The sequence below is a fragment of the Streptomyces sp. NPDC048604 genome (assembly GCF_043199435.1).
GTDB lineage: Bacteria > Actinomycetota > Actinomycetes > Streptomycetales > Streptomycetaceae > Streptomyces.
The window spans coordinates 133994-190755 of sequence record NZ_JBICVX010000011.1 but is presented as its reverse complement, the minus strand read 5'-3'; the positions used below and the strand labels follow the sequence as shown (position 1 = coordinate 190755).

At 73.0% G+C, this 56762-nt stretch carries 48 protein-coding genes (1 of these 48 cut by a window edge); 29 read left to right on the top strand and 19 right to left on the bottom strand.

The window, feature by feature from the left end:
* Positions 1–241, bottom strand: the start of a protein-coding gene (locus ACGFMM_RS23210; RefSeq protein WP_393648320.1) for a GNAT family N-acetyltransferase. 263 nt of this gene lie to the left of the window's left edge; only the first 241 of its 504 coding nucleotides appear in the window; it begins with the start codon at positions 239–241; its stop codon lies off the left edge, out of view.
* 66 nt (positions 242–307) lie between these two features.
* Positions 308–1198 carry a LysR family transcriptional regulator gene (locus ACGFMM_RS23205; RefSeq protein WP_393648319.1) on the bottom strand — a complete coding sequence of 297 codons (891 nt, stop codon included), beginning with the start codon at positions 1196–1198 and terminating at the stop codon, positions 308–310.
* A 79-nt stretch (positions 1199–1277) separates the two neighbouring features.
* Here ACGFMM_RS23205 and ACGFMM_RS23200 point away from each other — a divergent pair, with 79 nt between their 5' ends.
* Positions 1278–2210: an EamA family transporter gene (locus ACGFMM_RS23200; RefSeq protein ID WP_393648318.1), complete on the top strand. Its 933-nt coding sequence runs from the start codon at positions 1278–1280 to the stop codon at positions 2208–2210.
* Here ACGFMM_RS23200 and ACGFMM_RS23195 read toward each other — a convergent pair.
* Positions 2161–2727: a hypothetical protein gene (locus ACGFMM_RS23195; protein ID WP_393648317.1), complete on the bottom strand. Its 567-nt coding sequence runs from the start codon at positions 2725–2727 to the stop codon at positions 2161–2163. The genes ACGFMM_RS23200 and ACGFMM_RS23195 overlap by 50 nt on opposite strands.
* Positions 2728–2911: 184 nt before the next feature.
* Here ACGFMM_RS23195 and ACGFMM_RS23190 point away from each other — a divergent pair, with 184 nt between their 5' ends.
* The 3 genes from ACGFMM_RS23190 (at position 2912) to ACGFMM_RS23180 (ending at position 6916) form a co-directional block, all read left to right on the top strand.
* Positions 2912–4264, top strand: coding sequence for a hypothetical protein (locus tag ACGFMM_RS23190; protein ID WP_393648316.1), 1353 nt, complete (start codon positions 2912–2914; stop codon positions 4262–4264).
* 91 nt (positions 4265–4355) lie between these two features.
* Positions 4356–5600, top strand: coding sequence for an AAA family ATPase (locus ACGFMM_RS23185; RefSeq protein WP_393648315.1), 1245 nt, complete (start codon positions 4356–4358; stop codon positions 5598–5600).
* A gap of 56 nt (positions 5601–5656) precedes the next feature.
* Positions 5657–6916 carry a VWA-like domain-containing protein gene (locus tag ACGFMM_RS23180; RefSeq protein ID WP_393648425.1) on the top strand — a complete coding sequence of 420 codons (1260 nt, stop codon included), beginning with the start codon at positions 5657–5659 and terminating at the stop codon, positions 6914–6916.
* Positions 6917–7020: 104 nt separating this feature from the next.
* On the opposite strand, the gene ACGFMM_RS23175 is transcribed toward ACGFMM_RS23180, so the two are convergent.
* Positions 7021–7710 carry a DUF6882 domain-containing protein gene (locus tag ACGFMM_RS23175; RefSeq protein WP_393648314.1) on the bottom strand — a complete coding sequence of 230 codons (690 nt, stop codon included), beginning with the start codon at positions 7708–7710 and terminating at the stop codon, positions 7021–7023.
* Positions 7711–7909: 199 nt separating this feature from the next.
* Between ACGFMM_RS23175 and ACGFMM_RS23170 the strand changes: the two genes are divergently transcribed.
* The 8 genes from ACGFMM_RS23170 (at position 7910) to ACGFMM_RS23135 (ending at position 18042) form a co-directional block, all read left to right on the top strand.
* The gene (locus ACGFMM_RS23170) at positions 7910–10228 is read left to right on the top strand and encodes a tetratricopeptide repeat protein (RefSeq protein ID WP_393648313.1); all 2319 of its coding nucleotides are present in this window, start codon (positions 7910–7912) and stop codon (positions 10226–10228) included.
* Between the two features lie 98 nt (positions 10229–10326).
* A complete protein-coding gene (locus tag ACGFMM_RS23165; RefSeq protein WP_393648312.1) occupies positions 10327–11877 on the top strand; it encodes a phytoene desaturase family protein in 1551 nt (516 codons plus the stop codon).
* A 190-nt stretch (positions 11878–12067) separates the two neighbouring features.
* A complete protein-coding gene (gene tdh / locus ACGFMM_RS23160; RefSeq protein WP_393648311.1) occupies positions 12068–13102 on the top strand; it encodes an L-threonine 3-dehydrogenase in 1035 nt (344 codons plus the stop codon).
* Positions 13103–13104: 2 nt separating this feature from the next.
* Positions 13105–14304, top strand: coding sequence for a glycine C-acetyltransferase (locus tag ACGFMM_RS23155; protein ID WP_393648310.1), 1200 nt, complete (start codon positions 13105–13107; stop codon positions 14302–14304).
* Positions 14305–14429: 125 nt separating this feature from the next.
* Positions 14430–15068 (top strand): hypothetical protein, encoded by a 639-nt coding sequence (locus ACGFMM_RS23150; RefSeq protein WP_393648309.1) that lies wholly within the window; start codon positions 14430–14432, stop codon positions 15066–15068.
* Between the two features lie 105 nt (positions 15069–15173).
* Positions 15174–15401: a ferredoxin gene (locus tag ACGFMM_RS23145; RefSeq protein ID WP_393648308.1), complete on the top strand. Its 228-nt coding sequence runs from the start codon at positions 15174–15176 to the stop codon at positions 15399–15401.
* Complete coding sequence (locus tag ACGFMM_RS23140) at positions 15391–16782, top strand: NAD(P)/FAD-dependent oxidoreductase (RefSeq protein ID WP_393648307.1); 1392 nt, start codon at positions 15391–15393, stop codon at positions 16780–16782. The genes ACGFMM_RS23145 and ACGFMM_RS23140 overlap by 11 nt, the downstream gene beginning before the upstream one ends.
* A gap of 24 nt (positions 16783–16806) precedes the next feature.
* Positions 16807–18042, top strand: coding sequence for a cytochrome P450 (locus ACGFMM_RS23135; RefSeq protein WP_393648306.1), 1236 nt, complete (start codon positions 16807–16809; stop codon positions 18040–18042).
* Positions 18043–18099: 57 nt separating this feature from the next.
* Here the strand turns inward: ACGFMM_RS23135 and ACGFMM_RS23130 are convergent, their stop codons facing one another.
* Positions 18100–19044 carry an SMP-30/gluconolactonase/LRE family protein gene (locus ACGFMM_RS23130; RefSeq protein WP_393648305.1) on the bottom strand — a complete coding sequence of 315 codons (945 nt, stop codon included), beginning with the start codon at positions 19042–19044 and terminating at the stop codon, positions 18100–18102.
* A 106-nt stretch (positions 19045–19150) separates the two neighbouring features.
* Between ACGFMM_RS23130 and ACGFMM_RS23125 the strand changes: the two genes are divergently transcribed.
* Genes ACGFMM_RS23125 through ACGFMM_RS23115 form a run of 3 tightly spaced genes read left to right on the top strand, consistent with a single transcriptional unit; the run spans position 19151 to position 21235 of the window.
* A complete protein-coding gene (locus ACGFMM_RS23125) occupies positions 19151–19603 on the top strand; it encodes an Lrp/AsnC family transcriptional regulator (RefSeq protein ID WP_393648304.1) in 453 nt (150 codons plus the stop codon).
* 32 nt (positions 19604–19635) lie between these two features.
* Positions 19636–20322, top strand: coding sequence for an HAD family hydrolase (locus ACGFMM_RS23120; RefSeq protein WP_393648303.1), 687 nt, complete (start codon positions 19636–19638; stop codon positions 20320–20322).
* A gap of 4 nt (positions 20323–20326) precedes the next feature.
* Positions 20327–21235: a LysR family transcriptional regulator gene (locus ACGFMM_RS23115; RefSeq protein ID WP_393648302.1), complete on the top strand. Its 909-nt coding sequence runs from the start codon at positions 20327–20329 to the stop codon at positions 21233–21235.
* Between the two features lie 12 nt (positions 21236–21247).
* On the opposite strand, the gene ACGFMM_RS23110 is transcribed toward ACGFMM_RS23115, so the two are convergent.
* Positions 21248–23050, bottom strand: a complete 1803-nt coding sequence (locus ACGFMM_RS23110) for a serine hydrolase (RefSeq protein WP_393648301.1) — start codon at positions 23048–23050, stop codon at positions 21248–21250.
* 168 nt (positions 23051–23218) lie between these two features.
* Here ACGFMM_RS23110 and ACGFMM_RS23105 point away from each other — a divergent pair, with 168 nt between their 5' ends.
* Both ACGFMM_RS23105 and ACGFMM_RS23100 read left to right on the top strand, forming a co-directional pair.
* Entirely contained in the window at positions 23219–24328 is a 1110-nt protein-coding gene (locus tag ACGFMM_RS23105; RefSeq protein WP_393648300.1) for an NAD(P)H-dependent flavin oxidoreductase, read from the top strand.
* A complete protein-coding gene (locus tag ACGFMM_RS23100) occupies positions 24325–25875 on the top strand; it encodes an acyl-CoA synthetase (RefSeq protein WP_393648299.1) in 1551 nt (516 codons plus the stop codon). The genes ACGFMM_RS23105 and ACGFMM_RS23100 overlap by 4 nt, the downstream gene beginning before the upstream one ends.
* A 28-nt stretch (positions 25876–25903) precedes the next feature.
* Here ACGFMM_RS23100 and ACGFMM_RS23095 read toward each other — a convergent pair whose 3' ends face one another.
* The 3 genes from ACGFMM_RS23095 to ACGFMM_RS23085 form a co-directional block, all read right to left on the bottom strand.
* Entirely contained in the window at positions 25904–26320 is a 417-nt protein-coding gene (locus ACGFMM_RS23095; RefSeq protein ID WP_393648298.1) for a universal stress protein, read from the bottom strand.
* Between the two features lies 1 nt (position 26321).
* Entirely contained in the window at positions 26322–27824 is a 1503-nt protein-coding gene (locus tag ACGFMM_RS23090) for an APC family permease (protein ID WP_393648297.1), read from the bottom strand.
* A gap of 108 nt (positions 27825–27932) precedes the next feature.
* Positions 27933–29153 carry a saccharopine dehydrogenase family protein gene (locus ACGFMM_RS23085; protein ID WP_393648296.1) on the bottom strand — a complete coding sequence of 407 codons (1221 nt, stop codon included), beginning with the start codon at positions 29151–29153 and terminating at the stop codon, positions 27933–27935.
* Positions 29154–29332: 179 nt separating this feature from the next.
* On the opposite strand from ACGFMM_RS23085, the gene ACGFMM_RS23080 reads away from it, so the two are divergent.
* Positions 29333–30352, top strand: coding sequence for an aldo/keto reductase (locus ACGFMM_RS23080; protein WP_393648295.1), 1020 nt, complete (start codon positions 29333–29335; stop codon positions 30350–30352).
* Positions 30353–30389: 37 nt separating this feature from the next.
* On the top strand, positions 30390–31493 hold the full coding sequence (locus ACGFMM_RS23075) for a calcium:proton antiporter (protein ID WP_393648294.1): 1104 nt from the start codon (positions 30390–30392) through the stop codon (positions 31491–31493).
* Between the two features lie 29 nt (positions 31494–31522).
* Here the strand turns inward: ACGFMM_RS23075 and ACGFMM_RS23070 are convergent, their stop codons facing one another.
* Positions 31523–33916, bottom strand: a complete 2394-nt coding sequence (locus tag ACGFMM_RS23070) for a penicillin acylase family protein (RefSeq protein WP_393648424.1) — start codon at positions 33914–33916, stop codon at positions 31523–31525.
* A 154-nt stretch (positions 33917–34070) separates the two neighbouring features.
* On the opposite strand from ACGFMM_RS23070, the gene ACGFMM_RS23065 reads away from it, so the two are divergent.
* Complete coding sequence (locus tag ACGFMM_RS23065) at positions 34071–35570, top strand: fatty acyl-CoA synthetase (protein ID WP_393648293.1); 1500 nt, start codon at positions 34071–34073, stop codon at positions 35568–35570.
* Between the two features lie 85 nt (positions 35571–35655).
* Positions 35656–36618 carry a D-2-hydroxyacid dehydrogenase family protein gene (locus tag ACGFMM_RS23060; protein WP_393648292.1) on the top strand — a complete coding sequence of 321 codons (963 nt, stop codon included), beginning with the start codon at positions 35656–35658 and terminating at the stop codon, positions 36616–36618.
* A 19-nt stretch (positions 36619–36637) separates the two neighbouring features.
* On the opposite strand, the gene ACGFMM_RS23055 is transcribed toward ACGFMM_RS23060, so the two are convergent.
* From ACGFMM_RS23055 to ACGFMM_RS23030, 6 genes are all read right to left on the bottom strand, one after another.
* Positions 36638–37018, bottom strand: coding sequence for a VOC family protein (locus tag ACGFMM_RS23055; protein WP_393648291.1), 381 nt, complete (start codon positions 37016–37018; stop codon positions 36638–36640).
* A 137-nt stretch (positions 37019–37155) separates the two neighbouring features.
* Positions 37156–38445 (bottom strand): phenylacetate--CoA ligase PaaK, encoded by a 1290-nt coding sequence (gene paaK, locus ACGFMM_RS23050; RefSeq protein WP_393648290.1) that lies wholly within the window; start codon positions 38443–38445, stop codon positions 37156–37158.
* Between the two features lie 179 nt (positions 38446–38624).
* Positions 38625–39236: a hypothetical protein gene (locus ACGFMM_RS23045; protein WP_393648289.1), complete on the bottom strand. Its 612-nt coding sequence runs from the start codon at positions 39234–39236 to the stop codon at positions 38625–38627.
* A gap of 88 nt (positions 39237–39324) precedes the next feature.
* Positions 39325–41319, bottom strand: a complete 1995-nt coding sequence (locus tag ACGFMM_RS23040; RefSeq protein ID WP_393648288.1) for an RICIN domain-containing protein — start codon at positions 41317–41319, stop codon at positions 39325–39327.
* Positions 41320–41685: 366 nt separating this feature from the next.
* Positions 41686–42225, bottom strand: a complete 540-nt coding sequence (locus ACGFMM_RS23035) for a GNAT family N-acetyltransferase (protein ID WP_393648287.1) — start codon at positions 42223–42225, stop codon at positions 41686–41688.
* A gap of 61 nt (positions 42226–42286) precedes the next feature.
* Positions 42287–43225, bottom strand: coding sequence for a pentapeptide repeat-containing protein (locus ACGFMM_RS23030; protein WP_393648286.1), 939 nt, complete (start codon positions 43223–43225; stop codon positions 42287–42289).
* On the opposite strand from ACGFMM_RS23030, the gene ACGFMM_RS23025 reads away from it, so the two are divergent.
* Positions 43224–44738, top strand: coding sequence for an alpha/beta fold hydrolase (locus ACGFMM_RS23025; protein WP_393648285.1), 1515 nt, complete (start codon positions 43224–43226; stop codon positions 44736–44738). The two genes, ACGFMM_RS23030 and ACGFMM_RS23025, sit on opposite strands and share 2 nt — an antisense overlap.
* Here the strand turns inward: ACGFMM_RS23025 and ACGFMM_RS23020 are convergent.
* Complete coding sequence (locus ACGFMM_RS23020; RefSeq protein ID WP_393648284.1) at positions 44735–46369, bottom strand: acyl-CoA synthetase; 1635 nt, start codon at positions 46367–46369, stop codon at positions 44735–44737. The genes ACGFMM_RS23025 and ACGFMM_RS23020 overlap by 4 nt on opposite strands.
* Before the next feature lie 187 nt (positions 46370–46556).
* On the opposite strand from ACGFMM_RS23020, the gene ACGFMM_RS23015 reads away from it, so the two are divergent.
* The 5 genes from ACGFMM_RS23015 to ACGFMM_RS22995 all read left to right on the top strand — a co-directional run bounded on the left by ACGFMM_RS23015 (position 46557) and on the right by ACGFMM_RS22995 (position 50934).
* Positions 46557–47357 (top strand): crotonase/enoyl-CoA hydratase family protein, encoded by an 801-nt coding sequence (locus ACGFMM_RS23015; protein WP_393648283.1) that lies wholly within the window; start codon positions 46557–46559, stop codon positions 47355–47357.
* A gap of 53 nt (positions 47358–47410) precedes the next feature.
* Complete coding sequence (locus tag ACGFMM_RS23010; protein WP_393648282.1) at positions 47411–48376, top strand: Zn-ribbon domain-containing OB-fold protein; 966 nt, start codon at positions 47411–47413, stop codon at positions 48374–48376.
* On the top strand, positions 48373–49443 hold the full coding sequence (locus ACGFMM_RS23005) for a thiolase domain-containing protein (protein WP_393648281.1): 1071 nt from the start codon (positions 48373–48375) through the stop codon (positions 49441–49443). Before ACGFMM_RS23010 ends, ACGFMM_RS23005 begins: the two co-directional genes overlap by 4 nt.
* A complete protein-coding gene (locus tag ACGFMM_RS23000; protein ID WP_393648280.1) occupies positions 49433–50602 on the top strand; it encodes a thiolase domain-containing protein in 1170 nt (389 codons plus the stop codon). The genes ACGFMM_RS23005 and ACGFMM_RS23000 overlap by 11 nt, the downstream gene beginning before the upstream one ends.
* A 74-nt stretch (positions 50603–50676) precedes the next feature.
* Positions 50677–50934, top strand: coding sequence for a DUF397 domain-containing protein (locus ACGFMM_RS22995; protein WP_393648279.1), 258 nt, complete (start codon positions 50677–50679; stop codon positions 50932–50934).
* Positions 50935–50998: 64 nt separating this feature from the next.
* On the opposite strand, the gene ACGFMM_RS22990 is transcribed toward ACGFMM_RS22995, so the two are convergent.
* The gene (locus ACGFMM_RS22990) at positions 50999–53221 is read right to left on the bottom strand and encodes an alpha-N-acetylglucosaminidase (protein ID WP_393648278.1); all 2223 of its coding nucleotides are present in this window, start codon (positions 53219–53221) and stop codon (positions 50999–51001) included.
* Between the two features lie 214 nt (positions 53222–53435).
* Here ACGFMM_RS22990 and ACGFMM_RS22985 point away from each other — a divergent pair, with 214 nt between their 5' ends.
* On the top strand, positions 53436–53936 hold the full coding sequence (locus tag ACGFMM_RS22985) for a hypothetical protein (protein WP_393648277.1): 501 nt from the start codon (positions 53436–53438) through the stop codon (positions 53934–53936).
* 17 nt (positions 53937–53953) lie between these two features.
* The gene (locus ACGFMM_RS22980) at positions 53954–54316 is read left to right on the top strand and encodes an RNA-binding S4 domain-containing protein (RefSeq protein ID WP_393648276.1); all 363 of its coding nucleotides are present in this window, start codon (positions 53954–53956) and stop codon (positions 54314–54316) included.
* Between the two features lie 50 nt (positions 54317–54366).
* Here ACGFMM_RS22980 and ACGFMM_RS22975 read toward each other — a convergent pair whose 3' ends face one another.
* Positions 54367–56562 (bottom strand): germacradienol/geosmin synthase, encoded by a 2196-nt coding sequence (locus ACGFMM_RS22975; protein ID WP_393648275.1) that lies wholly within the window; start codon positions 56560–56562, stop codon positions 54367–54369.
* Between the last annotated feature and the right edge of the window lie 200 nt (positions 56563–56762).

Genomic DNA, 56762 nt, shown 5'->3' with positions numbered 1-56762 from the left:
GCCCGGCGTAGCCTATGAAGTCGCCTTCCTCGCGGCGCTGGATGGGCAGCAGGGCGAACCCCGTGGTCTCCGTCGCGGCGAGCAGCTCCCCGATGGACTTTTGGATGCGTTCGACCGGGGGTGTTCCGTCGCCGCGTTCGGCGAGAAGGGCGCTGAACTCGGCGGCGTCCGACTCGGCCCACGGCCGCAGGATCAGCCGCTCGGTCTCCAGGTGGAACGACATCGTCTCGTACGTAGCCATGTCTCTACTCTTACCTCGCGCCCCGGACCGTTGAGAGTCGGGGTCCGGCGCCCCGCGCCGTCTCCGTCAGGCGTCCTCGGTCGCGGTGCCGACGCCGACGGTGGTGAGGAAGGCCGTTGCCGCCGGTGTGCGGCCGTCGCGGCTCCACACCGCGTACTCCACGCGCTCCGGCGCGTCGGCGACGCCGACCGTGGTGACGCCGGCGAGCCGGGGCGCGTACCGGGAGGGGAGGAGCGCGATCGCGAGGCCCTCCGCGACGAGCCGGGCCATCAGGGAGTCCGCCGTGGTCACCTCGAAGGCGACGTTCCGCCGCAGCCCCGCGGCGGCGAACGCCTGATCCGACTGGAGCCGTCCGGCCGGTCCGGCCGGCAGGTCCACGAACACCTCCGAGGACAGCCGGCGCAGATCGACCTCCGGTTCCCCGGCCAGCGGATGGCCGGGGGCCACCACGGCCACCAGCCGGTCGCGGACGAGCGCGCGGGCGACGACGCCCTGCGGGCGGGCCGTGACCGGCAGGCCGAGGAACGCCACGTCCACCGTGCCCTCCCGGACCTGTTCGGCCAGCTCTTCGCTGGCCCCCACCCGCAGACCCACGCGCACCTGCGGGTGCCGCGCGCGGAACGCCCGGAGGGCGCCGGGGATGTCGACCGCGGCGACCGTCGGGATGAGCCCCACCACGAGCCGGCCGCGCACCTCGCCGACGGCCGCGGCGACCTCGGCCACCGCCCGCTCCGCGGCCTCCAGGGCCTGCCGGGCGGCCGGCAGGAACGCCGCGCCGGCCGGAGTCAGCCGCACCCTGCGGCTGGTGCGCTCGAAGAGACGCGCCCCCAACTCCCGTTCCAGGCGGGCGATCTGGTGACTCAGTGCGGACTGGACGACCAGACAGCGCTCGGCGGCGCGGGTGAAACTGTTCGTCTCGGCGACGGCGACGACGTACCGCAACTGCTGCAGCTCCATCGATCCATCGTGAATCATGATGGATCAGCTGACAAACATGTGTTGGACTCATCGATCGGCCCCGAACAAGACTGCGGGCATGACCAGTTCCGCTGAACGGCCGGTCTCCGCGGCGGTCGGCCGCGCGACCCTCCTGACCGCCCTCGCCCCCGCCTCCTGGGGCACGTTCTACGTCGTCACCACCGAACTCCTGCCGCCGGGACACCCGTTGTTCGCCGCGCTGCTCCGGGCGCTGCCCGCCGGGCTGTTGGCCCTGGCCATCGGCCGCACGCTGCCGCGCGGCGCCGTGTGGTGGGGGAGGGCCGCCGCGCTCGGCGTGCTGAACATCGGCCTGACCTTCCCGCTGCTCACCGTGGCGGCCGAACGCCTGCCGGGCGGCGTCGCCGCGACCCTGGCCGCCGCCCAGCCGCTCGCGGTGGCCCTGCTGGCGGCCGTCGTGCTGGGCGAGCGGCCGACGCCGTGGCGGCTCGGCTGGGGAGTGGCCGGCATGGCCGGCGTCGGCCTGGTCGTGCTCGGGCCGGCCGCCGCCTTCGACGCGGCAGGGGTGGCGGCGGGGTTCGGCAGCGCGGCGTCCATGGCGCTCGGGGTGACGCTCACCCGGCGCTGGGGCCGCCCCGCCGGCACGGGACCGGCGGCGTTCGCCGGCTGGCAGCTCACGGCCGGGGGGCTGTTCCTGCTCCCGGTCACGCTGCTCGGCGAAGGCCCGCCGCCCCCGGTCGACGCGCCCGCCGTCCTCGGCTACCTCTGGCTGGGCCTCATCGGCGGTCTGCTGGCCTTCGTCCTGTGGTTCCGCGGCCTGACCACCCTGCCCGTCACCTCGGTCGCCGTCCTCGTGCTGCTCTCCCCGCTGGTCGCGGCCGTCCTCGGGGCCGTCCTCCTCGGCCAGACGCTCGGCCCGGTCCAGCTCGTCGGCTTCGCCCTCGCGCTCGCCGCCATCCTCGCCGGCCAGCTCCCGTCGGGCGTCAGTGGCCGGGTGCCGCGGAGGGCAGATCGCTCGCGTGCGGAGGGTTGACGCAGTCGAAGAGGACCAGGCCGCTTCGCCTGTCGTGGAAGAAGGTCCCGGGGTAGAACTCCCGCGTGAGGCGGGCGTCGACCTGCTTGCTGACCCGCCAGTCGGCGCCCGCCGGCAGCAGGGCCGCGATCTCCGCCGGCAGGTCGGTGGGCGGCGCCGAGGGCGTGAAGTGCAGAGTGGGGTCGTCCACGGTCGCCCGTACGGATTCGGCGTCCACGGCCTCCAGCAGACCGACGAGCCGGACGTCGGTCGGCCCCGGGGCGAGGTCCCGGCCCTGGTGGCCGCCCCCGAGCGCGTACCCGCACCACGACGTCGAGCGCAGCGCGCCGAAGGACGGGAAACGCGCGGTGATCGGCTCGGTCTTGTGGCTGACCTTGCACGGGGGAGCGCTGGGACTCGGGCCGCCGCCCTGCGCGTCGTCCCGGCGGTCGGGGCCCGCACAGGAGACGACGGCGAGCAGGGCCAGCACCGCGAGGGCCGGGCGCAGGGGGAGCAAGGGGCGTGCGGGTGCCGTCATCTGTCGTCGACTCGCTCTCGGACCGGGCGGGAAAAGGCCGGAAGGGCCGGAAGGCCCGGCGGGGCGACCTTACGCCCCGGTGGGAATCCCCGGGACGGGGGAACGGATGTGTGGTTATGATCGCTCCGATGACGACTTACCTCCTCTCCGGATTGGGGGTCCTGTCCGCAACCGGTGAGTGCTGATGAACACTCACCACGCGAACGGGAACTCCCGATTTTCCTTCTGGTCGCGCGTACGCGAATACGCCGTGCCGACCTCCATGATCGAGACCGCCACCGCACGCCGCGACGTCGGCGACTGGGCGGGCGCCTGCGCTGCCGCCGGGTTCGACGTCGACGTCGACCTCAAGGCCGCGGCACGCGTCCACGGGCATGAGCTGAAGGCCCGACTCCGCGACGACCTACGGCACTTGGCGCCCGATCTGCTGCGCTGGCACATGCCCAGGATCGCGCCCGACGGACTGCTGCGCCCCGGACTCACCGTGCCGCTCGCCCGGTACGACGTGCCGGAGCGCGGCGGCTCCGGGCCGCGGCCCTTGTGGCTCGTGGTGCGGACCGCGCCCGCCTGGGCGGACGCCGGCCAGCGGATCGTCCTCGCCCTGTGGGACGGCACCCGCGACGACGCGCACACCGCACGCCATCCGCATCCCCGGCCCAGCCGGCGCTTCCGGCTCGACCTGCACCGACACCTGTGGGACGCGCGCCGGACCGGCGAACTGCGGACCCGCTCCGGGACGGGCGGCGCGGCGGACGCGGTTCCGCAGGAACTGCGACGCTGCGCCGTCGACCGGTGGGCGGACGAGGCCGCGATCCTGCTGCGGGCGGAGGGCCGGCCCGACGGGCCCGTCGCCGTGCGCGTCGGGAGCCGACGGCTCGTCGTAGGGGGTTCGGAGGCGTCCCGGGACGGGGCGCTGCCCGTGCTGCCCGACGCCGCGACCTGGGTGCCGCCCGACGTGGAGCTGCTGCGCACCGGGGCGATCGAGGCCGGCCGGCTGCACCCGCTGGTCGCCGCCGCGCTCGTACCGGAGTACGCGGGCTCCGCCGGCGGCTCCCGGTCCCCGGACCGGGACGGCGAGCCCCGCATCGTGGACTGCCGGGGCGCCCGGCACCGGATCGCGCTGGTCGCCGGGGTCCTCGCGCCGCTGGACCACGACCCCGCCGAACTGCGGCGCGAGGAACTCCTCGCCGCGCTGTCCGGCACCCCGCTGCCCTGCCTGCGGGCCATCGACGAGGCCCACCGGCACCCCGAGGGCCTCAGCGGGGTCCGCGAGCGGCTGGACCACGGCGACACCGCCGGGGCCCTCGCCGTGGTCGAGGGCCTCCTCGGACCCGAGGCCGTCCTGCGCGCCGGCGCGCTCCGCGACGCGCTGGAGACCGCGGCGCGGCGACGCGTCACGTACGGCCTCTACCGCGCCGGCCTGATCGAGCGTCCGATCGCCCCCGGATTCACCCGACCCGTCCGCCCGGCCCGACGCCATCCGAAGAGTCCCTCAGAACAACGCGGCACCCGCCCGCGACTCGCCCACCGCAGCTGACCCCGGGCGTACCGGGCGTTCCCGGCATCTCCCCGGCGCGGCCTCGGTCCCTGTGACCTCGTTTCCTTCTCACACCCTCAGGTGATCCCTTATGACTGCTTTTGTACTTGCCCGTCCCGTCTCCCAACTCGACGTCGCCGACCGCCTGTTGTCCCTGCTCCAGGACACCACCACCGAGCCGCGCCCCGACGCCCAGCTCGAAGCGCTCACCCTCGCCGTGGCGGCCGACCTGCCCGTACTGCTCTGGGGCGAGCCGGGGATCGGGAAGACCTCGGCGCTCACCCAGCTCGCCGAGGCACTGGACCTGCCGCTGACCACCGTGATCGCCAGCGTCCACGAGCCGTCCGACTTCTCCGGGCTGCCCGTACTCGGCGACGACCCCGCCGTGCAGGGCGTGCCGCTGGCGCCGCCGGACTGGGCCGTGCGGCTCGTTCGGGCCGGGCGCGGGCTGCTGTTCCTGGACGAACTGTCCACCGCCACCCCGGCCGTGCAGGCCGCGCTGCTCCGGCTCGTGCTGGAGCGCCGTATCGGCTCGCTCCAACTGCCGCCCGGCGTACGGATCGTGGCCGCCGCCAACCCGCCCTCCTCCGCCGCCGACGGCTGGGATCTGAGCGCGCCCCTCGCCAACCGGTTCGTCCACCTGCAGTGGACCCACGACCAGGAGGTCGTCGTCCGCGGCCTCGGCGGGACCTGGCCGCGTGCCACCCTGCCCCGGCTCGACCCCGATCGGCTCCCGGACGCCGTGGACTTCGCCCGCCGCGCGGTCTGCGGACTGCTCACCGCCCGGCCCGCCCTCGTCCACCGGCTGCCCACCACCGAGACGCGCCGCGGCGGCGCCTGGCCGTCGCCGCGCAGCTGGGACATGACCCTGCGGCTCATCGCCTTCGCGACCGCCGCGGGCTCCTCCCGCGACGTGCTCTCGCTGCTCGTGCGCGGCACGGTCGGGGACGGTCCCGGTCTCGAGATGCTCGCCTGCCTTGACCGGATGGACCTCCCCGACCCCGAACTCCTGCTCGCCGACCCCGGGAACGCGGACCTCCCCGAGCGCGGCGACCGGCGTCAGGCCACCCTGGAGGGCGTGGTCGAGGCGGTCCGGGCCCGGCCCGACAAGGCCCGCTGGGACGCCGCCTGGGCCGTACTGGTGCGGGCCCTGGAGACCGGAGCGCCCGATCTCGTCGTCGTCCCGGCGACCACGCTCGCCTCACTGCGGGAGGAGGAGTGGGACGTTCCGGAGGCGATCGAGCGGCTCGCCGGCGCGGTGTCGCTGTCCCGCCGCGCGGACCGCTCGGTGGCGCGGGTCGCCGCGACCGCCGGTTCGGCGCAGGGCGGCCGATGAACGGGGAGTCGACGACGGGAGAGCCGATGAACGCGGGTTCGATGATGGGAGAGGCGATGTATGGGGAGGTCACGACGACGCCCGGCGAAGTCTCCTCCCTCGACCGGGAGAAGCTCTTCGCCGCCCGGCTGCACGCCGTCCGCGTACGGCCCTACCTGGCCACCGCTCTGTTCGCCCTGACCGTGGTGGAGTCGCGCAGGGTGCCGACCATGGCCGTCGACCGGTACTGGCGCTGCTACGTCTCGCCGGGGTTCGTCGCCCGTACGCCCGTCGAGGATCTCGCGGGCGTCTGGGTGCACGAGGTCTCGCACCTGCTCCGCGACCACCACGGCCGCAGCGACCGGGTGGCCCGCGAGCGCGGGCTGACGGGCGCGGGGGACCGGCTGCGGATGAACATCGCCGCGGACTGCGAGATCAACGACGACGTGTACGGCGACGGGCTCGCGCGGCCCGAGGGTGCGGTCGTGCCCGGCCTGCTGGGGCTCGGCGAGGGGGAGTTGATGGAGGACTACCTCCGTGGGTTCCGGCTCGGTCCGTGGCTGGACCGGTTCGCGGCCTGGCTCGACTGCGGCAGCGGCGCGGACGGTCTGGAGCGGGAGTGGGACCTCGGCCCCGACGGCGCCGACGGGCTCGGTGCGCAGGAGCAGGACGAGGTGCGCTACCGGGTGACGCAGGCCATCACCGGCCGGCCGGGTCGCGTGTCGAAGGGCTGGAAGCGCTGGGCCGAGGAGGCGTTCCATCCGCCGCAGGCCTGGCGGCAGTTGCTGGGCGCCGCGCTGCGGTCGGCGGCCTCCGGCGCCGGGGCGGGGACGGACTACACGTACGGCAGGCCCGCGCGCCGCGCCGCGGCGCTGCCGGGCGTCGTGCTGCCGAGCCTGCGGAGCCGGCCGCCCCGGGTGTCGGTGATCATCGACACCTCGGGGTCGGTCAGCGACGCCGAACTGGGCAGTGCGCTCCTGGAGGTCGCGGCGATCTCCCGGGCCGTGGGCGGCCGGCGCGATCTGATCAGCGTGCTGCCGTGCGACGCGGCCGCCCGGATCGTGCACCCGCTGTGCCGGGCCGAGGGTATTCCGCTGCTGGGCGGGGGCGGCACGAACCTGCGGAAGGGTTTCACCGCGGCGCTGCGGGCCCGCCCCGGGCCGGACGTCCTGGTCGTCCTGACGGACGGTCAGACACCCTGGCCGGCGGCCCCACCGCCCTGCCGGACGGTGGTGGGCCTGTTCCCGAGGCCGGTCGACGCGGAGGAGCTGGAGGACTCCGAGGTGTACGAGCCCACGGCTCCGCCGGACTGGGCCAGGGTGGTCAGGATCGGCTGACCGTCAGCCTCGTTCCTCCGCCACCGCCTCGCGCACGGCCGGGGCGATCTCGGTCGCCGGTGAACAGGACGAACCCGGTACCGCGCGCCGAGCCGGTCCGCCTCTCAGCCGAGAACCTTGACCTGTACGCCCGCGATCCGGCCGAGGGCGTCGAAGGTGATCTCCGCCGCGTTGCCGTCCGGCAGCTCGGCCACGATCCGGTCCGCCTCAACGCGGTGCGGCACGCCGTGGTGGTCGAAGTAGCCGCCGACCACGTGCCGGGCCGAGTGCCCGATCAGACCGGCGCCGGTGAGCAGGACCCGCGGCAGGGTGACCGGCTCCAGAGGCGCGCGCGGGACCTGCGGATCGTCCGGCAGGAAGTAGACCCGGGTCTCCGGCCCCGCCGACTGCCCCAGGTAGCCGGGCGCCTCCGCCACGCCCATCGCCGTGAAGGCGAGCATCTCGGCCGCGCGCCGGGGATCCGCGAATCCGCTCAGGTCGAGGACCTCCGCGGTCAGTTCGGGGATGCCGTGGGCCTGCCCGTACCGCTGGACGGCCGTGGTGAGGGCGACCACCTCGGTGCCGACGAGGCCGGGATTGGCCCAACCCCACATCCAGGACCGCTCGTCCGTGTCGTACGTGCCCAGCACCGCGACCCGCAGCTCCGTTCCGCCCTGCCGGTAGCGGCAGGACGGCAGGTCGGCGGTCCACGGCGCGTCGGGCAGGAAGGCCGTGAGGGCTTCGAGCTGCGCGGCGCCCCACGCGGCATGCCGCTCGGCCTCGCACAGGAACGCTTCGCTGAAGGTGCTTGTCATGCCTCCGACCCTACGAGCCGCCGCGGCACGGAAGCCGCAGAGGGGGCCTGCCGAGGTCGCCCCGTGGTCACAGGTTGAACGCGATGCCGCGACCGGGGCCCGCCACACCGACCGCCCCGTTCAAACTGCGGAGGGCGGCAGCCATACTGGACGCGCCGGGGAGGGCGCGGCAGGGAAGCGACGGGGGCGACAGCACGCGATGGCGGAAACCAGGCTGATCCAGGGCCGGTACCGGCTGCTCGAACTGATCGGGCGCGGGGGCATGGGCGAGGTGTGGCGTGCCCTCGACGAGTCCCTGGGCCGCAGCGTGGCCGTCAAGTGCCTCAAGCCGCTGGGCCCCCAGCACGGCCGCAGCGACGACAACTTCGTCAAGGTGCTGCGCGAGCGCTTCCGCCGCGAGGCGCGGGTCGCCGCCTCCCTCCAGCACCGCGGGGTCACCGTCGTCCACGACTTCGGCGAGTCGGACGGGGTGCTCTACCTCGTCATGGAGCTCCTGGAGGGGCGCAACCTCAGCCAGCTCCTGGAGGCGAACAAGCAGGCCCCGCTGCCCGTCCCCGACGTCGTCGACATCGCCGAGCAGGTCGCCGACGCCCTCGCCTACACCCACCGCCAGGGCATCGTGCACCGCGACCTCAAGCCGGCGAACATCATGCGGCTCACCGACGGCGCGGTGAAGATCTGCGACTTCGGCATCGCCCGCCTCGGCGCGGACATCGGCTTCACCTCGCGCCTCACCGGCACCGGCATCGCCATGGGCACCCCGCACTACATGTCGCCCGAGCAGATCAGCGGCACCGAGGTCGACCACCGCAGCGACCTGTACTCGCTCGGCTGCGTCCTGTACGAGATCGCCACCGGCGCCCCGCCGTTCGACCTCGACGACGCCTGGGCCGTCCTCGTCGGCCACCGCGACACCCTGCCCGTACCGCTGCGCGAACACCGCTCCGAACTGCCCGACTTCCTGGAGCGGATCGTTCTCGAACTGCTCCACAAGACGCCCGAGGGTCGCCCCGACGACGCGGCCGAACTGCGCCGCCGGATCGCGGCGGAGCGGTCGGGGACGACCGGGAGCCAGACCACGTCGGGCCACACCACCTCAGGGCATGCCGCCTCGGGCCACACCGCCGCACGCCCCCCAGTCGCCGGTGCGACCCCCACGGCCGGCGCCGACCCGCGCGTCCCCACCCCGTCCCAGCTGCCCGGCTGGACCCGTGGCATGACCACGGGCCACAAGGCCGCCGGGGGTTCCCTCGCCGTACCGCGCGCCACCCCGTACGACCCCTCCGACGGCCTGACCGGCGAGTGGACCTCGATCGGCATGCCCCCGCCGGTCCAGCTCCCCGGCGCCGCGCGCGTCGAACGTCCCACCCCGTCGCCCGAGTTGCTGTCCGTGCTCGCCAGCCGGCACAACGCCGGGCTCAGCCTCGGCCGGCTCGGCCGCTGGGAGGAGGCCGGCGAGGTGCACCGGGCCGTCGCCGAGGACCGCGAGCGGGCCCTCGGCCCCGACCACCCGGACACCCTCACCAGCCGGTACGAGGTGGGCTTCACCCTGAGCCGGACCGACCGCGCCGGCGACGCGCTCCACGAGTTCGCCCGGGTCGCCGACGGCCGGGAGCGGACGCTCGGCGCCGACCACCCCGACACCCTGGCCGCCCGCCAGGAGACCGCGTACGTCCTCGGCCGCCTCGGCCGGCACGCCGAGGCCCACCAGGTGTACGCCTCCGTGCTCGCCGCCCGCGAGCGGACCGTGGGCCCCGACCACCCCGACACCCTGCGCTGCCGCCACAACCTGGCGTTCAACCTGGGCCGCCTCGGCCGCCTCGAGGAGTCGTGGCGGACCGCCCAGGACGTCGCCGACGCGCGGACCCGGCTGCTGGGCGCGACACACCCCGACACGCTGGTCACCAAGTACGAGGTCGCGTACACCCTCGGCCGGCTCGGCCGCTGGGCCGACGCCCTGCACACGTACCGCGAGGTCGCCGCGGCCCGCACCGCCGTCTTCGGCGCCGACCACGCCGAGACCCTCGCCGCGCGGTACGAGGTCGGCATCTGCCTGGGCCGGCTCGGGCGCAGCGCCGAGGCGCTCGAGCTGTACCGGGAACTGGTCGGCGCCCGCAGCCGGGTGCACGGCCCGGCGCATCCCGAGACCCTGCGCGCCCGGCACGGACTGGGCGTCAACCTGGGCCGGCTCGCCCGCTGGGAGGAGGCCCTGCAGGAGTCCCGCGACGTGTGCGCCCTGCGCGAGCGGGTGCTCGGCCCCGACCATCCCGACACCCTGGTCTCGCGGCGCGAGGTCGCCGTCGGCCTCGGCTGGCTGGGGCACTGGGCGGACGCGCTCGGCGCCTACCGCCAGGTCGCCGAGGCCCGCGACCGGGTCCTCGGCCAGGCCCACCCCGACGCGCTGGCCAGCCGCAACGACGAGGCCCACTGCCTGGAGCAGCTCGGCCGGCACGCCGAGGCGGTCGACCTGTACCGCCGTGTCGCCGCCCTCCGGCAGCAGGGCGCCGCGGCGGGCTGACCCCCGGGCCGGCGCCCGCGGGCCGGCGGCGGACGGAAGGCTTCCGCCCTGCCCGCACGAGGGGTACCGCCCGCGATCTCCGCGTGCTAGCAAGAGACATGACTGCACCTGGGAAGCCTTCACAGCACTCGTACGACGCCGTCATCGTCGGCGCAGGACACAACGGACTGGTGGCCGCCGCCTATCTGGCCCGGGCCGGGCGCAGCGTGCTCGTGCTCGAACGGCTCGGGAACACCGGGGGAGCGGCGATCTCCACCCGGCCGTTCACCGGGGTGGACGCCCGGCTGTCGAGGTACTCGTACCTGGTCTCCCTGCTGCCGAAGAAGATCGTGGACGACCTCGGGCTGCAGTTCGCGGTGCGCAAGCGGACCGTTTCCTCGTACACGCCCAAGGGCGACGGCGGGCTGTTCGTGGCCGACCCCGAGCGCACCCGCGCCTCGTTCGCCGCGCTCACCGGCTCCGACCGGGCGTACGAGGCCTGGGAGCGTTTCTACGGGGCGACCGCGCACGCCGCCCGCCGGATCTTCCCGACCCTCACCGAACCGCTGCCCCGGCGCGCGGACCTGCGGGCCCGGCTGGACGACGAGGCGACCTGGCGGATGCTGTTCGAAGAGCCCATCGGTGTCGCCGTGGAGAAGAACTTCGACGACGACCTCGTCCGCGGCATCGTCCTCACCGATGCCCTGATCGGCACCTTCGCCGACGCCCACGACGCCTCGCTGCTGCAGAACCGCTGCTTCCTCTACCACGTGATCGGCAACGGAACCGGCGACTGGGACGTCCCCGTGGGCGGCATGGGCGCGCTCACCGACTCCCTGGCGGCGGCCGCCCGCGCGGCCGGCGCGGAGATCCTCACCGGCCACGAGGCGGTCCGCATCGAGACCGACGGCGCCCAGGCCGAGGTCACCTTCCGCACCGCCGACGGGGAGGGCGTCGCCGCGGCAGAGCACGTACTTGTCAACGCCTCCCCGCAGGCGCTCGCCGCGCTGCTCGGCGACCCGGCCCCGGAGCCCGCCGAGGGCGCACAGCTCAAGGTCAACATGCTGCTCACCCGGCTGCCCCGGCTCCGCGACACGTCCGTCGACCCGCGCGAGGCGTTCTCCGGCACCTTCCACATCGCCGAGGGGTACGGGCAGCTGGCCACCGCGTACCGGGAGGCGGCGTCCGGGCGGCTGCCCAGCGCCCCGCCCTCCGAGATCTACTGCCACTCCCTGACCGACCCGTCGATCCTCGGGCCCGAACTCGCCGAGCAGGGCTACCAGACCCTCACCCTGTTCGGACTGCACACCCCCGCCCGGCTGTTCGCCGCCGACAACGACGGCGCCCGGGAGCGGCTGCTCGCCGCGACCCTCGCCCAGCTCGACGCCTGCCTGGACGAGCCGATCGCCGACGTGCTCGCCCGGGACGCCGACGGCCGGCCGTGCATCGAGGCGAAGACCCCGCTCGACCTGGAGCGCGATCTGCGGCTGCCCGGCGGCCACATCTTCCACCGCGATCTGTCGTTCCCGTACGCCACGGAGACCAGCGGCCGCTGGGGCGTCGAGACCGACCGGGCCAACGTGCTGCTGTGCGGTGCGGGCGCGGTGCGCGGCGGCGGGGTCAGCGGGGTCCCCGGACACAACGCCGCGATGGCGGTGCTCGGACGCTGATGGACGCGCCCGTCCGGTTGACGCCCCGGGCCCTCCGGCCTGGGGCGTGAAGCCCAGCTTCGGCCGCGCTTAAGAAAACCTCGATGGACCGCGAGCCCGACGTAAGGAAGATTTCTTCCAGGGATCTTGGGCGCACAGCCCTGCCCTGACCCTCTGGGTCACAGGAACACGCACGTCGGGAGCCATTGCATTGAAGGCGCTGGTCAAGCTGAAGGCGGAGCCGGGACTCTGGCTCACGGACGTGCCGGAGCCGGAGGCCGGCCCGGGTGACGTACTGATCAAGGTCCTGCGGACCGGCATCTGCGGCACCGACCTCCACATCCGCTCCTGGGACGGCTGGGCGCAGAAGACCATCGCCACGCCGCTCACCCTCGGCCACGAGTTCGTCGGCGAGGTCGTCGAGACCGGCAAGGACGTCGTCGACATCAACGTCGGCGACCGGGTCTCCGGCGAGGGCCACCTCGTCTGCGGCAAGTGCCGCAACTGTCTGGCCGGCCGCCGCCACCTCTGCCGCGCCACCGTCGGCCTCGGCGTCGGCCGGGACGGCGCGTTCGCCGAGTACGTCGTGCTGCCCGCGGCCAACGTGTGGGTGCACCGGGTCCCCGTCGACCTCGACGTCGCCGCGATCTTCGACCCCTTCGGCAACGCCGTGCACACGGCCCTGTCCTTCCCGCTGGTCGGCGAGGACGTGCTGGTCACCGGCGCGGGCCCGATCGGCATCATGGCCGCCGCCGTCGCCAAGCACGCCGGCGCCCGGCATGTCGTGATCACCGACGTCAGCGAGGAGCGGCTCGACCTGGCCCGCAAGGCCGGCGTCTCGCTCGCCCTCAACGTCGCCGAGCAGTCCATCGCGGAGGGCCAGCGGATCCTGGGTCTCAAGGAGGGCTTCGACGTCGGCCTGGAGATGTCCGGCAACCCGCGCGCGATGCGCGACATGGTCGCCAACATGACCAACGGCGGAAAGATCGCCATGCTCGGCCTGCCCGCCGAGGACTTCGCCGTCGACTGGGCGAAGATCGTCACCTCGATGATCACCATCAAGGGCATCTACGGCCGCGAGATGTTCGAGACCTGGTACGCGATGTCGGTGCTCCTGGAGGGCGGTCTCGACCTCGCCCCGGTGATCACCGGCCGGTACCACCACACCGACTTCGAGGCGGCCTTCGACGACGCCGCGTCCGGCAAGGGCGGCAAGATCATTCTCGACTGGACCACGGGAGCCTGAACATGTTCGACTCTGTACGCGACGACCTGCGCACCACCCTCGACGAGATCGTCCAGGCCGGCCTCCACAAGCCCGAGCGCGTCATCGGCACCCCCCAGTCCGCGACCGTCGCCGTCACGGCCGGAGGCCGCCCCGGCGAGGTGCTGAACTTCTGCGCCAACAACTACCTCGGCCTCGCCGACCACCCCGAGGTCGTCTCCGCCGCGCACGACGCCCTGGACCGCTGGGGCTACGGCATGGCGTCCGTCCGCTTCATCTGCGGCACCCAGGAGGTGCACAAGGAGCTCGAGGCCCGGATCTCGAACTTCCTCGGCCAGGAGGACACGATCCTCTACTCCTCCTGCTTCGACGCCAACGGCGGCGTGTTCGAGACCCTCCTCGGCCCCGAGGACGCGGTCATCTCCGACGCCCTCAACCACGCCTCGATCATCGACGGCATCCGCCTGTCCAAGGCCCGCCGCTTCCGCTACGCCAACCGCGACATGGCCGACCTGGAGCAGCAGCTCAAGGAGGCCACGGAGGGCGGCGCCCGGCGCAAGCTGATCGTCACCGACGGCGTGTTCTCCATGGACGGCTACGTCGCCCCGCTCGACGAGATCTGCGACCTGGCCGAGCGCTACGACGCCATGGTCATGGTCGACGACTCGCACGCCGTCGGCTTCGTCGGCCCCGGCGGCCGCGGCACCCCCGAGCTGCACGGCGTGATGGACCGCGTCGACATCATCACCGGCACCCTGGGCAAGGCCCTCGGCGGCGCCTCCGGCGGCTACGTCGCCGCCCGCGCCGAGATCGTCGCCCTGCTGCGCCAGCGCTCCCGCCCGTACCTGTTCTCCAACACCCTCGCCCCGGTGATCGCCGCCGCCTCCCTCAAGGTCCTCGACCTCCTGGAGTCCGCCGGAGACCTGCGCGAGCGGCTGAACGCCAACACCGCGCTCTTCCGCTCCCGGATGACCGACGAGGGCTTCGACGTCCTCCCCGGCGACCACGCCATCGCCCCCGTGATGATCGGGGACGCGGCCGTGGCCGGACGCATGGCCGAGCTGCTCCTGGAGCGCGGCGTGTACGTGATCGGCTTCTCGTACCCGGTGGTTCCGCAGGACCAGGCCCGCATCCGCGTCCAGCTCTCGGCGGCGCACTCGACCGAGGACGTCAACCGCGCCGTGGACGCCTTCGTCGACGCGCGGGCGGCCCTGCAGGGCTAGGTCCTGTCCGACCGCGCCCTGAGCTGTATGGCGCACCCAGGTCTTCCTCCCGGGTGATCCCGGTGGCGTGAGCCGCGCGATCGCCGGTGTCTGTACGAAGGAGTGCAGGCAGAAGGCGGGAGACCATGCAGCGGAAGCACGAGCGTCTGGCGACGCCCTGGGCCGCCGGGCTGGCCGGGGTCGTGTTCGCGGTCCTCATGGGCACGGCGATCGTCCTGGTACGCATCGCCCTGCCCGGCGGCGCCGGCGGTGACGACGTCACCGCCGACGCCGGCCGGCGCACCGCCGTGCGGACGGCGCTGGAACTGGTCCCCTTCGCCGGCATCGCCTTCCTGTGGTTCATGGGGGCCATGCGTCAGCAGGCGGGCGAGGCCGAGGACAAGTTCGTCTCCACCGTGTTCCTGGGCAGCGGCCTGGTCTTCGTCGCGACCCTGTTCGGCGCCGCCGCGGCGGCCTGGACCGTGCTCGACGGGAGCGGCCAGGGCGCGTCCTTCGGCCGCCCCTTCACGTACGCCCTGCTCACCACGTACGCCATGCGGATGGCGGCGGTGTTCGTCATCACGACCTCGACCATCGGCCGCCGCCTCGGCGTCCTCCCGCGCCCGCTCGTCGTCCTCGGCTATCTGGCGGGCCTGACGCTGCTCGTGGCGGGAGCGGACCTGCCCTGGTCCGAACTGGTCTTTCCGGCCTGGGTGCTGGTCCTCAGCCTGAACATCCTGCGGGGCCGGCGTCCCGCCCCGTCCCTGCCCGCCGCCTCGGCCTGATGCGGTCGCCGCGCTCACTCGAACGGTCCGCTCCTCGTCGCCGCGATCCGCCTGGCCGCCGAGAGTGGTCGGAGGGGGTTGACCGGGCCATTGGAGAGGACCGCCGTGGTAAGGATTGCCGTCGATCTGAACCGCTGTCAGGGGTATGCGCAGTGCGCGTTCCTCGCCCCCGAGATCTTCGCCATGCACGGCGACGAGGGGCTGCTGTACGACCCGGACGCCGACGAGGCACAGCGCGGGAGACTGGCCCAGGCCGCCGCGGCCTGCCCCGTCCAGGCCATCCTCGTCGACGCCGTGGACGAACCGGCCGAGGCGGTGCCCGGTGCTCGGTGACGGAACCCTGGACCAGCTGAAACGCGAGGGCCGCATCGTCGTCGTCGGCGCCTCGCTGGCCGGGCTGCGGGCCGCCGAGACCCTGCGCGCCAAGGGCTTCGAGGGCTCGCTGACCATGATCGGCGACGAGCCCTGGGAACCGTACGACCGGCCCCCGCTGTCCAAGCAGGTGCTGCTGGGCCGGGCGGCCGCCGACCGCACCGCACTGCCCAGGCTCCGGTCCGTCGACGCGACCTGGCGGCTCGGGGTTCCGGCCACCGGCCTGGACATGGCCGCCCGGCGGGTGCGGCTCGCCGACGGCGACGAGGTGCCGTACGACCGGCTGCTGATCGCCACCGGGGTCCGGGCGCGCCCGTGGCCGCGCGAGGACGAGGCGGAACTCGACGGCGTCTTCGTGCTGCGGACCCGCGACCACGGCGCCGCGCTCGCCCGGCAGCTCGCCGAGGGACCCAAGCGGGTCCTCGTCATCGGGGCCGGGTTCACCGGCTCGGAGATCGCCTCCGCCTGCCGCGAACGCGGCATCCCCGTCACCGTCGCCGAACGCGGCGCGGCGCCCCTGGTCGGCGCGCTCGGCGGGGTGGTCGGCGCGGTGGCCGCCGGCCTCCAGCGCGAGCACGGCGTCGACCTGCGGTGCGGGGTCATGGTGACCGCGCTGGAGGGCGACGCCTCGGGGCGGGTGCGCGCCGCACACCTGTCCGACGGCTCCACCGTGGACGCCGACGTGGTCGTCGTCTCGCTCGGCGCCCTCCGCAACACCGAGTGGCTCGCCGGCTCCGGACTCGGGGCCGGCCCCCGCGGCATCGCCTGCGACGCCGGCTGCCGCGCCTTCGACATCCGCGGCATCGTCACCGACGACATCTACGCGGCGGGCGACGTCGCCCGCTGCCCGCACCCCCTGTTCGGCTACCAGTTCCTGTCCCTGGAGCACTGGGGCAACGCGGTCGCCCAGGCCGGGATCGCGGCGCACAACATGCTCAGCGCGAGCACCGACCGCGTACCGCACATGGAGGTCCCGGCCTTCTGGTCCTCCCAGTTCGGCGTCAACATCAAGTCGGTCGGAGTGCCGTCGATGGCGACGGAGATCCTCATCGCGCAGGGCTCGCTGGACAGCCGCCGGTTCGTCGGCGTCTACGGGTACCAGGGGCGCGTCATCGGCGCCGTCACCTTCGACCACGGCCGGTGGCTGCCGTTCTACCAGGAGCTGATCGAGACCACCGCGCCGTTCCCGCCGGCGTTCGCCACGGTCGACCGGCGCGCGGACGGACAGCGGCCCGTCGACGCCGACTTCCCCGACCCGTCGGTGCCCACCCACGGACCGACCGTGACCCTCAGCGGATACTCGCCGGCCGACCGCCGGATGACGTTCACCCCCGCGCACTGACCCGCCCGGCCTCGAGGACCAGCCATGACGCCATCCCTGCTGCACCAGATCCTGGACTACGCCAACCGGGCCGATCCGTACCCGATCTACGAAGAGCTGCGCCGGACGCCGGTCCACCACGAGGCCGACGGACCGTACGTGATCAGCACGTACTACGAGATCCGCAGCCTGCTCCACGATCCCCGGATCAGCTCCGACTCCCGCAACGTGGCCTCGAACGCCGCCGACCCGCTGGCCGAGACCGCCACGGAGGAGGGTGCCCTGCCGCCGAGCTTCCTCAAGCTCGACCCGCCGGAGCACGACCGGCTGCGCCGCATGACCAACCGGCACTTCGGCCCGCCGCACTCGCCGCACCGCGTCGACGGCATGCGCCCGGAACTCGACGACATCGTCGCCGGCCTCATCGACGGCATCGCCGACCCGGGCCGGATCGACCTGGTGGAACAGGTCTCGTACCCCTTCCCTGTGACGGTGATCTGCAGGCTGCTCGGGGTGCCGCGCGAGGACGAGGCGCGCTTCCACACCTGGGCGGACACCCTCGCCGCCAGCCTGGACCCCGACCCGGACGCCGACCCCGCCGAGCGGGGCAAGGGCGCGAGCGAGGCCCGGATGCAGTTGGGCATGTACCTGGCCGGCCTGATCGAGGAGCGCCGCAAGAACCCCGGGGACGACATGCTCTCCCAGCTGGCGACGGCCAAGGGCGAGGACGGCCCGATGACCACGATGGAACTGCTCAGCACCGCCGCGCTGTTGCTGATCGCGGGGCACGAGACCACGGTCAACCTCATCACCAACGGCATGCTGACCCTGCTGCGCAACCCCGACGTCCTCCAGCGGCTGCGCGCCGAACCGCGGCTGGCCGTGCCGCTCGTCGAGGAACTGCTGCGCTTCGAGCCGCCGGTGCAGCTGCTGCCGCAGCGTGTCACGCTCGCCGACATCGAGGTCCGCGGCGTCACCATCCCCAAGGACGCCTCCCTCTGGCTGGTCCTGGCGTCCGGCAACCGCGACCCCGAGCGGTTCGAGGACCCGGACCGCTTCGACCCGGACCGCCGGGACATCCAGCACCTCGGCCTGGGCAGCGGCATCCACAGCTGCTTCGGCGCGCCGCTCGCCCGGCTTGAGGCCCAGCTCGCCCTGTCGGAGCTGGCCCGGAGACTGGAGAACCCCCGGCTCGTCGAGGACCCGCCCCCGTACCGGCAGAACGCGGTGCTGCGCGGACCGCGGCACCTGCACATCGCCTGCGACGGGATCCGGCCGTAGGCAGGCCGACGGTTCCATCGGTGGATAGGGACGGGTCGGCTTCGCCACCGGGATCTGCTAGAGCCAGCGGCGTCGCCCCGGACCGGTCGGGTGCGTGCCGGTGACGCCCATGACCACCGAGTACAGGCTGGTCTCGGCGGTGATGAAGAGGCGGTTGCGCTTGGCGCCGCCCCAGGAGATGTTGGCGACCGTCTCGGGGACGTTGAGGCGGCCGATCAGGGTGCCGTCCGGGTCGTAGCAGTGAACGCCGTCGTCCATCGCGGCGGCCCAGAGCCGGCCGCCGTCGTCGAACCGGAGGTTGTCGAAGCGGGCCTTCTCGCGTGCCCCGGCCTCGGCGAAGACCTTGCCCTGGGACAGAGTGCCGTCGTCGCGTACGTCGAAGACCCGGATGAAGCCCGCTCGGGTGTCGGAGACGAACAGCTGCCGCTCGTCGGCCGAGAAGACCAGCCCGTTCGGCGCGCCGAAGCAGTCGGCGACCAGCCGCACTTCGCCCGTGGCCGGGTCGATGCGGTAGACGTTGTTCGCGCCGATCTCGCTCTCGGCGCGGTGGCCCTCGTAGTCGCTGGTGATGCCGAAGTCCGGGTCGGAGAACCAGATGGAGCCGTCGGACTTCACGGCCGCGTCGTTCGGGCTGTTCAGGCGCTTGCCCCGCCAGCGGTCGGCCAGCACGGTGACGGTACCGTCGTGTTCGGTCCGGGTCACCCGGCGGTTGCCCTGCTCACAGGTGATCAGCCGGCCCTCGCGGTCGAGGGTGTTGCCGTTGGTGTGTCCGGCGGAGCGGCGGAAGACACCGACCGCACCGGTCTCCTCGTCCCACCGCAGCATTCGGTCGTTGGGGATGTCGCTCCAGACCACCTGCCGCCAGGCGGGCAGGTAGACCGGCCCCTCGGCCCAACGGCAGCCGGTGAACAGGACTTCCAGCGCGTCGTCTCCGTTCATGCATCGTCCGGTACGGAACCGGTCGTCCAGCATCTCGTACAGGCCCGGGCGCTCACCGCTCATGGAGTCCACTCCTCACGAAACCGTCGTGTGCCGAATGAGAATCGGCCTCAGGTACATACTTCAAGATGAGATACTGTTCAGGCCAGTCAATTCCGAATGGAGAGTTGTGGATCACATCGATCGCGCACTGCTGGCCCGGCTTCAGCAGGACGCCGCCCAGCCCTACGCGGCGCTCGGTCAGGCCGTCGGCCTGTCCGCCGGCGCCGCCCACGAGCGGGTGCGGAAGCTGCGCGAGCGCGGCGTCATCCGGCGTACCACGGTCGACGTGGACCCTGCCGCCGTGGGCAGCGCCGTCCTCGCCTACGTCATGGTCGACTCGACGTCCTGGATGGGTGATTCGGCGCAGGACTTCGCCGCGCTGCCCGAGATCCTGGAGGCGCACGTCATCGCCGGCAGCGCCTCGGTCCTGGTGAAGGTCAGAACCGCGACCACCGAGCAACTGCAGGACGTGCTGCGCCGGATCTACGCCATCGACGGGGTCAGCGGAACGCAGGCCACGGTGGTCCTGGAGACGTTCTTCGAGCGGCCGCTCTCACCACTGACCGCCGACCAGCCGTGATCACCCCGCGCCCCGGCGCCTACCCTGCGGGAATGATCAAGCCGATAGAACTCGTGATCTTCGACTGCGACGGTGTCCTGGTCGACACCGAACGCCTCGCCGTACGCCTGCAGATCGCGCTCGGGGCGGAGCTGGGCTGGCCGCTCACCGCCGACGAGGTGGTCGAACGCTTCATCGGGCGCTCGAAGGAGTCGATCGTCGAGCAGCTCACCGAGCGGCTCGGCGCGCAGACGGCCGGACTCTGGTGGAGCCGGCTCATGGAGCGCCACCGGGACGCGGTCGATCTCGGCATCGACCCGGTGGACGGACTGCCCGAGGCGCTCGCCGCCCTCACCCTGCCGACCTGCGTCGCCTCCAGCGGTTCCCACGAGAAGATGCGCCACACCCTGGGCCGCACCGGGCTGTACGACCACTTCGCCGGCCGGATCTACAGCGCGAGCGAGGTGCCCCGTGGCAAGCCCGCGCCCGATCTCTTCCTGTACGCCGCCCGCCGGATGGGCGTCGACCCGGCGGCGTGCGCGGTGGTCGAGGACAGCGGGCCCGGCGTCGCGGCCGCACGGGCCGCGGGGATGCGGGCCTTCGGCTACGCCGGAGGCCCGACGCCCGCCGGACGACTCGAAGGCCCGGGCACCGTCGTCTTCGACGACATGCGCGAACTGCCGGACCTGCTGGCCGGGATTCCGGCCGAAGCGGGACGGCCTCCGGAGCTGCGACACTAGGAGCATGATCGAAGCGCGGCGGCTGCACATTCTCCGGGCGGTGGCCGACCACCGCACCGTCACGGCGGCGGCCGCCGCGCTGTACCTCACCCCCTCCGCCGTCTCCCAGCAGCTCGCCGCCCTGGAGCAGGAGACCGGGCACCGGCTCGTCGAGCGCAGCGCGCGCGGCGCCCGGCTCACCCCGGCCGGCGAGATCCTGCTGCGGCACGCCAACGCCGTGCTCGCCCAGCTGGAGCGGGCCGAGTCCGAGCTCGCCGCGTACGGCTCCGGCGAGGCCGGCACGGTCACGGTCGCGGCCTTCGCCACCGGGATCGGCCTGGTCGTCGCCCCGGCGATCGGCGAACTGGCCCGGACCTCGCCCGGCATCCGGGTCCGCGTCCGGGACGCCGAGGGCGACGCCAGCCTGCTGATGGTCCTGGACCGGCAGGTCGACGTGGCCGTCGCCGTCGAGTACCGGGGCGCGCCCGGCGAGGACGACGCCCGGCTCACCCGGCTGCCGCTGTACGCGGAGCCGTTCGACGCGGTCCTGCCGCTCGGCCACCGGCTCGCGGACGGTGAGCGGGTGGCGCTCGCCGATCTGGCCAAGGACCACTGGATCGGCCAGTCCGCCGGCAACCCCTGCCACGACGTGACCGTCCTGGCCTGCGAGTACGCCGGCTTCGAGCCGCGGTTCGACCACACCTCGGACGACTTCCGCGCCGTCGTGGCGCTGGCCGCCGCGGACGCGGGCGTCGCGCTCGTACCGCGCTCCGCGCTGCGCGGCACCGACCTCGCCGGGGCCGTCGTCCGCCCCGTGGACGGCGTCGCGCCGACCCGGCGGGTCTTCGCCGCCGTGCGCCGCGGCTCCGAGGACCATCCGCTGATCGCCCCCGTACTGGCCGCGCTGCGCGCCGCCGCGGAGCCGGGCGCGTAGCGCCGGACGCCCTCAGTCGGCGGACGCCTCCCAGCCCGCCGCCTCGATGCGGGCCGCGTCGGCCGGCCGGGCGTCGTCGAACAGCGGCCGGCCCTCGGCGTCGACGACGCGCGGCCGTTCCACGTACACCCCGCGCCCCACGTACCGCTGGTCGGTGGCATACCGCCAGCGCAGCCGCACGGGCGCGTCGGCCCAGGCCGCCAGGTCGGCCGTGGCGCGGTGCCAGACCCGCCCCGACCAGCCGCCGACCGCACCCGACGGATGCTGCTGCGGCTCCTCGTCCGGCCGGACGGTGGTGAACGGCACCGCCGTCCAGCTCGCGCCGCCGTCGGCGGAAGCCTCCAGGCGGGCGTGGTCGGTGGCCGGTTCGGTGTCCCACCACAGGCCGAAGTCGAGCCGCGCCGCGCCGGCGAGTGCGGGCAGGGTCAGCGTGGCGGCGACGGCGCTCGCCATGCCGGAGTACCAGGCCGTGCCGCCGCGCGCCGGGCGCACCGGGACGGCGCGGGCGAGCGCGTTGGCGGTGGCGACGCGCGGCGCGGAGCCGGAGCGCCAGGTGCGGACGGGGTGCACGGAGTTGCCGAGCACGATCAGGAAGGCGTCGGTGGTGGGGTCGACGACGAGGCTGGTGCCGGTGAAGCCGGTGTGCCCGGCGGAGCGCGGGGTGGCCAGGGCGCCCATGTACCAGTGCTGGTTCAGCTCGAAGCCGAGGCCGTGCTCGTCGCCGGGGAAGGCGGTGTTGAAGTCGGTGAACATCAGCGCGACGGACTCCTCGGAGAGGATCCGGGCGCTGCCGTACGCCCCGCCGTTGAGCAGGGTGCGGGCGAGGACGGCCAGGTCCCAGGCGCAGGAGAAGACGCCGGCGTGCCCGGCGACGCCGCCGAGGCTGTACGCGTTCTCGTCGTGGACCTCTCCGTGGACCATTCCGCGGTCCAGTCCCGACCAGGGCGGCCGGGCGTCCTCGGTGGCGGCGATCTTCGGCCGCCAGGAGGCCGGCGGGTTGAACCGCGTGCGGTGCATCCCGAGCGGAGCGGTGATCTCGTCGTGGAGCAGTGCATCCAGAGTGCGATCGGTGATCTGCTCCAGGACGAGCTGGAGCGAGATCAGATTGAGGTCCGAGTAGAGGTACTTCGTGCCCGGCGGGCTCGCCAGGGCCTCGTTCCACAGCAGCCGCAGCTTCCCCTCCCGGGTGGGCTCCTTGTAGAGCGGGATCCAGGCGCGGAAGCCCGAGGTGTGCGTGAGCAGCTGACGGACCGTGACGTCCTGCTTGCCGCCGCCCGCGAACTCCGGCAGGTACGCGGCGACCCGCTCCTCCAGCTCCAGGGCGCCGCACTCCAGCTGCTGCACCGCCAGGATCGCGGTGAACAGCTTGGAGACGGACGCCAGGTCGAAGACGGTGTCCTCGGCCATCGCGATCCGTTCCCCGGGCGGCACTTCCACCCCGGAGTCGGTCGTCTCGTCGTACGCCGCGTATCGCACCGCGCTGCCGATCGGCCGGTGCAGTGCCACGGTTCCGCCGCGCCCGGCGAGCAGGACCGCGCCCGCGTACCAGGGGTGCTTGGGGGAGGGGCCGAGGAACGCCTCGGCGTCGGCGACCAGCCGGTCGAGGTAGGCGGGCAGCAGCCCGGCCCGCTCGGCGGAGCCGTGCCGCAGCACGGTGCGCCGGCCCCCGGTCGCCCCGGGCGCGCCGTCGTCCTGCGGCCCGGGGACCGCGGCGGCCCCCGGGATCGAGCCGACCATCACCGCACCTCCCAGAGCGAGGAGTCCGCCGCCGAACGCGCGACGGCCGATTCCCCGGCCCGCCGGTTCCTTCGTCATCCCTACCCTCCCACGCCTCTGAAAGAATCCTTCGCCCATACCCGCAACGTCTGAAACTTTCTTACCGGGGGTGCGGCGCGTCAGGGAAGCAGGCGGTGCCGCAAAGAATCTGACGCTGCATCAGAAAACCTCTTCCCTCGGACGTCCTGCTGCGGCATCCTGCCGCCCATGAAGACGGAGCTGAGTCGCACACTGGGGATCGAGCACGCCATCTTCGGCTTCACGCCCTTCCCCGCGGTGGCCGCCGCCATCACCAGAGCCGGCGGATTCGGCGTCCTCGGCGCGGTCCGCTACACCGCCCCGGACGACCTCGCCCGCGACCTCGACTGGATGCAGGAGCACACCGACGGACTGCCCTACGGCCTGGACGTCGTCATGCCCGCCAAGAAGGTCGAGGGCGTCTCCGAGGCCGACGTCGAGGCCATGATCCCCGAGGGACACCGGGAGTTCGTCCGCGAGACCCTCGCCAAGCACGGAGTGCCCGAGCTCGCGGAGGGCGAGGCGTCCGGCTGGCGGATCACCGGCTGGATGGAGCAGGTCGCCCGCAGCCAGCTCGACGTCGCCTTCGACTACCCCATCAAACTCCTCGCCAACGCCCTCGGCTCCCCGCCCCCCGACGTCGTCGCCCGCGCCCACGACCACGGCGTGCTCGTGGCCGCGCTCGCCGGCAGCGCCCGGCACGCCCGCCACCACGCCGACGCCGGCATCGACGTCGTCGTCGCGCAGGGCTACGAGGCCGGCGGCCACACCGGCGAGATCGCCTCCATGGTGCTCACCCCCGAGGTCGTCGAGGCCGTCGCCCCGCTGCCGGTGCTCGCCGCCGGCGGCATCGGCAGCGGCGAGCAGATCGCCGCCGGGCTCGCCCTCGGAGCCCAGGGCGTCTGGCTCGGCTCGATCTGGCTCACCGCGGCCGAGGCCGAACTGCACTCGCGCGCCCTGACCGCCAAACTCCTCGCCGCCGGCTCCGGCGACACCGTCCGCTCCCGCGCCCTGACCGGCAAGCCCGCCCGTCAGCTGCGCACCGAGTGGACCGACGCCTGGGACGACCCGGCCGGCCCCGGCCCGCTGCCGATGCCGCTGCAGGGCCTGCTCGTCGCCGAGGCCGTCTCCCGGATCCAGAAGTACGAGGTCACGCCGCTGCTCGGCACGCCCGTCGGCCAGATCGTCGGCCGGATGAACTCCGAGCGCAGCGTCCGGCAGATCTTCGACGAGCTCACCCGCGGCTTCGAACAGGCCGTCGACCGCATCAACCGCATCGCGGGAAGGGACGGACAGTGAGCGACGTACCCAACGGCTTCTGGGCGCAGGCGTCCGCCGACCCCGCCCGTACGGTCCTCATCGCACCCGGCGGCCAGGAGTGGTCCGCCGGACGGCTGCACGCCGACGCCAACCGCCTCGTCCACGGACTGCGCGCGGCCGGACTGGAGCGCGGCGACGTCTTCGCCGTCGTCCTGCCCAACGGCGTGGAGTTCCTGACCGCCTACCTCGCCGCCGCCCAGGCCGGCTTCTACCTCGTCCCGGTCAACCACCACCTCGTCGGCCCCGAGATCGCCTGGATCGTCGCCGACTCCGGGGCGAAGGCGCTGCTCGCCCACGAGCGGTTCGGCACGGCGGCCGGGGCCGCCGCCGACGAGGCCGGGCTGCCCGCGACCCACCGCTACGCCGTGGGCACCGTCCCCGGCTTCCGCCCGTACGCCGAACTCCTCGACGGGCAGCCGGAGTCCGTGCCCGACGACCGCACCCTCGGCTGGGTCATGAACTACACCTCCGGCACCACCGGCCGGCCCCGCGGCATCCGCCGCCCGCTGCCCGGCAAAGTCCCCGAGGAGACCTATCTCGGCGGCTTCCTCGGCATCTTCGGCATCCGCCCCTTCGACGGCAACGTCCACCTGGTCTGCTCGCCGCTGTACCACACGGCCGTGCTGCAGTTCGCCGCCGCGTCCCTGCACATCGGGCATCCGCTGGTCCTGATGGACAAATGGACCCCCGAGGAGATGCTGCGGCTCATCGACGCGCACGCCTGCACGCACACCCACATGGTCCCCACCCAGTTCCACCGGCTGCTGTCCCTGCCGGAAGACGTACGGGACCGGTACGACGTGTCGTCGATGCGGCACGCCATCCACGGCGCCGCGCCCTGCCCCGACCACGTCAAACGGGCGATGATCGCCTGGTGGGGCCACTGCGTCGAGGAGTACTACGCGGCCAGCGAGGGCGGCGGCGCGTTCGCCACCGCCGAGGACTGGCTGAAGAAGCCCGGCACCGTCGGCAAGGCATGGCCGATCAGCGAGCTGGCGGTCTTCGACGACGACGGGAAGCGGCTCGGCCCCGGCGAACTCGGCACCGTCTACATGAAGATGACCACCGGCGGCTTCGCCTACCACAAGGACGAGGCGAAGACCGCGAAGAACCGCATCGGCGACTACTTCACCGTCGGCGACCTCGGCGTCCTCGACGAGGACGGCTATCTCTTCCTGCGCGACCGCAAGATCGACATGATCATCTCGGGCGGGGTCAACATCTACCCCGCCGAGATCGAGGCCGCGCTGCTCAGCCACCCGGCCGTCGCGGACGCCGCCGCCTTCGGCATCCCGCACGCCGACTGGGGCGAGGAGGTCAAGGCCGTCGTCGAGCCCGCCGAGGGCCACGAGCCGTCGCCCGCGCTCGCCGCCGCCGTCCTGGCCCACTGCGAGGAGCGGCTGGCCGGCTACAAGCGCCCCAGGAGCGTCGACTTCACCGCGGCCATGCCCCGCGACCCCAACGGCAAGCTCTACAAGCGCCGACTGCGCGACCCGTACTGGGAGGGCCACGACCGCCCGCTCTAGACCGCGCCGGGACGGGGAGGCGGCGCTTTCACTCCTCGGGCGGGACGCAGAGCACCGGTACGCGGGACAGGTGCAGGAGTTTGTGCGGCGTGGAGCCGAGGAGCGCGCCGCGCATCGGGCTCTCGCCCCAGCTGCCGACCACGATGACGCGTGCGGCGTGCCGCCGCGCCGCGTCGATCAGGGCCTGGGCGGGCTTCTCGTCGAGCACCTCCACGACGCTCGGCACGCCCGCCCGGTCCGCCTCCATGACGGCGTGCTCCAGAGCGGTACGGCCGACCTCCCGGATGGCCTCGTGGTGGGACGCGTACTCCTCGCCCGTGGGGCCGGGGACCGCGGCGCCGAAGACCAGGACGAGCCGCTCGTCGAACGCCGCGGCCACCTCGATCGCGATGCGCAGGGCGCGGGCGGCGCCGGGGGACTCGTCGTAGCCCAGGACCACCGTCATCTCAGGCCCCCTTGCCGTGGCCGTGGACCAGTTCGGGGTCGGCCACACCGGGGCGCTCCTGCCAGTACGCCGGCGCCCACAGGCGTCGCGCGATCATGGCCAGGACGCCGGTGAGCGCGATGCCGATGCCGATGACGAGCGGCGGACCGAGGCCGAACCACGAGGTCCCGCTGTACGAGTTCTCCGGGTCGGACATGTCCATGACTGACCGCACCAGCAGCCAGGTGAGCAGGCCGGCGCCGACCAGCGGCCCGACGCCGATCATCAGGAAGTTGTGCACGCTCTCCAGAAGATGACGGCGGTAGTAGACGACGCAGGCCACGCCGGTGAGCGCGTAGTAGAAGGCGATCAGCAGCGACAGCGCGGTCAGCGAGTCGAAGAGTGCGTTGGAGCTGATCTGGCTCACCACGAGGTACCAGGCGATGGCGATGGCGGCGACCCACCACGTGCTGACGTCCGGGGTGCGGAAGCGCGGGCTGATGTGGGCGTAGTGCTTGGGCAGCGCACCGCGCCGGGCCATGGACAGCGCGGTCCGTGACGCGGGGATGATCGTGGTCTGGGTGGAGGCGATGGCGGACGTGGAGACCGCCAGCAGCAGCACCCAGTCCCAGCCGCCCATCACGTCCGTGGCGAGCTGGGCGAAGATGAACTCCTCCTCGTCGGCGTTGTCGGCGAGGAACGCCGGGCCCGCGTAGGCCACCACCGCGAAGGCCACGGACACGTAGCTGACCAGGAGGATGACGGTGGACCAGAGCCCTGCCCTGCCCGGGGCGGTCGCGGAGTCCTTGACCTCCTCGGTCAGGTTGACGGCGGATTCCCACCCCCAGTACGCGAACACGCCGAGGAGCAGCCCGCCGGTCAGCGCCGCGCCGCCGGCCCCGAAGGGGTTCAGCCAGCTGAAGGCCGGATCGACCGCGTCGTACTTGCTCGTCCCGTTGTAGGCGCTGTACAGCGCCACGGACACGAAGACGAGCAGACAGGCGACCTGCGCCAGGATGAGCACGTTCTGCACGTGGGCCGACAGCTCGGTGCCGATGACGCACACGGCGGTCATCACCACGATGAGCACCACCGTGAGCAGTTGGCGCACGAAGGTGTTGTCCACCCAGCTGTCGAGGCCGAAGGCGAGCAGCGCGAAGGAGACGGCCACGTCGGCCAGCGAGCCGACGACCAGCACGCCGGTCATGGCGATGGCCCACCCGCCGAGCCAGCCGGCCCAGGGGCCCATGGCGCGGGTGACCCAGGAGAAGGTCGTGCCACAGTCCTGGTCGACCCTGTTCAGGTAGTAGAAGGACGAGGCGATCAGCAGCATCGGCACGAAGGACGCCAGCATCACGCCCGGCGCGTAGATTCCCACGAGCGCCACGATGGGACCGATGACGGCCGCGAGGGAGTAGGCGGGGGAGGTGGAGTTGAGCCCGATGACCAGGGCGTCGAGGAATCCGATCGCGTTGTGCTTCAGCTCCACGGGGCGCCCGGTGGGCGCGGCATCCTCGGCGGTCATGCTCCCTCGTTCCCGTCGGGCCGGAAAGACACAGCGAGACATCTGGCTCTCATCGTAGGAACGCTCGATCGGACGTGCATGCGCAGACGGGCCTTCCGGGTCACGGCGTCACTGCTCGCGCATGCCCCACGGCGCCCCGTACTCCGGAAGCAGGTCGAGGAAGGGGCCCGGCGGCAGCGCCTCGGGCCCGAGGACGCCCCGTCCCTGCCAGGCCCCGGACGCGACCAGTTCCAATGCGGCCACCGGGTTCATCGCGGTCTGCCACACGACGGCCTGCGAGCCGTACTCCCGCATCGACCACTGGTTGTCGACCACCTGGTAGAGGTACACCTCGCGGGGCCGTCCGTCCTTGGTGCCCTTGACCCAGGTGCCCGCGCACGTCTTGCCGTGCATCCGGTCGCCGAGGCCCGCCGGGTCGGGCAGGCATGCGGCGACGACGTTCCGCGGTGACACGGCGACCTGTCCCGAGGGCCCGGAGACCTCCACCGGATCCGTGCGGTCGAGCCCCAGCTTGTGCAGGGTGCGCAGGACGCCGATGAACTCGTCGCCGAGCCCGTACTTGAAGGTGACCCGCCGGGCCTTCACCCATCGGGGAACCAGCAGCACTTCCTCGTGCTCGACGTTCACGCACTCCACCGGACCGATGCCCTCGGGGAAGTCGAAGACCTCGGGCTCGCTGAAGGGCGCCGTGGTGAACCAGCTGCGGTCCTCCTCGTAGACGACGGGCGGGTTCAGGCATTCCTCGATCGTCGTCCAGATGCTGAAGGTCGGGGCGAAGGCGTACCCGTCGACCACCAGGTTCGCGCCGTCGCGGACGCCGATCTCCTCGATCTCGTCGAAGAGGGCGTCGGCGGCGTACCGGGCGAAGACGTCCGAGAGGCCCGGCTCCACGCCCATGCCGACGAGCGCGAGCCGGTCCGCCGCCTCCCACTCGGCCGAACGGGCGAACTGCTCGTCCCCCAGCTTCACGCCGCACTCCTCGTACGGGCGGGACGGATGCGGCCGGGACAGGGACATCGCCATGTCGAGGTAGTGGGCCCGCTCGGCGAGCGCCGCTTCGAACAGGGGCATCACGAAGCGTGGATCGGTGGCGTTGAGCAGGACGTCGCAGCGGTGCTCGGCCAGGGCCGCCCGTACTCCGGCGGTGTCCGAGGCGTCGAGCCGGATCGCGGTGAACCGGTGCGCGTCGCCGCCGAGGCCGGCGACGGCCGCCTCGGCCCGCGTCCGGTCGTAGTCGGCGACGACCATGTGCGCGAAGAACGAGCGGCGGGCGGCGATCCTGGTGATCGCCGTGCCCACTCCTCCCGCCCCCACCATGAGGATGCGCATGCGGCACTCCTTCGTTCCGCCCCCGGGCACGGCCGGGTGCCCTTCCGATGATGCCGCCGGTCGGGCTCGGCCGCCCGGCGGGCGGCGGTGCGGTGCGGGCGGGCCCTGTGGACGGCCGAGCCGGGGCCGAACCGGTCCCGTAGAGTCGAACGTCCCGATGCAGAAGAGGAGTTCACCTCATGCGCTACCGACTCTTCGGCCCCACCGGACTGCGGATCTCCGAAGTGATGCTGGGCGCCACGAGCTTCGGCGAGCAGGGCGGCGGGGGCGTGCCGCCCGAGGAGTGCCGACGCATCCTCGACCTCTACGACGACGCCGGCGGCAACGTCGTCGACACCGCCGTCAACTATCGCGGCGGCGAGAGCGAGCAGATCCTCGGGGAGCTGCTCGACGGCCGGCGCGACCGGTTCGTCCTCGCCACCAAGTACTCCGTCACCCGCGACGACGCCGACGCCAACGCCGGAGGCAACCACCGCAAGAACCTCAGGCTGTCCCTGGAGACCAGCCTGCGCCGGCTGCGCACCGACTACCTCGACGTGTACTGGGTCCACATGTGGGACCGGCACACCCCCGTCGAGGAGACCATGCGCGCCCTCGACGACGCCGTGCGCGCCGGGAAGATCCTGTACGTCGGTATCTCCGACGCGCCCGCCTGGGTGGTGAGCCGGGCCAACACGCTCGCCGAATGGCGCGGCTGGCAGCCTTTCGCGGGGCTGCAGGTCCCGTACAGCCTGCTCCGGCGGGACATCGAGCGCGAGCTGCTGCCGATGGCCGAGGCGTTCGGGATGACCGTCGCCGCGTGGAGCCCGCTGGCCGGCGGCATCCTCTCCGGCAAGTACACCCGGCCGGGCGGCCCCGGCCCGAGCGCCCGGCTCGCGGCGGACTCGCTGGGCGAGCGGGACCACGCCGTCGCCCGCGCCGTCCAGCAGGCCGCCGACGAGCTGGGGGTGACGCCCTCGCAGGTCGCGCTCGCCTGGACCCGGGCCCGCTCGCGGGCGGTGGTTCCGATCGTCGGCGTCCGCTCGGCCGAGCAGCTGAAGGACAACCTCGGCGCGCTCGACGTGACCCTGCCCCCGGAGACCGTCGAACGCCTGGAGGAGGCAACGGAGTTCCGGCTCGGCTTCCCGCGCGACTTCATCGACGGCAACGAACGCTGGGTGTTCGGGGAGGCCACCGGAAGGCTCGACGGCAGGGGCTGACCGAGGGGTTCATCCCCTTTGTGGCAGTATGGTGATCATGAGTTCGAGTGTGGCGGGCCTGACCCGACAGTGGAGCACGTGGGCGCCGGTCGTCGCCGGTGTCGCCCTCGGCGTCGGATGGGGCCAGGATCTGGCAGGATTCGCCGTCGCCGTGATCGGGGTGTGCCTGCTCGGCGCGGTGCTCGCCGCCGTCCATCACGCCGAGGTCATCGCCCACCGCGTCGGCGAGCCCTACGGCTCGCTCGTGCTGGCGGTCGCGGTCACGGTCATCGAGGTCGGACTCATCGTCACCTTGATGGTGGGAGGCGGCGACAAGGCCACCACCTACGCCCGCGACACCGTCTTCGCGGCCGTGATGATCACCTGCAACGGGATCGTCGGTCTGTCGCTGCTCGTCGCGGCGCTGCGCAACCGCGTCGCCGTCTTCAACGCCGAGGGCTCCGGCGGCGCGCTCGCCACGGTCTGCACCCTGGCCACGATGACCCTCGTCATGCCCACCTTCACCACCAGCCACCCGGGCCCGGAGTTCTCCGACGCCCAGCTGGCCTTCTCCGCCGTGGCCTCGCTCTTTGTGTACGGGCTGTTCGTCGCCGTCCAGACCGTCCGGCACCGCGACTACTTCCTGCCCGTCAGACGCCTCGGCGGCGACCCCGAGTCCGACGACGAGCACGCCGATCCGCCCACCCGGGCCGAGTCCTGGTGGAGCCTCGGGCTGCTCCTGCTCGCCCTGGTCGCGGTGGTCGGACTGGCCAAGCTGGTCTCGCCCACCATCGAGGACGCGGTGGAGTCCGCCGGACTGCCCAAGGCCGTCGTCGGCGTCGTGATCGCCCTCATGGTGCTGCTGCCCGAGACGCTCGCCGCCGTGCGCGCCGCCCGCCGCGACCGGATGCAGACCAGCCTCAACCTGGCCTACGGCTCCGCGATCGCCAGCATCGGCCTGACGATTCCGGCGATCGCGCTCGCCTCGGTGTGGCTCTCCGGGCCCCTGGTGCTCGGTCTGGGCGCCGTCCACATGGTGCTGCTGGTGCTCACGGCCGTGGTCAGCGCCCTCACCGTCGTACCCGGACGGGCCACCCTGCTCCAGGGCGGCGTCCATCTCGCGATCTTCGCCGGCTTCGTCTTCCTCTCGTTCAGTCCCTGATCCCGCTGTTCAGTCCCTGACGCGGCTGTTCAGTCGCGGACGCGGACGACCTTGAGCGCGGGGGAGCGCAGGATGTCCTTCTCGCAGAAGCGGGAGGTCACCCAGCGCTCCCCGGAGTACAGCTGCGTCTGGTCGCTGTAGTGCGGCGAGTTCGGGTTCGAGGACTGCGCGTACGTCAGCAGCGTCCGGGTCACCGGGCACCGCCCGCCGTCCCAGCCCACCGCCTGGACATGGCTCGTGCCGTGCGCCACCTCCGTGTACCCGCCGCCGGCCGCGTTCCACACCGGCTCGGTCTTGTTCCAGACGCCGAGCGCCTCCGTGCCGCCGCTCACCGGGATCCGCGTCCCGTTCCGCACCACGAACTGGTGCGCGCCCAGCGGCGCGTCGAGCGGGATGCCGGCCGAGCGCAGCTCGGCGACGGCGTCGGTCAGCGCCTTGGCGAAGGCGGGCGAGTCCGTGTTGAGCGTGTGCGGGGTGCGGACCGGGTCCGTCGCGGAGAACGGCACCTTCCACTGGTCGGCCGGCTTCGCCGTTCCGGTGAACTTCCGCCAGAACCGGTCGAACAGCAGCGCGCCGCGGCTGTCCGAGTCCACCGTCCGGTCCCAGCCGGCGAGCGCCCGGCAGGCCTCCGGATCGTCCGGCAGCACGGCCGGGCAGGCCCGCGCCGCCTCCTCGGCCGCAAGGTCGCCGGCCGGCGCCCGGTTGGCGAACTGCTGCCGCTGCAGGTCGGCGACCGTGAGCCCGCCTCGCGCCGCCATCGCCGCCACGTCCTCGACGCCGCCCCGGGTGCGCAGCGAACGCGGTGTGCCGATCGTCCCGAAGACCCGCTCGTAGCCGGTCAGCGGCCGGTCCGCGTTGGTCAGCCAGGCGCTGTCGTTGGAGTTCTCCGCGTACGGCGCGTCCCGCAGCACCGGCAGCTTCGACGCGCCGAAGACGCCCGGCTGCACCGCGTCCGGGTCGGAGCCGAGCGCACAGTCGGCGCGCGAGCCGTCGAGCACGGCGACGCCGGAGGCGGGGTAGGTCGCCCGGCCGAGCGGTGTGGAGCAGCGCTGCGCCAGCTCGTCGGTGATCCGCGGGAGCACCTGAGCCTGGGCGAACAGGGTGTGACCGGAGGCGTCCGCGGCGATCGTGTTCACCCACGGCAGGCCCTGCACGCGCCGGAGCGTGCCGAGCACGTCCTGCGTGGACCGCGCCTTGGCGAAGCCGAGCGCGGTGTCGGAGCCGCGCAGGTTGGCGGCGTTGGGGTCGTTCAGCGCGTACGCGGTCGTGGCCGTCCAGGGCAGCGGCAGCGCCGAACCGAGGCCGGTGACGACCGGTCCGTACCGGGTCCACCACTGCGTCCGGGTGACGGGCGCACCGTCCTTGACCGGGACGGTCACCGTGCGCCGGGTCATCCGCTCCGGCTTCCCGTCGACCAGGTAGACGGTGGGGTCGGCCGGATCGAGGGCCAGCTGGTGCAGATTGAGCGTGACGCCGGTGGCGACGGTGTGGCTCCACGCCACCTTGTCGTTGAAGCCGATGTTGACGACGGTGGTGCCGAGCAGCGACGCGCCGGAGACGTTCAGTTCGCCGGGGATGGTCTGCTGGGACTGCCAGAAGCGGCGGCCGCCGTGCCACGGATAGTGCGGGTTGCCGAGCAGCAGGCCCCGGCCGTTCGCCGTCGTGCCGCCGCTGAACGCGACCGCGTTGGATCCCATGTCGGCGCCGTCCGCGGCGAACAGCGCGCGGGCGGCGTCGGCGGCCCGGCCCGGCTCGGGCGCCGTCGCGGCCGGCGCCCCGGCGGCGGGCGGCTGCGCGGCCGTGATGCCGTCCACGGCGCGGCCCTGGCCGCCGAGCACCGAGACGGCGAAGCCGCGCCGCGCCACGTCCAGCGCGGTGACCGGGCGGACCCAGGCGGCGTCCTTGCAGGCCGGGTCGGTGACGCGGTTCTGCTTCAGCCAGGCGTTGTAGCCGGCCGCCCAGCCCCGCATCAGCTCCTTCAGCTGCCGGCTGGGGCCGGCGGGCGCGGGGGTGCGCAGCAGGTCCTCGACGGTCCCCGCGTCGCGGACGCCGCGGAAGTACAGGTCGCTGGAGAGGTTCCGGGCGGCGGACGACAGGGACCCGTCGGGCGCGCCGTCCGCGCCGAAGTACCGCGCGCGTTCGCCGTTGACGGTCACGAAGCCGTCGGCCAGCGTGCAGACCTGGTCCGCGGCCTGCGCCCAGCCGGTGCCGAAGCCCAGGTTCGCGTAGTCCTTCGCCATGATGTGCGGGACGCCGTACTCGGTGTACCGGATCACGGCCGACAGACCGCGGTCGGACGGCCGGTGCCGCCGGTCTCCCGGATCGCCCGATTCCGCGGCGGCTGCCGCGGGCAGCGTGGCGGTGACCGTGGCCAGGGCGGCGCCGAGCAGGAGCAGGTGTTTCAGACGGGTGCGCAGGTGCAACGTTCCTCCCAACGGACGGATGGTGCAACGCGGTTGGACCATGCAGTCAGGAGAGCGCTTGCCTTGTCAACATCCCGTTCGGTATCCGAGGCCACGAGCTTCCGTACGCGCTCCGGTACTTGACCCGCCGCCCGGCCCCGCCGAGGATCCCGGCATGGAACGACTCCTCAGCCGCGCCGTCGACGGTGTCCTGCGCACGAGCGCCCAGCGCGTCCCCGACCGGACCGCCCTCCGCTACGCCGACCGGACCTGGACCTACGCCGAGCTGGACGCGGCCGTCACCACCGCGGCCGCCGTGCTGCGGGAGCGGTGGGGCCTCGACGAGTACGCCCGGGTGGCGACCTACGGCCACAACTCCGACGCCTATCTGATCGCCTTCCTGGCCTGTTCCCGGGCCGGCCTCATCCACGTGCCGGTCAACCACAACCTGACCGGCGAGGACCTCGCGTACATCCTGGAGCAGTCCGGGAGTTCGCTGGTGCTCACCGACCCCGCGCTCGCGGAGCGCGTCCCCGAGGGCCCCGCCGTCAAGGCGCTGCGCGACGCCCCGGACTCGCTGCTCGCCGAGCTGGCCCGCCCCGAGACGTACGACACCGACCGCGACGCCCGCGACATCGTGCAGCTCCTGTACACCTCGGGCACCACCGCCCTGCCCAAGGGCGCGATGATGACCCACCGGGCGCTCGTCCACGAGTACGCCAGCGCCGTCGAGGCCCTCGACCTGCACGAGGACGACCGCCCCGTGCACGCGCTGCCGCTGTACCACTCGGCGCAGATGCACGTCTTCCTGCTGCCCTACCTCGCGGTCGGCGCGGAGAACACCCTCGTGGACGGGCCCGACCCGGCCGTCCTGTTCGACCTGATCGAGGCCGGCCGCGCGGACAGCGTCTTCGCCCCGCCCACCGTCTGGATCGGCCTGGCCAACCACCCCGACTTCGCGAGCCGCGACCTCGGCGCCCTGCGCAAGGCGTACTACGGGGCGTCGATCATGCCCGTCCCGGTCCTGGAGCGGCTGCGCGAACGGCTGCCCGGACTCGGCTTCTACAACTGCTTCGGCCAGAGCGAGATCGGCCCGCTCGCCACCGTCCTCGGACCCGACGAGCACGAGGGCCGGATGGACTCCTGCGGCCGGCCCGTCCGCCATGTCGAGGCGCGGGTCGTCGACGAGCACGGCGCGGACGTGCCCGACGGCACGCCCGGCGAAGTGGTCTACCGCTCACCGCAGTTGTGCGAGGGCTACTGGCAGAAGCCGGCCGAGACCAAGGAGGCGTTCCGCGGCGGCTGGTTCCGCTCCGGGGACCTCGCGGTCCGCGACGCGGACGGCTACTACACCGTGGTCGACCGGGTGAAGGACGTCATCAACTCCGGCGGGGTGCTCGTCGCCTCCCGGCAGGTCGAGGACGTCCTCTACACGCACCCGGCCGTCGCCGAGGCCGCCGTCGTCGGGCTGCCCGACGAGAAGTGGATCGAGGCCGTCACGGCGGTGGTCGTCGCCCGGGGCGAGGTCACCGAGGCCGAACTCGTCGATCACGCACGCGAACGGCTGGCCCACTTCAAGGCCCCCAAGCGGGTGCTGTTCGTGGACGAACTGCCGCGCAACGCCAGCGGGAAGATCCTCAAGCGGGAGCTCCGCGACCGCTTCGGCACCCCCTGAACCCGCCCGCCGGGGGCCGTCGGCGATCATGGGGAGGCGGCGCGCACCCGCGGGCCGCCGCCCCACCGACCAGGGAGAGACCGCCATGACCACCCTGCGCTGCGCCATCCTCGACGACTACCAGGGCGTGGCGACCGCCTCCGCCGACTGGTCGCCGCTGGCCGGACGGGTGGAGCCGGTCGCGTTCACCGAGCACCACGCGAGCGAGGACGAACTGGCCGCCACGCTCGCCGACTTCGACATCGTCGTCACCCTGCGCGAACGCGTCCGCTTCCCCGCCTCCCTGTTCGCCCGGCTGCCCCGGCTGAAGCTCCTCGTCGCCACGGGCATGCGCAACACCGTGATCGACTACGCCGCCGCCGAGGCCCACGGGGTCACCGTCTGCGGCACCGCCAGCAACTCCACCTCGACCGTCGAACTCACCTGGGCGCTGCTCCTCGGCCTCGCCCGGGGCGTCGTCGCCGAGAACGACGCGCTGCGCCGGGGCGGCCCCTGGCAGAGCACCGTCGGCGCCGACCTGAACGGCAGCCGCCTGGGCGTCCTCGGCCTCGGCCGGATCGGCAGCCGGGTCGCCGCGGTCGGGCTCGCCTTCGGCATGGACGTCACGGCCTGGAGCCCGAACCTCACCAAGGAGCGGACCGAGGAGGCCGGCGTGCGGCTGGCCGCGTCCAAGGAGGAACTCCTCGCCGAGAGTGACTTCGTCACGATCCACCTCGCCCTCGGCGACCGCAGCCGCGGCCTGATCGGGGCCCCCGAACTGGGGCTGATGAAGCCGACCGCGTACCTCGTCAACACCTCCCGCGCCGCCATCGTCGACCAGGACGCCCTGCTCGCCGCGCTCCACGCCGGGCGCATCGCCGGCGCGGGCGTCGACGTCCACGACGTCGAGCCGCTGCCCGCCGACCACCCGGTGCGCACCGCGCCCCGGCTGCTGGCCACGCCGCACCTCGGCTACGTCTCGCGGGACAGCTACCGGACGTACTACGGGCAGGCGGTCGAGGACATTCTCGCCTTCCTCGGCGGCGAGCCGCTGCGCCGCCTGCCCTGACCGGACCGCCGCGCGCCCGTCAGCCGGAGCGCTCCTCGGTCAAGCAGAGGATGTTGCCCTCGCTGTCCTTGAACCAGGCGCCGCGCAGGGTCTCCGTCTCGACGACGCCGTCGACCGTCTTCAGGCCGGGAAGGTCGTACTCCTCGAACTCCACGCCCTTGGACCGCAGGTCCTTCATCTCCGCGTCGAGGTCGGCGACCTTCCAGCTCGCCAGGGTGTGTGCGGCCTGGCCGCCGTAGGGCGTCTCGTACAGACCTATCACCGTTCCACCGGACTCGAGCCTGGTGTCCTCGGGCGTCTCCCGCGTGAGGGCGAGACCGAGCGTCTCCGTGTAGAAGCGCTTCGCCCGGGCGAGGTCGTTGACCGGGATGATTGCCGCGATGGGTGCCTCCGCCAGCATGAAAACCACCTCCTGTCTCCAGGCTACGCAGCGGCCCGCCCGCCCACAGGTCGAGCGGGCCCAGAGCCACGGCGTTCCTCGGCACGTGATGCGGGTGTGACCGGGAGTGACCGGGCCGGTCCCGGACCGGAGGGTCCTCAGCTCCCGTCCCGCAGGTCCACGATCCGCTTGATCTTGCCGACCGAGCGCTCCAGCGTCTCCGGCGCGACGACCTCCACCGCCACCGACACCCCGATCCCGTCCTTCACCGCCGCCGCGATCGCCCGCTCCGCCTCCGCGCGCTGCTCGGGCGTCGCGCCCGTACGCGCCTCGGCCCGTACCGTCAGCGCGTCGAGCCGGCCCTCGCGGGTCAGCTTCAGCTGGAAGTGCGGGGCGACGCCCGGCGTGCGCAGCACGATCTCCTCGATCTGCGTGGGGAACAGGTTCACCCCGCGCAGGATCACCATGTCGTCGCTGCGCCCGGTGACCTTCTCCATCCGCCGGAACACCCGCGCCGTGCCGGGCAGCAGCCGGGTCAGGTCCCGGGTGCGGTACCGGATCACCGGCATGGCCTCCTTGGTCAGCGAGGTGAACACCAGCTCGCCCTCCTCGCCGTCCGGCAGCACCTCGCCGGTGAACGGGTCGACGATCTCGGGGTAGAAGTGGTCCTCCCACACGTGCAGACCGTCCTTGGTCTCCACGCACTCCTGCGCCACCCCGGGGCCCATCACCTCCGAGAGCCCGTATATGTCCACCGCGTCGATCGCGAACCGCTCCTCGATCTCCCGGCGCATCTCCTCCGTCCACGGCTCGGCCCCGAAGATGCCCACCTTCAGCGAGGTGCCGCGCGGATCGACGCCCTGCCGCTCGAACTCGTCGAGCAGTGTCAGCATGTACGAGGGGGTCACCATGATGACCTCGGGCCGGAAGTCCTGGATCAGCTGGACCTGACGCGCCGTCATGCCGCCCGAGGCCGGGATGACCGTGCAGCCCAGCCGCTCCGCGCCGTAGTGCGCGCCGAGCCCGCCGGTGAACAGGCCGTAGCCGTACGCCACATGGATCTTGTGGCCGGGCCGGCCGCCGGCCGCGCGGATGGACCGGGCCACCACGTCCGCCCAGGTGTCGAGGTCGCGCTCGGTGTAGCCGACGACGGTGGGGCGGCCGGTGGTGCCGCTGGACGCGTGGATCCGGCGCACCTCGGACTGGTCTACCGCGAACATGCCGAAGGGGTAATGGTCGCGCAGATCGGTCTTGGCGGTGAACGGGAAGCGGGCGAGGTCGGCCAGGGTGCGGCAGTCCTCGGGGCGCAGCCCGGCCGCGTCGAAGGACTGCCGGTAGAAGGCGACGTTCTCGTAGGCGTGTCGCAGGGTCGCCCGCAGCCGCTCCAGCTGGAGGGCCTCCAGCCGCTCCCGGTCCAGCCGCTCGCCCTCGTCCAGCAGTTCCGTCATGCGCCGCGCTCCCGTCCACCCCAAAGCGGACGACCGATCATTCGGTCGTTGCTGTCGGAAACCAGTAATCCAAGATTCCCCCGTCCTGGCAAGGGGCCTGCGCGGATTCGCCGCCGGGCCGACCGGCCCACGAGTTCTCCCGGCTGCTCCAGCACGGCGGCCGCTGGGGGATCACTCGGCTACCGGCGCGCGGTACGCCGGCGTCGCGCGCGCAGGACGGCCGCGGTTCCGGTCGCGGCCACGAGAGCGGCGACGGCGGCGGTCGCCCAGGGCCAGAGCTTGGTGCCGGTGTCGGCTTCGGGCCGGGCATCGGGAGCAGTACTCTCGGGCGCGGTGGTCGGCAGGGCGGCCTTCGGCATGGTGGCCGTCGGGGTGCCGGGCGTCGGCGTGAAGACCGATGGCGACGCCGGAGTACCGGGGGAGACCGTGAGCTCCTCCTGGTCCCGGCCGAGCGCCGGGTAGCCCGCCTCCACGGTGATCTTCCAGCGTCCGGGCGGCAGCGCCTCGGCCGTGGTCCAGCCGATGGCATTCGCCCCGGCGCGCACCAGTTTCCAGGGCCCGACGGTCCGTCCGTCGGCACTGACCGCGTTCACCGTCGCGGCGAGCCGGCCGTCGACCGGGTCGTTGTCGTCGTCCCAGACGACGGTGGTCCGTACCCGTCCGAAGTCGTGACCGGTGATCTCCACGTCCAGGGCGCCGCCATGGGCATGGGCGGTACCGGAGAAGGCATTCAGGGACAGGACCGCCCCGGCCAGGGCGGTGACGACGGCCGAGCAGAGCGTGTGGCGCATGGCGAGGTGCTCCAGGGGGTGGGAGGCAGGCAGAGGCAGGGGGGACGGCCGGCGGGCGAGGGCCCGCCGACCGTCGCGTTCACCGGATTCAGGAGCCGGTCTTCTGGACCGTCCACACCTGGGCCGGCGTCCCTGCGGCGTACTGCAGCTCGATGAGCCAGGAACCGTAGTAGGGACGGTCGCTGACGCCGAGGACATAGCGGGTGTCGCCTGCGGCCACGGTCACCCGGCCGCCGCTGCCGGTCACACGCCATCGTTGGGCGGCCGTGTCGCGGCAGGGCTGCTGCGCCACCCACATGCCGGCGCTCGCGGCGCCGCCCGCCTGCAGGCACTTGCCGGACACGGCCGAGCGGATACGGCTGTACCCGTTGCCCGTGGCGTCGATGTACCACTGCTGCTGGGCGTATCCGTTGCGCGGCGAGCCGACGAGGACGGTGTTGTCCGCGCTGCGGCCGCCCCAGATCTCCGCGGCCGTACCCGTCGCGCCGTTGAGAAGCAGCTGGCGGGTGCCCGGCGTGGGCGTCGTGCCGCCGCCGTCACCGCTGTCCGGGGTCCGGAACGACGTCGCCCTGCCGGGGCCGCTGTCCCGCCCGGACGCGTCACGGACCGAGACGGCGACGGTGTAGGACGTGGCGGGCTTGAGGCTGTAGAGGCGGGCGTTGGGCGTCTGCACCCAGCCGATCGGCCGGCTGTCTAGGTACACCTGGTACCAGACCGCGCCCGTCACCGGCTGCCAGTGGGCGACGGCGGAGTCCGCGGCGAGCTGTCCGACGGTGACGGCGGGCCCGGTACCCCCACCGGTGGTCGGTGTCGGTGTCGGTGTGGGGGTCGGGGTCGGCGTCGGCCGGGGGTTCGGCGTCGTGCCGCCCCCGCTGCGCATGAGGAACTGGTTGTCGGCGATGTTCCAGTGGGTGGCCAGATAGCTGCCCGGCCGGGGGCTGGTGTGGAAGTAGTCGTCGTGATTGCAGTCCAGCCGGTTCTCGTAGTCGCCGCCCGTGCACACGTTGCGCATCCGGGGGTAGTACGGGCTGTCCGAGTAGCACATCACGTCGAACTCGTCCGTGCAGTGCGCCCCGCGGCTGGTGTTGGGGGCGCTGTTGTTCACCGCGCCCAGGTTGTGGCCGAGTTCATGCGCGGCGGTGTGGCCGCCCCAGCAGCCCGTGTCCGTGCGACCGTAGGAGGGACCGAAGTTGGACAGGTTGCTCTGGCCCGGGCGCTCGTCCCCGTTGAAGGTGCCGATGCCGCAGTAGACCTGGGTGTCCGCGAAGATCATGTACTTGCGGTCGCGGCGGTCGAGCCCCTTGGCGGCCAGTGCGCGGTTGGTGGCGCTGAACTCCGCGAGCGCGGAGGCCGGGAGTTCGATGTTGAGCACGGTCGGCGTGCAATCGGCGGCCGTGACGTAGCGGATGTGCCGGACGCCGCCGGTGTCCTTGGCGCTCTCGGAGTAGATGAGGTCGGCGTCGGCGGCCCATTTGCGGAACGACGCGAAGTACTCCGCGTACCGGTCCTTGCCGGGGGCGTGCACGTACACGACCTGGACCCGGTTGCCGCTGCTGCCGTCGGTGTCGCACTGGACAGTCTGCCCGGCCGGTCCGGCGGCCGCCTGCTGTGGTGCCTTGGTCCGGGCACCGGCGGAAGGTGCCTGGGCGGGGATCCTGGCGGTGGCGTCGAGCGCAGGCTGCGCGATTCCGGACTGCTGCCCGGCGGGCCTCCCGTGACCGCCGGACGATTGACCGGACCCTGCCTCGGCAGGTTCCTCGGCCTTGACCGTGGTCCTGACGGCGGGCGGGGTGTCCTTCGTGATGTCGACGCCCTTGGGCGCGACGTCGGGGCCGTGCGTGCAGAGACCGTCCGACGTGCGGTACACGCCCGCGCACCGGTCGCCCTCCGGCGCGGCTTCCAGCCCCTTGTACACGAGGCCGCGCTTCGGCTCGCCCTTGGGAACCTCGTCGAGCGGCTCGGGCGCCTTCTCCCGCTCCGGCCCCTTCGCCGGCTCCGTGACGGAGGCCGGCGCCTGCTGGGCGAGCGGCTGCGGAATGTTTCCGTCCGCAACCTGTGTCAGCTCGTGCGCGACGCTACCCACGACCGCCAGAGCCACGATGGCGGCCGTGGCGAGTATCAGCCTGCGAGCTCGGGGGCGTTGGGGCTTTCTGAGTCTTCGTCGTCCGGCCATGCCGCACCTCTTCCTTGATCGGGAAACGGAGCGAAAGTTTGCCAGAACAAAGACGCGAAGAATCCGGGCAATCGGGAACGGCTACTTGAGGGGTGCGTGCTCACCGAATCTGCATGATTTGATGGAGTGTCAACTTGCATGAAAACAAGATGAGTTGGCGTCCGAGGTCGACGGTGATCGAGGCCGCATGGTCGATGTCGTGATGTAATCGTGACCTGAACGACGGGTAAGTTGATGCTTCGTCAAGCCCGTTGCACACGCACCGGGTTGCTGCAATTACCAGCCGTATCCGGCGGAGATCCGGTAGAGGACATTCCGACGCAGCGGCCCATCGGGCACGTTGGGGTCGTCGAAGTCGTCGGCGGGGTCACGGATCATCCCGATCCGGCGCATCACCGCTTGGGAACGCAGGTTGGTGGCCGTCGTCACCGCAAGGATTTCGGGAAGTCCGAGGGTTTCGAAGCCGAAGGCCAGGCCGGCCAGGGCAGCCTCGGTGGCATAGCCGTGGCCCCAGGCCGAGCGGGCGAGACGCCAGCCGACCTCCACACCCGTGAACGGCATACCGTCATCTACCGGGTCCAGGCCGGCGAAGCCGATGAACTCGCGCGTGGCCAGTACTTCGACGGCCCACCATCCGTAGCCCCGCTCGTCGAATTCGCTCCGGAAGCGTGCCACCGAGGCATCGCTCTGCTCACGCGTGAGCAAGTCGCCCAAGTGCTCCCGGACCTCGGGATCGGCGTTCATCGCCGCCCACGGTTCGAGGTCGGAGTCCCGCCATCGGCGGAGCCTGAGGCGGTCGGTACGCAGTTCGGTCATGCCGCCAAGCCAACCTGAATCATGGTCGGCGAGGCGACCCCATTTCCTTGGGGGAGGCCCTCTACGCCGCCCAGTGCGCGGGCCGCTCCAGGCCGGCCGGGATCTTCGTGGCGGCGTCGCCGCGGGCCGCGTTCAGCTGGGGCTGGGTCAGGAACAGCGCACCGGTCAGATCCGCGCCCGACAGGTCGGCGTCCCGCAGGTCCGCGCCGATCATGTCCGACAGCGACAGGTCGGCGCCCGACAGGTCCGCGGCGATCAGCAGCGCCCCGCGGAAATCCGCGCCGCGCAGTTTCGCCCCGCGCAGCCGGGCCCCGAGCAGGTCCGCCCCGCGGCGGCTCTTCGGCTTGCCGCCCGCCCGCGCCCGGACCAGCGCGCTGGTCTTCAGGAGCAGCGGGTTCACCTCGGCGCGCACGGCGGCGACGTCCAGCCGCTCCAGGTCGTCCGCGGCGCCCGCCGTCAGCTCCTCCACACGGGCCAGCGCGCCGCGCAGCTCACGGTGCACGGAGCGGGCGGCCTCCCGTTCCAGGGCCTCGGTGAGATAGCGCAGCAGCTCGTGCAGCTGGCGCATCACCGGGAACACCTCGTACATCTGCCGGGCCGTCTGCGGCGCCTCACGCCAGGACACCCCGCCGAACGTCACCTGCGAGACCTGCTGGCCGGCGCCGAAGCAGTCGTAGACCGTGCAGCCGGAGAAGCCGCTCGGCCGCAGCTTCTCGTGGATCCCGCAGCGGAAGTCGTCCCGGAGGTTGCGGCACGGCTCGCCCGACGGCTTGTTCATCGCGAAGTCCGCGGACTTCGCGAAGGGCAGGGCGACACAGCACAGGCCGAAGCAGGAGGCGCAGTCGCCGCGCAGGGCGGACGAGTCGGGGGACTGGGGCACGGTCGGGCGGTTCCTTAGCGGTCGGAGCAGGACGTCCACCGTATCGCGGCAGCTGCGCGGCCCCGCCCCGCCGCTCAATTCCCTTGCGGGGTCCCCGGGCGGCGATGAGGATCGCGCCATGCCGCAGTTCACCACGTACGACGGAACCGAGCTCGCCTACCGCACGCAAGGGGAGGGGGACCCCCTCGTCTGTCTGCCCGGCGGCCCCATGCGACACGCCGACTACCTCGGCGACCTCGGCGGCCTGGCCGCCCACCGCACCCTGATCGTGCTCCACCCGCGCGGGACCGGCGACAGCGCCGAGCCCGCCGACCCGTCCACCTACCGCTGCGACCGGCAGGTCGCCGACGTCGAGGCGCTCCGCGTCCACCTCGGACTGGAGCGGATGGACCTGCTGGCCCACTCCGCGGGCGGAAACCTCGCCACCCTCTACGCCGCCGCCCACCCCGGGCGGATCTCCTCCCTGGTCCTGGTCACCCCCGGACTCCGGGCGGTCGGGATCACCGTCGGCGACGAGGAGTGGGACGAGGCCACCGCGGTCTTCGGCGACCAACCCTGGTACGCCGAGACCCGTGCCGCCCTCGACGCGCTCGGTCCCGAGTCCACCCGCGCGGACGCCTACGCGGCCGCGGCCCCGCTGGCGTACGGGCGGTGGAACGACGCCGCCCGGGCCCACGACGCCGCGGGGCGCTTCAACTGGGAGGCCGCGGAGGCCTTCTACGCGGACGGCGCGTTCCGCCCGGAGACCACGCGGGCGGCCCTCGCCGCCGTCACCGCGCCCGTCCTCGTCCTCGCGGGCGCGTACGACGGCGGGCCGACGCCCGCCCGCGCCGCCGAGGCCGCGGAGCTCTTCCCGCACGCCGAACTCGTCGTGCAGCCCGGCGCCGGGCACTTCCCCTGGGTCGACGACGCCGGCGACTTCCGCCGGCCGGTCGCCGCCTTCCTCGACCCCGCCGTGCGCACCCTCACCGTCGAGGGCGTCCGGCTCGCGTACCGGACCTGGGGCGACGAGGCCGCCCGCCCGGTCGTCCTCGTGCACGGCCGGGGCGGCAGCGCCGCACAATGGGCGACGATCGCGCGGGAGCTGGCCGCCGACCGCCGCGTGTACGCCGTGGACCTCGCCGGCCACGGGCTGAGCGACCACACCGGGCGGTACGGCTTCGACGTCTACCGCGACCAGCTGCGCGGCTTCCTCACCGGACTCGGCCTCGCCGGCGCCGACGTCGTCGCCCACTCCATGGGCGGGGTGGCCGCGTACCTGCTCGCCTCCGCCGAGCCGGAGCTGATCGGCCGGCTGGTCATCGAGGACGCCCCGGTCCTCGTCCCGCCGGACACGCCGTACGCCCCCGCGGAGCGCCCGGACGGCGAGCTTCCGCTCGACTGGGCGGTCGTCACGGCGACCGACGCGCAGAAGAACGACCCCGACCCGGCCTGGCGCGAGGGCCTCGGCTCCGTCAAGGCGCCGACCCTCGTCGTCGCGGGCGGCGAGGACAGCCACATCCCGCAGGACCGGGTCGCCCTGCTCGCCGGGAGCATCCCGGACAGCCGGCTCGTCACCATCGAGTGCGGACACCTGATCCACCAGGATCGCCCGGACGAATTCCTGGCGGCCCTCCGGGAGTTCGGGATCTAGGAGGGGCTTGGCGAGCCGTCCGCCTCGGTGGCCACCGACCGGGCCCAGCGGTAGTCCGCCTTGCCGCTGGGCGAGCGCTGGATCCGGTCGGCGAGGACCAGCTGCCGTGGGATCTTGTACCCGGCGAGCCGGGTCCGGCAGTGCTCCTGGACCGTGTCCAGGTCCAGGCTTGGCGCGCCCTCGCGCAGCTGGACCACGGCCGCCACATGGTGGCCCCACTTCGGGTCCGGGACCCCGGCGACCAGAGCGTCGTACACGTCCGGATGGGACTTGAGCGCCTGCTCGACCTCCTCCGGATAGACCTTCTCGCCGCCGGTGTTGATGCACTGCGAGCCGCGGCCGAGCACGGTCACGATGCCCTGGTCGTCGACGGTGGCCATGTCGCCGAGCAGCACCCAGCGCTCCCCGTCCTTCTGGAAGAAGGTCTCGGCCGTCTTCCTCGCGTCGTTGTAGTAGCCGAGCGGCACGTGGCCGCGCTGGGCGAGCCGGCCCGGCTCGCCGACCGGCATCTCCTCGTACGTGACCGGGTCCACGACCTTCGTCCGCTCGTTGACCTCCAGGCGGAAGCCGGTCGCCGGGCCGGAGTCGTCCGTGGCCTTGCCGTTCGAACCGGATTCGGACGAACCGAAGTTGTTGAGGATCAGCGCGTTCGGGACCAGGGCGTGCAGCTCGGCGCGGACGGTCTCCGACATGATCGCGCCGGACGAGGAGATGCTGAACAGCGACGACAGGTCCGTTCCGGCGAGCGGGCCGCGCAGCGCGTCGATCAGCGGCCGCAGCATCGCGTCGCCGACCAGCGAGATGCTGGTGACCTTCTCCTTCTCGATGGTGCGCAGCACTTCCTCGGGCACGTACTTGCGGTGGATCGCCACCCGCTGCCCGTAGTTGAAGGCGATGAACGCGGTGAGCGTGGACGTGCCGTGCATCAGCGGGGGCGCGGGGAAGAAGGTCAGACCCGCGCCGCGGGCGGCGACCCGCTCGGCCAGTTCCTCCGGCCGCTTCACCGGCTCGCCGGTCGGCTCGCCGCCGAACAGGCCGGCGAAGAACAGGTCCTCCTGCCGCCACATCACGCCCTTGGGCATACCCGTGGTGCCGCCGGTGTAGATGATGAACAGATCGCCCGCGGAGCGGGCCGGGAAGCCGCGCTCCGGCGAACCGGCCGCCTCGGCCTCGGTGAACGGAACGCAGTCGGGCGCGGGCGCGCCGTCGTCCGGGGTCCCCACCCGGACGAGGTGCCGCAGCTTCTCCGTCTGCGGCAGGGCGGCGGCGACCCGGGCGGTGAACTCCGCGTCGAAGACCAGCGCGGCGAGGTCGGCGTCCCGGTAGAGGTAGACCAGCTCCTCCTCGACGTACCGGTAGTTCACGTTGACCGGCACCAGCCGGGCCTTGAGGCAGGCCAGAACGGTCTGCAGGTACTCGATGCCGTTGTAGAGGTGCAGGCCGAGGTGTTCGCCGGGGCGGAGCCCGGAGTCGATCAGGTGGTGGGCCAGACGGTTGGCCGCCGTGTCGAGTTCGGCGTACGTGAGCCGGCTCTCCGCGCCGCTTCCGGGGTGGTCCACGTACACGAGCGCCTCGCGGTCCGGGACCACGTCGACGACCGACTCGAACAGGTCGGCAAGGTTGTACTCCACCGTTCGTCCTCCTGACGTCGCCGGCCGCTGGGCCCGTACGTCCCGTACGGACGTGGCGGTCATTAGAGCGCCGAAGCGCGGAAGGCGGAAGGGGTCGCGCAGAAGAATCTGACTGGGTGTCAGGAAACTATTGAACTGGGCCCCGAGCTACTGCAACCTGTTCCAGAACTGGAGACGGGAGACGCCCATGACCGGGACCGAGCACCTATCCGTACGGCGCGAAGGCGCCACGCTGATCCTCACGCTCAACAGGCCCGAGGCCAAGAACGCGCTCTCGTTGCCGCTGCTCGTCGGCCTCTACGACGGCTGGCTCGAGGCCGACGCGGACGACGGCGTCCGCTCCGTCGTGCTCACCGGCGCGGGCGGCGACTTCTGCGCCGGGATGGACCTGAAGGCGCTGGCCGGCCAGGGCATGGCGGGGGACGGGTACCGCGAGCGGCTGAAAGCCGACCCCGATCTGCACTGGAAGGCGATGCTCCGGCACCATCGGCCCCGCAAGCCGGTGATCGCGGCGGTGGAGGGGTACTGCGTGGCCGGCGGCACCGAGATCCTCCAGGGCACCGACATCCGGGTGGCCGGCGCGTCCGCCACGTTCGGTCTGTTCGAGGTGCGGCGGGGACTGTTCCCGATCGGCGGCTCGACGGTGCGGCTGCCCCGGCAGATCCCGCGCACGCACGCGCTGGAGATGCTGCTGACGGGCCGCCCGTACACGGCGGAGGAGGCCGCCCGGATCGGCCTCGTCGGCCAGGTCGTCCCCGACGGCACCGCCCTGGACCGCGCGCTGGAACTCGCGGAGCTCATCAACGCGTGCGGGCCGCTGGCGGTGGAGGCGGTCAAGGCGTCCGTCTACGAGACGGCGGAGATGACGGAGACGGAGGGCCTGGCCGCGGAGTTGAAGCGCGGCTGGCCGATCTTCGACACGGCGGACGCGAAGGAGGGCGCGCGGGCGTTCGCGGAGAAGCGGCCGCCGGTGTACCGGCGGGAGTGACCCGGCTGATCCGGACCCCCTCCCATGCCCAGCCGCCCCCGACAAGGAGCCCCATGACCACCACTCCCGCCCCCCTCCGCGCCCCCCTCGTCGTCGAGTTCCCCTTCACCCGGTCCCTCGGGCCGGTTCAGGCCGCGTTCCTCACCGGGCTGCGCGAGCGGACCGTGCTCGGGGTGCGCACCGAAGGGGACCAGGTGCTCGTGCCGCCCGTCGAGTACGACCCCGTCACCGCCGCCGAACTGCGCGAACTCGTCGAGGTCGAGCCCACCGGCACCGTCACCACCTGGGCCTGGAACCCCGAGCCCCGCCCGGGCCAGCCCCTCGACACCCCCTTCGCCTGGGCGCTCGTACGGCTCGACGGAGCGGACACCGCGCTGCTGCACGCCCTCGACGCGCCCGGCCCGGAGCACGTCCGCACCGGCATGCGCGTACGCATCCGGTGGGCCGCCGAACGCACCGGCGCGATCACCGACATCGCCTGCTTCGAGGCCCACGACGACGAGGGCGCCGCCGGCAGCGTGCCCGCACCCCGGGCGCACGACGGGCGGTTCGACGAGCCCGTCACCGGCATCGTCGCCGCCGCCCGCCTCGACTACACGTACAGCCCCGGCCGCGCGCAGACCGCCTATCTGCACGCCCTCGCCGAGCGCCGCACCGTCGGCGAGCGCTGCCCCTCCTGCGCCAAGGTGTACGTGCCGCCCCGGGGCGCCTGCCCCACCTGCGGCGTCGCCACCACCGAGCCGGTCGAGGTCGGCCCCCGCGGCACCGTCACCACCTTCTGCATCGTCAACATCAAGGCGAAGAACCTCGACATCGAGGTCCCCTACGTCTACGCCCACATCGCCCTCGACGGCGCCGGCCTCGCCCTGCACGGCCGGATCGGTGGCATCCCTTACGACCAGGTCCGGATGGGGCTGCGGGTCGAGCCCGTGTGGAGCGAGGACGGCCGCTACCCCGACCACTACCGACCCACCGGCGAACCGGACGCCGACTACGACACGTACAAGGAGCTGCTGTGAGCCGAGACCCGAGCCGGGACGTCGCGATCGTCGCCTTCGCCCAGAGCGACTGCCTGCGCCGCAGCGACGACCTCTCCGAGGTCGAGCTGCTGATGCCCGTCCTGCACGACGTGCTGCGCCGGACCGGCCTGCAGACCTCCGACATCGGCTTCACCTGCTCCGGCTCCTCCGACTACCTCGCCGGCCGAGCCTTCTCCTTCACCATGGCCCTCGACGGCGTCGGCGCCTGGCCGCCGATCTCCGAGTCCCACGTCGAGACGGACGGCGCCTGGGCGCTGTACGAGGCCTGGGTGAAGCTGCTCACCGGCGAGGCCGACACCGCGCTCGTCTACTCCTACGGCAAGTCCTCGCCCGGCGCCGTGCGCGACGTCCTCACCCGCCAGCTCGACCCGTACTACGTCGCCCCGCTCTGGCCCGACTCCGTCGCCCTCGCCGCCCTCCAGGCCCAGGCGCTCATCGACGCCGGCGAGACCGACGAACCCGCCCTCGCCGGCATCGCCGCCCGCAGCCGCGACGCGGCCGCCGGCAACCCGCACGCCCAGGTCCGCGGCGCCCGCCCGCAGGGCGAGCGTCTCGTCGGGCCGCTGCACCGCGGCGACTGCCCGCCCATCGGCGACGGCGCGGCCGCCGTGATCCTCGCCGCCGGCGACCGGGCCCGCGACCTGTGCGAACGGCCCGCCTGGATCCGGGGCCTGGACCACCGCATCGAGGCCCACTCGCTCGGCGTCCGCGACCTCACCGACTCGCCGTCCACCCGCCTCGCCGCCGAACGCGCCGGCCTGTTCGACGGACCGCCCGTGGACACCGCCGAACTGCACGCCCCCTTCACGTCCCAGGAGGTGGTGCTCCGCAAGGCGCTGCGGCTCGACGACACCGTCCGCATCAACCCCTCCGGCGGCGCGCTCGCCGCCAACCCCGTCATGGCCGCCGGGCTGATCCGGCTCGGCGAGGCCGCCGCCGGCATCCACCGCGGGGAGTCCGACCGGGCCCTCGCCCACGCCACCTCCGGCCCCTGCCTGCAGCAGAACCTGGTGGCCGTCCTGGAAGGAGAGCCGCATGTCCGGTAAGGAACCGGTGGCCGTCGTCGGGATCGGCCAGACCAAGCACGTCGCCGCCCGCCACGACGTGTCCATCGCCGGACTCGTCCGCGAGGCCGCCCAAAGGGCCCTGGACGACGCCGAGTTGACCTGGGCGGACGTCGACGCCGTCGTCATCGGCAAAGCCCCGGACTTCTTCGAGGGCGTCATGATGCCGGAGCTGTACCTCGCCGACGCCCTCGGCGCGGTCGGCAAGCCCATGCTCCGCGTGCACACGGCCGGCTCGGTCGGCGGCTCCACCGCCCTCGTCGCCGCCAACCTCGTGGCCGCCCGGGTCCACGGCACCGTCCTCACCCTCGCCTTCGAGAAGCAGTCCGAGTCCAACGCCATGTGGGGACTGTCCCTGCCCGTCCCCTTCCAGCAGCCGCTGCTCGCCGGCGCCGGCGGCTTCTTCGCCCCGCACGTCCGCGCGTACATGCGGCGCACCGGCGCGCCCGACACCGTCGGCTCGCTCGTCGCCTACAAGGACCGCCGCAACGCGCTGAAGAACCCGTACGCGCACCTCCACGAGCACGACGTCACCCTGGAGAAGGTCCAGGCGTCCCCGATGCTCTGGGACCCCATCCGGTACTCCGAGACCTGCCCCTCCTCCGACGGCGCCTGCGCGATGATCCTCACCGACCGTGCGGGCGCGGCCCGTTCGCCCCGGCCGCCGGCCTGGGTGCACGGCGGCGCGATGCGCAGCGAGCCGACGCTGTTCGCCGGCAAGGACTTCGTCTCCCCGCAGGCCGGCAAGGACTGCGCCGCCGACGTCTACCGGCAGGCCGGGATCACCGACCCGCGCCGGCAGATCGACGCCGTCGAGATGTACGTGCCGTTCTCCTGGTACGAGCCGATGTGGCTGGAGAACCTGGGCTTCGCCGAGGAGGGCGAGGGCTGGAAGCTCACCGAGGCCGGGGTCACCGAACTCGACGGCGACCTGCCGGTCAACCCGTCCGGCGGGGTGCTGTCCACCAACCCGATCGGCGCGTCCGGCATGATCCGCTTCGCGGAGGCGGCGCTGCAGGTCCGCGGGCAGGCCGGCGAGCACCAGGTGCCGGGCGCACGGCGGGCGCTGGGCCACGCGTACGGAGGCGGCGCGCAGTTCTTCTCCATGTGGCTGGTGGGGTCCGAACGGCCCGGCTCCTGAGGTCTGTCGACACCCGGTGCCGGTCGCTACCCTGAGGCCCGGACGACGTTGTGGGACGCGGGAGGAGCACGGACGTGGCCGAGAGCACCACTGCCCAGCAGGCCTTTGCCCAGCACACCTTCACCGGCTGGGAGAAGCCCGAACTCGACCTGAGCAACGCCGACTGGCGCTCGGGCAGCCACGGGGCGGGCGATGTGCAGATCGCCTTCGTGGAGGGCTTCATCGCGATGCGCAACGGCGGCCGCCCCGAGGCCCCCTCGCTGATCTTCACTCCCGCGGAGTGGCGGGCGTTCGTGCTCAACGCCCGGGACGGCGAGTTCGATCTGACCTGAGGCCGGGGGAGTTGTAGAGACGGCCCGGCCGGTACTGGGAGCCCCCCGTACCGGCCGGGCCGTGTCACGCGGTTCCCGCCAGCGCGTCGCGGACCCGCGTGGCCATTACCGCCGGATCGCCGACCGGCTGGAGCCGGTGGGCGTCCCGCTTCAGGTTCCAGGCGTTCTCCCAGGCGAACCAGTCGACCGGCGCGGCCGGCCGGCCGGTGGCCAGGGACTCCTCCAGGCCGTCCAGGTAAAGCTCCCAGCGCGGTGCGTAGAAGTCCGCCACCAGGCCCGACCACTCGCGGTTCGCGTAGTCGTGCAGCCCGGCCTCGCTGCCCGCCCGCGGACCCCAGGTGGTCAGGATCGACCGGGCGTCGAACTCCAGGGCCGCCCGCTCGGCGTCCGTCCGCCCCCAGGAACGCGCCTGCTCCAGCCAGGGGCCGAGCAGGAACCGCCGGTCCGTGGCGAGCAGTTCGTCGAGCAGCGCGAGATGACCGCGCCACTCCGCCGCGCGCTCGCGGAACGCGGCCGCGTCCCCCGCCTCGTACGCGGCCCTGAGCTCCGGCAGCAGCGTCCGGCTCCGGTTCGCCAGCGCCTGCCGGGCCACGTCCACCAGGTCGTAGCGGTACGCGTCCGTGCGCCGCAGCGCGGGGGCGACCCGCAACAGCTCCGCCAGCGCCTGCCGCACGGTGGCCGGGTCGTAGCGGAGCTCCTTCGGGCTCCAGGACGCGGCCGACCGGACGGTCAGGCTCGGCCGCGCCGCGAACAGGCCGTCGTGCGGCTCGCTCCAGCGCCCGGGCCGGGTGCTGTACGGGCCGCGCCGCAGCCACTCCCAGGCACGTGCGGCATGCGGGTCGGGCGCGCCGTACCGCCGGGCCGCGTACCCGGCGAACCAGGCGGCCTGGTCGATCGGCCCGGTGCGCCAGGCGAGTTCGGTGAACAGCGCGAAGGCGAGCGGGTCGCGGCCGGTCGCCTCGGGCAGGTAGGCGATGCCGCGCAGCATGCTGCCGGGCTCGGTCCGCCAGGCGTCGAAACGGCGCGTCCACACGGCGGTGTTCGCGCCGAGGGCGGTGTGCCCGCCGAAGTTCGGGATGGTGCCGAAGGCGTACGGCACGCCGTGCCAGGCCGTCTCGCGGTCGAGCCCGTCGTACCGGTCGGACAGGCTGTCCACCACGAGGAGCCGGGACTTGTCCACCGCGTCCAGGACCTCGGTCCGCGGATTGCGCTGCCAGCCGAGCAGCACCCATGTCGCACCGGGCCGGGCCGTCTGCAGGGCGTCCATCACGGCGCGGGCGGCCTCCGGCACGGGCACGTCGCCCGCGGTGCCGCCCTCGTGCAGCAGATCCATCTTGTACATCGTGGACGTGCCGAGCAGCCGCGCCTGATGCCGGTAGAACGCCGCGGCGACCTTCGGGAACGCAGGGCTGCGCGGGTCCAGCCAGTCCGGTCGCGCGAAGCCGATCCAGTTCCCCTGCGGCACCACACGGGCGCCCGGACCGCGGCCGGCGAAGCCCGGAGGCACCGTTCCGATGTACCCGGGCAGCACCGGCGTCATCCCCAGCAGCCGCAGCCGCGCCACGATCCGCCGCCCCAGCGCCGCCCGCTTCGCGACCAGCCGCTCGGTCAGCGGACCGCCGAAGCCGGACATGTTCTGCATCAGCCACCACGGCTGGTGCGCCGGTCCGGGGATCCAGGCCCGCAGCTCGGCCCGGGAGTAACCGAACTCGCGCAGCGCGGAGTGGTACGCCGCCTCCGCGCCCATCTGCACGAACACCTCGTTCACGCCGTTCAGGGCCAGCAGGTCGATCTGCCGCTCGAACGCGGCCCAGTCCCGGTACGCGCCCGAGTAGCCGTCGTCGGTGTCGTTGAGCGCGAACCGGTGCGGCACCGAGGCGGCCCGCCGCACCGGCTCCTTGGGCGCGGGCAGCACGGCGGGCAGCGCGGCGGCGCTGCTGCCGGGCCAGCCCAGCTCGACGCCGGCGGAGTGCTTGAGGTACCAGTTCACGCCGCTGAGCAGCACGGCCGGGCTGGTGCCCCGCACGTGCACCCGCCCGGCGCCCCCGGAGACGGCGAACCAGTCACCGGACGCCGGGCGGGCGACCGGCTCCAGCGCGAACTGCGCCGCATGCCGGGGCAGCAGCCGCCACAGCGCCGCGCGGGCCGGCCCCGCGGAGAAGCCGGGGGAGGGGGCGGCCCGCGCCGCGGGGGCGTCGGGCAGCGCGGTCAGGGCGGCGGCGCAGGCGGCGAGCGCCGCGACCGCGCGGGTGACCCGGGCGGCGGCCCGGGACCGGAGGAACGTCACGCGTGGGCTCATCCCGTCGAAGGATCGGACAGCTGATCGGTCGGCACCGTTTGACGGAGCCGGTCGGCACCGTGTTGACGGAGCGTGCGTCAATTTAACGATCCGTGATCGCCTCGGAGCGGCTGCGGCGCGCCCGGCCGAGAGTGTCGCCGGGGGCGCGGCGCCCCCGGCCCCGGCGCGTCGCGGAGCGGCGGGGGACACGTACCATGGCCCTATGTCCTTCCTCCGCCGCCGTAGCGCCGCCACACCCGCGGGCCCGGACTTCGACGTCCTGGCCATGGACCCGGGGGACTGGCCCGGCAACCTCGGCGCCGGTCTGCTGCCCGCCCCCGACGGCTCCTGCCAGGGCGTGTTCCTGCGCTACGACCTGTTCGGCGGCCGCGGCCCCGCGATGATCATCGGCAATCTGCCCGAGGGCTCCCCGGCCCGTGAGCTGGCCGACGGACAGATCCCCTTCGAGGTCGCGCAGCTGCTGGCGGCGCTCGAGAACGACGAGCCGGTCGAGGTTCTGGACACCGAGGACATGCCGGTGATGCAGGGCGACAACCTGCTGATCGTGCGCCGGCTGAAGCTCTCCGAGAGCCGGATCTCCTGCGTGCAGTTCGACCGCAGCGACAACGTCCTTGTCACCATCGCGAGTTGGGACCGTCCGATCACGGACGACCTGTACGCGCTGCTGAAGCCGCTGCCGGCCGAGCTGTTCCAGGCGGGCTGACGGGAGGGCGGGGGCCGATGAGCGCACGCGTCGACAGCTGGATCTGGGCGGTCCGTCTGACCAAGACCCGCTCCCAGGCCGCCGCGGCCTGCCGGGCCGGGCACGTCAAGGTGAACGGCGACCGCGCCAAGCCGGCCCAGCCGGTCAAGCCGGGCGACGAGGTACGGCTCTTCCACGCCGGCCGGGAGCGGATCGTCGAGGTGAAGCAGCTGCTCACCAAGCGGGTCGGCCCGCCGGTGGCCGCCGAGGCGTACGTCGACAACAGCCCGCCGCCGCCCCCGCGCGAGCACGTGGCGCTCGCCGCCGTGCGCGACCGCGGTGCGGGCCGCCCCACCAAGCGGGAACGCCGCGAGCTCGACCAGCTCCGCGGCCGCGGCTGACCTTTGAGCGACGAAGGCCGCCCCCGGCTCCCCGGGGGCGGCCTTCCGCGTCATCCCTGCGAGGCGACCAGCGAGGCGAACCGCGCGGCCGACGTGCCGATGCCCGTCGGACCCTGGCGGAGCAGCGGCGTCCCGCTGCCCGTCCGGAAGTCCTCCGCTCCGTAACGGCGCACGGACCGGTGCCAGTTGAGGACACCGGCCAGCCAGTCCTCCAGCTCCCGCAAATAGGCCTCGAAGGCCGCCCGGCCCTTGGAGTCCAGGCCGAAGTCCTCGTAGAGCATGGGCACTTCGCGCTTCTTCAGGTGCTCGTACTGGCGCAGCCGGCCGCGCATCAGGTCGTCGACCATCGACACCCCCGTCGGGTAGTCGCAGTCGAAGAACTTCTGCAGCACGAGGACCCCGTTGTGCACCTCGCCCTCGACCTCGATCTCCTTCTGGTACGAGAACAGGTCGTTGATGAGCGTCCCGTAGTCGGCGACGGAGTTCTCCAGGGCGCGTACGGTGCCCGTGCGGTACAGCTCCTCGGGCAGCTCGTCCGCGTGCCGCAGCCGGCTCAGCAGCATCGTCAGCTCGGAGCCGAAGGTGGTGCGGCGCATCTCGACGTAGTCCACCGGGTCGGGCACCCGGTGCTGCGCCATGTTGTGCAGCTCCCACATCCAGCTGTCGAGCATCGCGACGAGGGCGGTGCGCAGCTGAGTCCGGCCCCAGGCGCTCATCGGGCCCGCGGTGCGCGCCCACAGGTCGGCCAGGGAGCGCTCCAACGGGGCGACGGCGAGCGCGAGTCCGGCCGCCGGATCCTCCAACGGCATGCAGGACTTGAGCCGTTCGGTGAACTCCTTGCCGCCCGCCAGGTTCATCGCCCGGCCGAACACCGCCGGGTAGTAGTCGTCCCCGTACGTGCCCCAGGTCAGCCACTCGGCGCTGAGCTCCAACTCCTCCAGCGTGGCGTCCGGGTCGAGCCCGGCCGAGCACAGCGCGAAGTCGAAGCCCTCGCACATCTCCCGGTCCCAGAGGTCGTCGAGCAGCCCGAACCGCTCCGCCCAGTCCACGGACAGCCGCTTCGCCTCCTGGTGGTGCGGGCTCAGCGTCAGCGGGTACGGCAGGTCGAACTCCGGCAGCAGCGAGGCTCCGACGTGCTGGTGCGGGACGTGGGTGTGCGCGCGGAGCCGGGCGGCCGCCGGGCGGCCGAACAGCGTGCGGATGTCGAGCGCGGAGGTGCCGAGCACGCCGTCGAACCGCGAAGGCCCGGTGTCCAGGCCCTCGTTCATGTAGCGGCTGGAGCGCATGTGCCACTCGTGGCCGCCGGACTGCCAGTCCTGCAGCCCCTTCGCGTACGCGGCGACCGCCGCGCAGTCCTCGGGGGAGAGCCCCTTCTCCAGGCAGAGCGCGGGGACCTCGGTCAGCGCGGTGTTCTCGAACTGCTGGAGCCGCGAGGTGAGCAGGTCGTTGACCGCCTCGGCGGCCTCCTGGGTGGAGCAGCCGAGGAACTTCTCCAGCACCAGGACGCCGTTGCTGTTCTCGCCCTCGTCCTCGACCTCGCGCTGGTACGAGAACAGGTCGTTGCGCAGGTGCACCGCGTCGGAGAAGGCGTCCCGCAGCACCCGCAGCGGCCGGGAGAGGGCGACCTCGGCGGGCACCTCGGCGCCCGCCGCGTACTCCACCAGGCCGGCCGACCAGGGGGCGCCGCCGACCTTGCGGCGCATCTCGATGTACTCGACGGGGTTGGCGATCCGGCCCTCGTCGATGTTGTCGAGCTCCCAGAGGGACTCGTGGAGCAGGGCCTCGGTGGCCTCGGCGAAGCGCTCCCGCCAGGACTCCGACATCGCCGGGACCGTGCGCCGCCACAGGTCGGCGAGGCCGGCCTCCACCGGGTTCGTCGGCTCGGGCATTCCGGCGGCCGGGTCCATGGGCATGAACAGCGGCAGCCGGTCCAGATAGGCCTTGCTGCCGGGCCGGTCCGGGGTGCGCTTGAAGATCTCCAGGAAGTGGTCGTCGAAGAAGAACACCCAGACGTACCAGTCCGTGACGAGGGACAGCGCCTCCGCGTCGCAGTCGGGGTGGGTGTAGGAGCACAGCAGCGCGTAGTCGTGCGCCTCGAGGTCGCTCTCCTCCCAGATGCCGGACCCCTCCAGCATCCCCATGGCGCGGGCCCACTCCCTGGTGTGGCTGCGGGCCTGCTCCAGATGGGGGTTGAGCCGTGCCGGATACGGGACGTAGAAGTCCGGCAGAACGAAGGGCTGTGCCATGGCCAGCGGGGCCTTTCGGTGTAGGAGTCGATCTTCCGGACCAGCATTGCCCCTCGCCCCGACGCCTACGCGAACGCCGTAATAGTCATATGAACGGCAAAAGGGGGTCGGGGGGGGGGGAGACACCCCACCCCCCGGGCGCCCCACACAGAGCCCGGGGAAAACCCCACGTGATACGCGGCCACGAAGTGCACCACCGG

Excerpts from the sequence above, each read along its gene's own strand:
- ACGFMM_RS23205 (WP_393648319.1), bottom strand. The coding sequence starts at position 1,198 with ATGGAGCTGCAGCAGTTGCGGTACGTCGTCGCCGTCGCCGAGACGAAC.
- ACGFMM_RS23200 (WP_393648318.1), top strand. The coding sequence starts at position 1,278 with ATGACCAGTTCCGCTGAACGGCCGGTCTCCGCGGCGGTCGGCCGCGCG.
- ACGFMM_RS23195 (WP_393648317.1), bottom strand. The coding sequence starts at position 2,727 with ATGACGGCACCCGCACGCCCCTTGCTCCCCCTGCGCCCGGCCCTCGCG.
- ACGFMM_RS23190 (WP_393648316.1), top strand. The coding sequence starts at position 2,912 with ATGAACACTCACCACGCGAACGGGAACTCCCGATTTTCCTTCTGGTCG.
- ACGFMM_RS23185 (WP_393648315.1), top strand. The coding sequence starts at position 4,356 with ATGACTGCTTTTGTACTTGCCCGTCCCGTCTCCCAACTCGACGTCGCC.
- ACGFMM_RS23180 (WP_393648425.1), top strand. The coding sequence starts at position 5,657 with ATGTATGGGGAGGTCACGACGACGCCCGGCGAAGTCTCCTCCCTCGAC.
- ACGFMM_RS23175 (WP_393648314.1), bottom strand. The coding sequence starts at position 7,710 with ATGACAAGCACCTTCAGCGAAGCGTTCCTGTGCGAGGCCGAGCGGCAT.
- ACGFMM_RS23170 (WP_393648313.1), top strand. The coding sequence starts at position 7,910 with ATGGCGGAAACCAGGCTGATCCAGGGCCGGTACCGGCTGCTCGAACTG.
- ACGFMM_RS23165 (WP_393648312.1), top strand. The coding sequence starts at position 10,327 with ATGACTGCACCTGGGAAGCCTTCACAGCACTCGTACGACGCCGTCATC.
- ACGFMM_RS23155 (WP_393648310.1), top strand. The coding sequence starts at position 13,105 with ATGTTCGACTCTGTACGCGACGACCTGCGCACCACCCTCGACGAGATC.
- ACGFMM_RS23150 (WP_393648309.1), top strand. The coding sequence starts at position 14,430 with ATGCAGCGGAAGCACGAGCGTCTGGCGACGCCCTGGGCCGCCGGGCTG.
- ACGFMM_RS23135 (WP_393648306.1), top strand. The coding sequence starts at position 16,807 with ATGACGCCATCCCTGCTGCACCAGATCCTGGACTACGCCAACCGGGCC.
- ACGFMM_RS23130 (WP_393648305.1), bottom strand. The coding sequence starts at position 19,044 with ATGAGCGGTGAGCGCCCGGGCCTGTACGAGATGCTGGACGACCGGTTC.
- ACGFMM_RS23120 (WP_393648303.1), top strand. The coding sequence starts at position 19,636 with ATGATCAAGCCGATAGAACTCGTGATCTTCGACTGCGACGGTGTCCTG.
- ACGFMM_RS23115 (WP_393648302.1), top strand. The coding sequence starts at position 20,327 with ATGATCGAAGCGCGGCGGCTGCACATTCTCCGGGCGGTGGCCGACCAC.
- ACGFMM_RS23110 (WP_393648301.1), bottom strand. The coding sequence starts at position 23,050 with ATGACGAAGGAACCGGCGGGCCGGGGAATCGGCCGTCGCGCGTTCGGC.
- ACGFMM_RS23105 (WP_393648300.1), top strand. The coding sequence starts at position 23,219 with ATGAAGACGGAGCTGAGTCGCACACTGGGGATCGAGCACGCCATCTTC.
- ACGFMM_RS23095 (WP_393648298.1), bottom strand. The coding sequence starts at position 26,320 with ATGACGGTGGTCCTGGGCTACGACGAGTCCCCCGGCGCCGCCCGCGCC.
- ACGFMM_RS23090 (WP_393648297.1), bottom strand. The coding sequence starts at position 27,824 with ATGACCGCCGAGGATGCCGCGCCCACCGGGCGCCCCGTGGAGCTGAAG.
- ACGFMM_RS23085 (WP_393648296.1), bottom strand. The coding sequence starts at position 29,153 with ATGCGCATCCTCATGGTGGGGGCGGGAGGAGTGGGCACGGCGATCACC.
- ACGFMM_RS23080 (WP_393648295.1), top strand. The coding sequence starts at position 29,333 with ATGCGCTACCGACTCTTCGGCCCCACCGGACTGCGGATCTCCGAAGTG.
- ACGFMM_RS23075 (WP_393648294.1), top strand. The coding sequence starts at position 30,390 with ATGAGTTCGAGTGTGGCGGGCCTGACCCGACAGTGGAGCACGTGGGCG.
- ACGFMM_RS23065 (WP_393648293.1), top strand. The coding sequence starts at position 34,071 with ATGGAACGACTCCTCAGCCGCGCCGTCGACGGTGTCCTGCGCACGAGC.
- ACGFMM_RS23060 (WP_393648292.1), top strand. The coding sequence starts at position 35,656 with ATGACCACCCTGCGCTGCGCCATCCTCGACGACTACCAGGGCGTGGCG.
- ACGFMM_RS23055 (WP_393648291.1), bottom strand. The coding sequence starts at position 37,018 with ATGCTGGCGGAGGCACCCATCGCGGCAATCATCCCGGTCAACGACCTC.
- paaK (WP_393648290.1), bottom strand. The coding sequence starts at position 38,445 with ATGACGGAACTGCTGGACGAGGGCGAGCGGCTGGACCGGGAGCGGCTG.
- ACGFMM_RS23045 (WP_393648289.1), bottom strand. The coding sequence starts at position 39,236 with ATGCGCCACACGCTCTGCTCGGCCGTCGTCACCGCCCTGGCCGGGGCG.
- ACGFMM_RS23035 (WP_393648287.1), bottom strand. The coding sequence starts at position 42,225 with ATGACCGAACTGCGTACCGACCGCCTCAGGCTCCGCCGATGGCGGGAC.
- ACGFMM_RS23025 (WP_393648285.1), top strand. The coding sequence starts at position 43,224 with ATGCCGCAGTTCACCACGTACGACGGAACCGAGCTCGCCTACCGCACG.
- ACGFMM_RS23030 (WP_393648286.1), bottom strand. The coding sequence starts at position 43,225 with ATGGCGCGATCCTCATCGCCGCCCGGGGACCCCGCAAGGGAATTGAGC.
- ACGFMM_RS23015 (WP_393648283.1), top strand. The coding sequence starts at position 46,557 with ATGACCGGGACCGAGCACCTATCCGTACGGCGCGAAGGCGCCACGCTG.
- ACGFMM_RS23010 (WP_393648282.1), top strand. The coding sequence starts at position 47,411 with ATGACCACCACTCCCGCCCCCCTCCGCGCCCCCCTCGTCGTCGAGTTC.
- ACGFMM_RS23000 (WP_393648280.1), top strand. The coding sequence starts at position 49,433 with ATGTCCGGTAAGGAACCGGTGGCCGTCGTCGGGATCGGCCAGACCAAG.
- ACGFMM_RS22985 (WP_393648277.1), top strand. The coding sequence starts at position 53,436 with ATGTCCTTCCTCCGCCGCCGTAGCGCCGCCACACCCGCGGGCCCGGAC.
- ACGFMM_RS22980 (WP_393648276.1), top strand. The coding sequence starts at position 53,954 with ATGAGCGCACGCGTCGACAGCTGGATCTGGGCGGTCCGTCTGACCAAG.
- ACGFMM_RS22975 (WP_393648275.1), bottom strand. The coding sequence starts at position 56,562 with ATGGCACAGCCCTTCGTTCTGCCGGACTTCTACGTCCCGTATCCGGCA.